This is a genomic window from Agrobacterium sp. a22-2, from assembly GCF_012276985.1.
In the GTDB taxonomy this organism is placed as follows: Bacteria; Pseudomonadota; Alphaproteobacteria; order Rhizobiales; family Rhizobiaceae; genus Allorhizobium.
The window spans coordinates 1-57671 of record NZ_JAAXMM010000006.1; the positions used below are offsets into that span (position 1 = coordinate 1).

Annotated in this window: 50 protein-coding genes and 1 tRNA gene (1 of these 51 running past the window's edge); 27 read left to right on the forward strand and 24 right to left on the reverse strand. The window is 61.5% G+C overall.

Going from position 1 to position 57671, the window contains the following annotated elements; genetic code table 11:
• From HFC70_RS10630 to HFC70_RS10660, 7 genes are all read right to left on the reverse strand, one after another.
• Window positions 1-895: methyl-accepting chemotaxis protein (locus HFC70_RS10630; protein ID WP_168473221.1), on the reverse strand; the 895-nt coding region annotated here is incomplete at its 3' end.
• A 19-nt stretch (window positions 896-914) separates the two neighbouring features.
• A complete protein-coding gene (locus HFC70_RS10635) occupies window positions 915-1430 on the reverse strand; it encodes a chemotaxis protein CheW (protein WP_168473222.1) in 516 nt (171 codons plus the stop codon).
• Complete coding sequence (locus HFC70_RS10640) at window positions 1427-3442, reverse strand: chemotaxis protein CheA (protein WP_168473223.1); 2016 nt, start codon at window positions 3440-3442, stop codon at window positions 1427-1429. Before HFC70_RS10640 ends, HFC70_RS10635 begins: the two co-directional genes overlap by 4 nt.
• Window positions 3439-3807: a response regulator gene (locus HFC70_RS10645; protein ID WP_168473224.1), complete on the reverse strand. Its 369-nt coding sequence runs from the start codon at window positions 3805-3807 to the stop codon at window positions 3439-3441. The genes HFC70_RS10640 and HFC70_RS10645 overlap by 4 nt, the downstream gene beginning before the upstream one ends.
• Entirely contained in the window at window positions 3804-4130 is a 327-nt protein-coding gene (locus HFC70_RS10650) for an STAS domain-containing protein (RefSeq protein ID WP_168473225.1), read from the reverse strand. Before HFC70_RS10650 ends, HFC70_RS10645 begins: the two co-directional genes overlap by 4 nt.
• Before the next feature lie 9 nt (window positions 4131-4139).
• Window positions 4140-5249: an HD domain-containing phosphohydrolase gene (locus HFC70_RS10655; RefSeq protein ID WP_168473226.1), complete on the reverse strand. Its 1110-nt coding sequence runs from the start codon at window positions 5247-5249 to the stop codon at window positions 4140-4142.
• 397 nt (window positions 5250-5646) lie between these two features.
• Complete coding sequence (locus HFC70_RS10660) at window positions 5647-6693, reverse strand: fatty acid desaturase (RefSeq protein WP_168473227.1); 1047 nt, start codon at window positions 6691-6693, stop codon at window positions 5647-5649.
• Between the two features lie 112 nt (window positions 6694-6805).
• On the opposite strand from HFC70_RS10660, the gene HFC70_RS10665 reads away from it, so the two are divergent.
• Window positions 6806-7033: a hypothetical protein gene (locus HFC70_RS10665; protein WP_168473228.1), complete on the forward strand. Its 228-nt coding sequence runs from the start codon at window positions 6806-6808 to the stop codon at window positions 7031-7033.
• Between the two features lie 156 nt (window positions 7034-7189).
• Here HFC70_RS10665 and HFC70_RS10670 read toward each other — a convergent pair whose 3' ends face one another.
• The 3 genes from HFC70_RS10670 to HFC70_RS10680 all read right to left on the reverse strand — a co-directional run bounded on the left by HFC70_RS10670 (window position 7190) and on the right by HFC70_RS10680 (window position 9161).
• Entirely contained in the window at window positions 7190-8398 is a 1209-nt protein-coding gene (locus HFC70_RS10670) for a TIGR03862 family flavoprotein (RefSeq protein ID WP_168473229.1), read from the reverse strand.
• 84 nt (window positions 8399-8482) lie between these two features.
• The gene (locus HFC70_RS10675; protein ID WP_168473230.1) at window positions 8483-8644 is read right to left on the reverse strand and encodes a hypothetical protein; all 162 of its coding nucleotides are present in this window, start codon (window positions 8642-8644) and stop codon (window positions 8483-8485) included.
• Window positions 8645-8744: 100 nt separating this feature from the next.
• Window positions 8745-9161 carry a hypothetical protein gene (locus HFC70_RS10680; protein ID WP_168473231.1) on the reverse strand — a complete coding sequence of 139 codons (417 nt, stop codon included), beginning with the start codon at window positions 9159-9161 and terminating at the stop codon, window positions 8745-8747.
• Between the two features lie 268 nt (window positions 9162-9429).
• Here HFC70_RS10680 and HFC70_RS10685 point away from each other — a divergent pair, with 268 nt between their 5' ends.
• From HFC70_RS10685 to HFC70_RS10700, 4 genes are all read left to right on the forward strand, one after another.
• Entirely contained in the window at window positions 9430-9831 is a 402-nt protein-coding gene (locus HFC70_RS10685) for a cupin domain-containing protein (protein ID WP_168473232.1), read from the forward strand.
• Window positions 9828-10460 (forward strand): YigZ family protein, encoded by a 633-nt coding sequence (locus HFC70_RS10690; protein WP_168473233.1) that lies wholly within the window; start codon window positions 9828-9830, stop codon window positions 10458-10460. The genes HFC70_RS10685 and HFC70_RS10690 overlap by 4 nt, the downstream gene beginning before the upstream one ends.
• 101 nt (window positions 10461-10561) lie before the next feature.
• The gene (locus HFC70_RS10695; protein ID WP_168473234.1) at window positions 10562-11083 is read left to right on the forward strand and encodes a hypothetical protein; all 522 of its coding nucleotides are present in this window, start codon (window positions 10562-10564) and stop codon (window positions 11081-11083) included.
• A gap of 247 nt (window positions 11084-11330) precedes the next feature.
• On the forward strand, window positions 11331-12104 hold the full coding sequence (locus HFC70_RS10700; protein ID WP_168473235.1) for a hypothetical protein: 774 nt from the start codon (window positions 11331-11333) through the stop codon (window positions 12102-12104).
• Window positions 12105-12265: 161 nt separating this feature from the next.
• On the opposite strand, the gene HFC70_RS10705 is transcribed toward HFC70_RS10700, so the two are convergent.
• Window positions 12266-12355 (reverse strand) — tRNA-Ser (locus HFC70_RS10705).
• 307 nt (window positions 12356-12662) lie between these two features.
• Here HFC70_RS10705 and rplU point away from each other — a divergent pair.
• From rplU to HFC70_RS10725, 4 genes are all read left to right on the forward strand, one after another.
• Window positions 12663-12977, forward strand: coding sequence for a 50S ribosomal protein L21 (gene rplU / locus HFC70_RS10710; RefSeq protein WP_168473236.1), 315 nt, complete (start codon window positions 12663-12665; stop codon window positions 12975-12977).
• Between the two features lie 37 nt (window positions 12978-13014).
• Window positions 13015-13287, forward strand: coding sequence for a 50S ribosomal protein L27 (rpmA, locus tag HFC70_RS10715; RefSeq protein WP_168473237.1), 273 nt, complete (start codon window positions 13015-13017; stop codon window positions 13285-13287).
• 136 nt (window positions 13288-13423) lie between these two features.
• Complete coding sequence (locus HFC70_RS10720) at window positions 13424-14056, forward strand: GNAT family N-acetyltransferase (protein WP_168473238.1); 633 nt, start codon at window positions 13424-13426, stop codon at window positions 14054-14056.
• Window positions 14056-14631: a GNAT family N-acetyltransferase gene (locus HFC70_RS10725; protein ID WP_246735744.1), complete on the forward strand. Its 576-nt coding sequence runs from the start codon at window positions 14056-14058 to the stop codon at window positions 14629-14631. The genes HFC70_RS10720 and HFC70_RS10725 overlap by 1 nt, the downstream gene beginning before the upstream one ends.
• Before the next feature lie 34 nt (window positions 14632-14665).
• On the opposite strand, the gene HFC70_RS10730 is transcribed toward HFC70_RS10725, so the two are convergent.
• Window positions 14666-15526, reverse strand: a complete 861-nt coding sequence (locus HFC70_RS10730; RefSeq protein WP_168473240.1) for an endonuclease/exonuclease/phosphatase family protein — start codon at window positions 15524-15526, stop codon at window positions 14666-14668.
• Between the two features lie 84 nt (window positions 15527-15610).
• Between HFC70_RS10730 and obgE the strand changes: the two genes are divergently transcribed.
• The 6 genes from obgE (at window position 15611) to rlmH (ending at window position 20982) form a co-directional block, all read left to right on the forward strand.
• Window positions 15611-16678 (forward strand): GTPase ObgE, encoded by a 1068-nt coding sequence (gene obgE, locus HFC70_RS10735; protein ID WP_168473241.1) that lies wholly within the window; start codon window positions 15611-15613, stop codon window positions 16676-16678.
• A 1-nt stretch (window position 16679) separates the two neighbouring features.
• Window positions 16680-17858, forward strand: coding sequence for a glutamate 5-kinase (gene proB, locus HFC70_RS10740; protein ID WP_168473511.1), 1179 nt, complete (start codon window positions 16680-16682; stop codon window positions 17856-17858).
• Window positions 17851-19134 (forward strand): glutamate-5-semialdehyde dehydrogenase, encoded by a 1284-nt coding sequence (locus HFC70_RS10745; protein ID WP_168473242.1) that lies wholly within the window; start codon window positions 17851-17853, stop codon window positions 19132-19134. Before proB ends, HFC70_RS10745 begins: the two co-directional genes overlap by 8 nt.
• Complete coding sequence (locus tag HFC70_RS10750; protein WP_168473243.1) at window positions 19109-19768, forward strand: nicotinate-nucleotide adenylyltransferase; 660 nt, start codon at window positions 19109-19111, stop codon at window positions 19766-19768. The genes HFC70_RS10745 and HFC70_RS10750 overlap by 26 nt, the downstream gene beginning before the upstream one ends.
• 182 nt (window positions 19769-19950) lie before the next feature.
• Window positions 19951-20385 carry a ribosome silencing factor gene (gene rsfS / locus HFC70_RS10755; RefSeq protein ID WP_168473244.1) on the forward strand — a complete coding sequence of 145 codons (435 nt, stop codon included), beginning with the start codon at window positions 19951-19953 and terminating at the stop codon, window positions 20383-20385.
• A 114-nt stretch (window positions 20386-20499) separates the two neighbouring features.
• Window positions 20500-20982, forward strand: a complete 483-nt coding sequence (gene rlmH, locus HFC70_RS10760; protein WP_168473245.1) for a 23S rRNA (pseudouridine(1915)-N(3))-methyltransferase RlmH — start codon at window positions 20500-20502, stop codon at window positions 20980-20982.
• Between the two features lie 131 nt (window positions 20983-21113).
• Here the strand turns inward: rlmH and HFC70_RS10765 are convergent, their stop codons facing one another.
• Window positions 21114-23759, reverse strand: coding sequence for a DNA translocase FtsK (locus HFC70_RS10765; RefSeq protein WP_168473246.1), 2646 nt, complete (start codon window positions 23757-23759; stop codon window positions 21114-21116).
• 366 nt (window positions 23760-24125) lie between these two features.
• Between HFC70_RS10765 and HFC70_RS10770 the strand changes: the two genes are divergently transcribed.
• Both HFC70_RS10770 and bfr read left to right on the forward strand, forming a co-directional pair.
• Window positions 24126-24437 (forward strand): bacterioferritin-associated ferredoxin, encoded by a 312-nt coding sequence (locus HFC70_RS10770; RefSeq protein ID WP_168473247.1) that lies wholly within the window; start codon window positions 24126-24128, stop codon window positions 24435-24437.
• A gap of 148 nt (window positions 24438-24585) precedes the next feature.
• Window positions 24586-25071 carry a bacterioferritin gene (gene bfr / locus HFC70_RS10775; protein ID WP_168473248.1) on the forward strand — a complete coding sequence of 162 codons (486 nt, stop codon included), beginning with the start codon at window positions 24586-24588 and terminating at the stop codon, window positions 25069-25071.
• 78 nt (window positions 25072-25149) lie between these two features.
• Here bfr and HFC70_RS10780 read toward each other — a convergent pair whose 3' ends face one another.
• The 5 genes from HFC70_RS10780 to HFC70_RS10800 all read right to left on the reverse strand — a co-directional run bounded on the left by HFC70_RS10780 (window position 25150) and on the right by HFC70_RS10800 (window position 30194).
• Window positions 25150-25668 (reverse strand): RNA pyrophosphohydrolase, encoded by a 519-nt coding sequence (locus HFC70_RS10780; protein ID WP_168473249.1) that lies wholly within the window; start codon window positions 25666-25668, stop codon window positions 25150-25152.
• Window positions 25669-25676: 8 nt separating this feature from the next.
• Window positions 25677-26876: a divergent polysaccharide deacetylase family protein gene (locus HFC70_RS10785; RefSeq protein WP_168473250.1), complete on the reverse strand. Its 1200-nt coding sequence runs from the start codon at window positions 26874-26876 to the stop codon at window positions 25677-25679.
• Between the two features lie 186 nt (window positions 26877-27062).
• Window positions 27063-28385: a S41 family peptidase gene (locus HFC70_RS10790; RefSeq protein WP_168473251.1), complete on the reverse strand. Its 1323-nt coding sequence runs from the start codon at window positions 28383-28385 to the stop codon at window positions 27063-27065.
• The gene (locus tag HFC70_RS10795; protein WP_246735745.1) at window positions 28375-29733 is read right to left on the reverse strand and encodes a murein hydrolase activator EnvC; all 1359 of its coding nucleotides are present in this window, start codon (window positions 29731-29733) and stop codon (window positions 28375-28377) included. The genes HFC70_RS10790 and HFC70_RS10795 overlap by 11 nt, the downstream gene beginning before the upstream one ends.
• A 224-nt stretch (window positions 29734-29957) precedes the next feature.
• Window positions 29958-30194: a DUF1674 domain-containing protein gene (locus HFC70_RS10800; RefSeq protein WP_168473252.1), complete on the reverse strand. Its 237-nt coding sequence runs from the start codon at window positions 30192-30194 to the stop codon at window positions 29958-29960.
• A gap of 116 nt (window positions 30195-30310) precedes the next feature.
• Between HFC70_RS10800 and htpX the strand changes: the two genes are divergently transcribed.
• The 4 genes from htpX (at window position 30311) to purH (ending at window position 36362) form a co-directional block, all read left to right on the forward strand.
• On the forward strand, window positions 30311-31273 hold the full coding sequence (gene htpX, locus HFC70_RS10805; RefSeq protein WP_168473253.1) for a zinc metalloprotease HtpX: 963 nt from the start codon (window positions 30311-30313) through the stop codon (window positions 31271-31273).
• Window positions 31270-32670: an RsmB/NOP family class I SAM-dependent RNA methyltransferase gene (locus HFC70_RS10810; RefSeq protein WP_246735732.1), complete on the forward strand. Its 1401-nt coding sequence runs from the start codon at window positions 31270-31272 to the stop codon at window positions 32668-32670. The genes htpX and HFC70_RS10810 overlap by 4 nt, the downstream gene beginning before the upstream one ends.
• A gap of 216 nt (window positions 32671-32886) precedes the next feature.
• Window positions 32887-34563: a heparinase II/III family protein gene (locus HFC70_RS10815; protein WP_168473514.1), complete on the forward strand. Its 1677-nt coding sequence runs from the start codon at window positions 32887-32889 to the stop codon at window positions 34561-34563.
• Window positions 34564-34745: 182 nt separating this feature from the next.
• Window positions 34746-36362, forward strand: coding sequence for a bifunctional phosphoribosylaminoimidazolecarboxamide formyltransferase/IMP cyclohydrolase (gene purH, locus HFC70_RS10820; protein ID WP_168473254.1), 1617 nt, complete (start codon window positions 34746-34748; stop codon window positions 36360-36362).
• A gap of 80 nt (window positions 36363-36442) precedes the next feature.
• Here the strand turns inward: purH and HFC70_RS10825 are convergent, their stop codons facing one another.
• Window positions 36443-37609 (reverse strand): polysaccharide biosynthesis/export family protein, encoded by a 1167-nt coding sequence (locus tag HFC70_RS10825; protein ID WP_168473255.1) that lies wholly within the window; start codon window positions 37607-37609, stop codon window positions 36443-36445.
• Between the two features lie 136 nt (window positions 37610-37745).
• Entirely contained in the window at window positions 37746-39059 is a 1314-nt protein-coding gene (locus HFC70_RS10830; RefSeq protein ID WP_246735733.1) for a capsule biosynthesis protein, read from the reverse strand.
• 180 nt (window positions 39060-39239) lie between these two features.
• Here HFC70_RS10830 and HFC70_RS10835 point away from each other — a divergent pair, with 180 nt between their 5' ends.
• Window positions 39240-40547, forward strand: coding sequence for a capsule biosynthesis protein (locus HFC70_RS10835; RefSeq protein WP_168473256.1), 1308 nt, complete (start codon window positions 39240-39242; stop codon window positions 40545-40547).
• On the opposite strand, the gene HFC70_RS10840 is transcribed toward HFC70_RS10835, so the two are convergent.
• The 3 genes from HFC70_RS10840 to HFC70_RS10850 are packed head-to-tail and all read right to left on the reverse strand — an operon-like array spanning window position 40513 to window position 50350.
• Entirely contained in the window at window positions 40513-41310 is a 798-nt protein-coding gene (locus HFC70_RS10840; RefSeq protein ID WP_168473257.1) for an SDR family oxidoreductase, read from the reverse strand. The genes HFC70_RS10835 and HFC70_RS10840 overlap by 35 nt on opposite strands.
• Before the next feature lie 60 nt (window positions 41311-41370).
• Window positions 41371-42750 carry an aminotransferase class I/II-fold pyridoxal phosphate-dependent enzyme gene (locus HFC70_RS10845; RefSeq protein ID WP_168473258.1) on the reverse strand — a complete coding sequence of 460 codons (1380 nt, stop codon included), beginning with the start codon at window positions 42748-42750 and terminating at the stop codon, window positions 41371-41373.
• Window positions 42751-42796: 46 nt separating this feature from the next.
• Entirely contained in the window at window positions 42797-50350 is a 7554-nt protein-coding gene (locus HFC70_RS10850; RefSeq protein ID WP_168473259.1) for a type I polyketide synthase, read from the reverse strand.
• A gap of 325 nt (window positions 50351-50675) precedes the next feature.
• Here HFC70_RS10850 and HFC70_RS10855 point away from each other — a divergent pair, with 325 nt between their 5' ends.
• The 5 genes from HFC70_RS10855 (at window position 50676) to HFC70_RS10875 (ending at window position 56461) form a co-directional block, all read left to right on the forward strand.
• Window positions 50676-51443 (forward strand): ABC transporter permease, encoded by a 768-nt coding sequence (locus HFC70_RS10855; RefSeq protein ID WP_168473260.1) that lies wholly within the window; start codon window positions 50676-50678, stop codon window positions 51441-51443.
• On the forward strand, window positions 51440-52099 hold the full coding sequence (locus HFC70_RS10860) for an ABC transporter ATP-binding protein (protein ID WP_168473261.1): 660 nt from the start codon (window positions 51440-51442) through the stop codon (window positions 52097-52099). The genes HFC70_RS10855 and HFC70_RS10860 overlap by 4 nt, the downstream gene beginning before the upstream one ends.
• Window positions 52099-53439 carry an RkpR, polysaccharide export protein gene (locus HFC70_RS10865; protein ID WP_168473262.1) on the forward strand — a complete coding sequence of 447 codons (1341 nt, stop codon included), beginning with the start codon at window positions 52099-52101 and terminating at the stop codon, window positions 53437-53439. Before HFC70_RS10860 ends, HFC70_RS10865 begins: the two co-directional genes overlap by 1 nt.
• Window positions 53440-53605: 166 nt before the next feature.
• Window positions 53606-55114, forward strand: coding sequence for a hypothetical protein (locus HFC70_RS10870; protein WP_168473263.1), 1509 nt, complete (start codon window positions 53606-53608; stop codon window positions 55112-55114).
• 153 nt (window positions 55115-55267) lie between these two features.
• On the forward strand, window positions 55268-56461 hold the full coding sequence (locus HFC70_RS10875) for an MFS transporter (RefSeq protein ID WP_168473264.1): 1194 nt from the start codon (window positions 55268-55270) through the stop codon (window positions 56459-56461).
• On the opposite strand, the gene HFC70_RS10880 is transcribed toward HFC70_RS10875, so the two are convergent.
• Window positions 56448-57671, reverse strand: the 3' portion of a protein-coding gene (locus HFC70_RS10880; RefSeq protein WP_168473265.1) for a xanthine dehydrogenase family protein molybdopterin-binding subunit. It continues 1053 nt past the right edge of the window; the window shows 1224 of its 2277 coding nt (coding positions 1054-2277); its start codon lies off the right edge, out of view; the stop codon is at window positions 56448-56450. The genes HFC70_RS10875 and HFC70_RS10880 overlap by 14 nt on opposite strands.

Consider the following 57671-nt stretch of genomic DNA (forward strand, 5'->3'; position numbering starts at 1 on the left):
CGGATGCCTCTTCGGCAGAGGATGCCTGTTCGGTCGCACCCTGCGACAGCTGTTCGGAGCTTGCCGACAGTTCCTGGCTGCCCGACGAGACGTTGTCGGCGGCGGCCAAAGCATCGGCAACCACGCCACGAAGGCGTTCCACCATGGTGTTGACGTAACCCAGCAGGTCTCCGATCTCGTCGCGCGTGGTGACGGTGGCGAGCGAGGTCAGGTCACCATCGGCCACGGTTTGAACGGCTGAGACCGCATTGCGCAAGCCACGATTGATCGACAGAGCAATCCAGACGGCGGAAATGACTGCGATCACCAGCGCGATACCAGCGACTGTCAGCATGATGGTGCGTGTCTGGACGTAGTTTGCACCGGCCTCGATCTTGGCGTCCTCGAGGCGCGAGGTTTCAAGCTGAATGACCTCCGTCAGCAGTTGGTCGATCTCGTTGACCGTCGCGCGGTTTTCCGTGCTCGAAAAGTTCAGGGCGCCCGAATGATCACCGGCAAGGATCATGGTGCGGATCCGATCGTCCTGCTTGCGATATTCTGTTTCCAACCCGTTGAGCTTGTTCCAAAGAACTTTGCCCTGTTCCGTGGCGAGCAGCAGTACAGCCTGGTATGCCGTATCGAATTCCTTGCGGTGGTTCTCCGCTGCCACGGCATAGTCCTGCACGGCCTTGGTGTCAGTGGCCAGCAGCATGTTCTTCTGCTGACGCAGCTGCTGGAGTTGTGCGTTGTTCATGTCCTGCGCCAGACTGAGACGCTTGGCCGGCCCTTCCACGACATTTTGGAGCGTTGTGTTGAGTTCACCCAGGCTCATGACGCCAAGGGCGGCCACAGAGATGAGCATGACAATGACGAAGCCGAATGCCATCGCCAACTTCAATTTAATGGTAGCACGCATGACGAAACCCCCTTGTGCGTTAGGCCGAATGCGCAGGCGCGGTGTTGCGCTCATGCTGGGCGGAAAAAATGGCTTGTAGGTTCGGAATGATGACGAATTCGCTGTCTCGGCGGACAAGGCAGTCGATGAAGTCCGGCCGCCAACGCATCCCCACGCTGGGTGGCGGTTCGCCGGCCGATTTGGCAAGCGTGGTCACCTCATGCACCTTGTCTGTCCTGACGCCGATCAGGGTCGGTTCGCCTTCGATATCCAGCTGGATGACGATGATCCGGCTATCGATGGTCGTCTTCGTTGCATCCATGCCGAAGGCCAGCCGGATGTCGGCTAGCGGAATGACCTTGCCGCGAAAGTTGATGACGCTGGCCACAAAGGGCCGACTGCCCGGCACGGCGGTTTCCGGCAGGAGGTCAAGGATTTCCTGGACGATGATGGCGTCGAAGGCAAAGGTCTCGCCGCCAAGGTCGAAGGTGAGAATCTCGATCTCGTCGGCGGCACCCTTGTTGTGAGCCGGAACGTTTCTCAGGGCTTCATTCATCCTGCTGCACGCAACTGCGCCTCCTGTTGCTGTCCCGACACGACCAGATGGGCGACATCGAGGATTAGGGCCACGCTGCCATCGCCCAGGATGGTCGCGCCGGAGAAGGTGGCGACGTCGTGGTGCAGCTTGGATAGGGATTTGATGACGGTCTGGTGGTCGCCGATGATCTGGTCGACGACCAGGCCGACGCGTTCGCTGCCGGTCGAAATGACCACGATCTTCTGGAACGGATCAGGCTTGATTCCGGTGCGGAAGAGATCGCGCAGTCTTATGAAGGGAACGAGGTTGTCCCGCAGCGATAGGAAGCTGCGGCCGCGCGAGCGCAGATCGTCTTCCAGTGACAGTTCCAGGCATTCTTCAACCGTGGAAAGCGGAATGACGTAGCAGCCGTTGCCCACCCGCACCAGCAAGCCGTCGATGATGGCAAGCGTCAGCGGAATGCGCAGCGCCACCTCGGATCCCTCGCCCGGATTGCTCTTGATGTCGATTACGCCGCGAAGCGCATCGACCGTCTTCTTGACCACGTCCATGCCGACGCCGCGGCCCGACAGATTGGTGACCTGCTGGGCAGTGGAAAAGCCGGGCTGGAAGATCAGCTGCAGCAATTCCTGATCGGACAGCGCGGCACCGGGCTGAATGAGGCCGGATGATTCCGCCTTGGCTCGCACCCGCTCGCGGTTGATGCCACGGCCATCATCTTTGATAGTGATGATGACCTCGCCGCCGGATTGGCGGGCCGATAGCAGGACGCGTCCGGCTGGATTCTTGCCGGCGGCGATGCGCTCGTCCGGGGTCTCCAGGCCGTGGTCGATGGAATTGCGCACCAGATGCACCAGCGGATCGGCCAGCCGCTCGACGACCGTTTTGTCGACCTCGGTGGTTTCGCCTTCCGTCTCGAGTTCGATCGTCTTGCCGGTTTCGCGCGCAAGATCGTGGACCAGGCGCCGGAAACGGCCGAACAGACTGCCGACGGGCACCATGCGCAGAACCATCATGGTGTCGCGCAGCTCACCTGAAAGGCGCTCCACATCTTCCGAGACGGCACGCAGCTGGATATCGGCACTGGCATTGGCCAACTGCGACAGGCGGGACTGGGCAATTACCAGCTCGCCGACCCGATCCATCAATTCGTCCAGCCGCTCAGCCGGCACGCGAACATTCTCGGTGCCCTTGTTCTGCTTGGCATCGGCTGCAGCCGGTATGGCCTGGCTGCGCCGTTCCAGGGCGGGCTCTTCGGCGACGACAACGGCGGCCTCCTGGCGCACCGGCTCGGCAGAAGCGCCGGGCTGGGCCGTCCTGACGTCCAGCTGCATGTCGTCCATGACGAAAATGAAGACATCGTCGATGGCCGAGCGCGGCTGGGTGGTGGTCAGGCTGATCTTCCATGCCAGATGCAGTTCGGAAGGGTCGAGTTCGGCGAGAGAAGGAATGGCCGACAGGTCTGCCTTGATGGTGCAATCGCCAAGCTCGGCAAGTTCGTCGAGCAGTCCTAAGGGATTCGTGCCGTTTGCCATGGCGTTGATAGGCAGCTTGAAATCGATCAGCCAGGTCGCGCTCTCGGCGGGTGCCTCGGCCTTGACGGCAGCCGGCGCTGGAACCGTGGGGGCCGGCGCTGCCGCAGCTGTCGGGGCCTTCTGTCCGCCGACTGCGGCCTGCAGTTTGGCCAGAAGGCGGCGTCCGGTCTCTTCGTGGTCGCCATTCGGGGTGTCGACCAGCGACCGCATGTGGTCCTGTGCTTCGAGCACCGCAGCCACCAGTTCGCTGGTGGCGGGCACTTCGCCCTTGCGCACCCGGTCGAAGGCCGTCTCGCAATGGTGGGTGAAGGCGGCCAGGGCCTCGAAGCCGAACATGGCACCCGATCCCTTCAGCGTGTGAAGGCCGCGAAAGACCGCGTCAATCTGATCCTGGTCGGTGAGATTGTGCAACAGGTCCAGCAGTCCTTCTTCGATCTGCTCGAACAGTTCGGCTGCCTCCGTCCGAAAGACCTGGATGGGATCCATTGTGTTCATCTGCCGAGGACCTTTCGTGCGATCTTGACCAGTTGTTCGGGATCGAAAGGCTTGGTGATCCAGCCGGTGGCGCCAGCGGCCTTGGCCCGGTTCTTCATGTCGGCATCGGATTCGGTGGTCAGGAAGATGATCGGTATGCCCGTGTGGGCCGGCGACTTGCGCAGCGCCTCGATCATCGCAAGACCGTTCATGTTCGGCATATTGAGATCGGTGACGATCAGATCGAAACTGGCCGATTTCGCCTTGTTCAGCCCGTCGAGACCATCGACGGCCTCGGTCACCTGATAGCCGGCATTCGACAGCGCGATCTTCGTCGTCATTCGGATGCTGGCCGAATCGTCAACCGTGAGAATGTTCGCACTCATTGTATTTCCTTCCGATGGAACCAGAACTGGCAGGTGGCGGCGTCCATATCCGTCAGGAAGCCGCCTCGTCTGAGGGTTTCGAGCACGCGGCCGCCGGCTGGGTTCTTCAGGGCGATCGACTTGCCGTAGGTTTGAGCATGGCGGCGCGAGGCCTCCACAACCTGGATGAAACTGAGGTCGGCGTCGGCGCCCTCGGGGATATCGATGATGACGCTGCTGTTTTCCGAAAGGCCGCTCAACAACTGCTCGCGCACGGCCTGCGCGTTTCGGATCGACAGCGACTGCGGCAGTGTTAGCGTATGGGGAGCGGTTTCGTTTGACATCGGCATTCCCTAGGCCCGCTTGGGGGCAAGATTGGAGGAACTGGAGGCAAGGCTATTGCCGGAGGGCGACGGGCCGCTCTCCGGCTCGGCGTCGGCTTGTTCCGCCATCAGCGCCGAGATGGCCGGCCACTGATGGATGAAGGCGTCCACGCAGCGCGGGTCGAAATGCAGTCCGCTGTTGGCGAGAATGTGCTGATAGGCGTCGTCCACGGACCAGGCCTTCTTGTAAGGCCGCTCAGAGCACAGGGCCTCGAACACATCCGCCACCGCCGCGATGCGGGCTTCGATCGGGATCTGTTCGCCGGACAGCCGGTTCGGATAGCCGGTCCCGTCCCACTTCTCGTGATGGCCGCCGGCAATCGTCTCGGCGATGCGGACCAGATCGGACGAACCGTTCTCCAGAATGCTGACACCAATCTCGACATGCCGGCGCATCTGTTCCAGTTCGTCCGCCGTCAGGCGTCCGGGTTTCTGGAGGATGTCGTCGGCAATGCCGATCTTGCCGACATCGTGCAGAGGCGCTGCCAGATAGATCATCCGGCAAAGGCTTTCGTCCAGGCCGAGATCTTCGGCCAGCAGCCGGCAGATATGGGCCACCCGCGAGACATGTTCGCCGGTATTGCCGTCGCGGTACTCAATGGCGCGCGCCAGCCGCCAGATGATTTCCTCTTCGCGGGCGACGAGCTTCAAGGTGGCGTTGGCAACAATTGCCGTCAGTCCCTGGGCGCGCGCCGACAGTTCCAGCTGCGCCTGCCGCAGGGCCAGCAGGTTGCGAACCCGCGCCTTCAGTTCGACGATGTCGATCGGCTTGCTGAGGAATTCCGTCGCGCCGGCTTCGATAGCCTCCAGCCGGATGCTGCGTTCGGTTTCCGAGGTGATCATGATGATCGGCACATGGCTATAGCTAGGCTGGCGCCGCAGGGTGCGGATCACCTCGATGCCGTTCATCTTGGGCATGGTGTAGTCCACGAGAACGATATCGAAGACAGTTGTCCTGCAGACCAGCAAAGCCATCTCCGGATCGAGAAACGTCTCGACCGTGTTGTCGGCCAGATCTTTCATCGCTGCCTGCAGCGCAAAAAGTACCGATTTGCTGTCGTCTATCAAAGCAACGCGCACGTTTTGCTCCAGATGCCCGTCCGGCTGAATGATGTTTCGGAAATAATGCAGCAAAAGCGGAGACATACTTGTCACCGGCGGAGCTGTAATATTTATTTTTGGGATTTTTTACATTCGATCTGCGTCATGCAGTCGCTCGATCAGGAAAAGCCGAAGCTCAGAAGCTATGCGATACCGCTTCAATTGTGATCTATCTTGATTGCAGTGTCGGGCAACAGAGTTAACAGTGCGTTAAAGAAGCACTCTCATGTTTCGCGTATTGCGGCAAAAATATTACGAAAACAACCAAATTTGGGGAGGCGAATTTCGGGTGCTCGTTGCAACCCCTTCGGCACATGTTGGAGACTTGGCTCGCTGCCGGATTGTGGCGAGGGCGCCCTCTGGGGCGCCCGCCATTTCAAGATGCCTGGAGGCCCGCCAGTCGGGGACGGGCATCGCGGAACGAGATAAGCCGGCGGCTGCTTTCGTCCCACAGGACGAGTTTGACGCAGCGCAGGCTGTCCATGATCGTGATGCGGCCGAGGTCCGCCAATTCCGGATGGTCCTTCAGGACTTCCGGAAGGCGATAATACGGCACGCGGCTTGAGAGATGGTGGACATGGTGGATGCCGATATTGCCGGTCATCCAGCGCAGGACGGGCGGCAGATCATAATGCGACGCGCCGTGAAGCGCTGCCTGCTGGAACTGCCATTCCGGCTTCTTCGACCAGTGGGTGTCCTCGAACTGGTGCTGGACATAGAACAGCCAGATGCCGGCCGTAGCCGCCAGAATGACGATCGGCAGGTGAACCAGGAGGAAGGGCACGAGGCCGACGGCCCAGATCAGCAGGCCGGCCACAATTGCAACGGCAGCATTGGTCGCCATGGTGGAAACCCAAGGGCTGAGACCGGAGCGCATCATGCCGAATGGCAGGCGCTGCTTGAACAGGAAGAGAAATGCCGGGCCGATGCCGAACATCACGACCGGATGCCGATAGAGCCGATAGGCGAGCCGCTCGCGCCTCGACAGGGCAGCGTATTCCTCGATGGTCAGCGTGGTGATGTCACCGATGCCGCGCTCGTCGAGATTGCCCGCCGAAGCGTGATGGGCCGCATGGGCACGCCGCCAGTAATCGTAGGGTGTCAGCGTCAGGACGCCGATCAGACGCCCCGTCCAGTCATCGACCGAGCGCCGGGCAAAAAACGAGCCGTGGCCGCAATCGTGCTGGATCATGAACAGACGTAGCAGAAAGCCCGCCGCCGGAACGATGAGGATCAGACCCAGCCAGTAACCGTAGTGGACGGCGGCCCATGTCAAAGCCCACAGCAGGGCGAAGGGCACCACCGTCACGACCAGTTCGAACGTGCTGCGTCCTGTGCTGGGTTCGCGGTATTTGGACAGAATCTTGAGCCAGGACTTTTCGTCCAGACCCTTGGGATGCTCGAGGGTGGGCATCGCGTTCATGAGCTTTGGCTTGCTTTCTGGGTAAAGGAAAAACGATAGGATGAAGAATGAGCTGCGGTTTCGGCCCAGGCGTCAAAGGCCCTGGCGCAATTCCACCCATTCGGGGAGAGGGATGTCCGCTCAGGCAGTTCCAACCGAAAGGGAGTCTGCTCGTCGCGCCTGGCCGGACCAGGCTCCTGCTTTGCCCGTGACCGGGAAAATCCCTCTGCAACAGGCAATAGCACTGCTGTCAGGCGAACAGGCCATGTATCAGGTGGAAACGTTGCGCAATCGTCTGCCATGGATGGCGGTGCTCTCTCCTCTTGAGCACACACAGCAAATTACCAATGCTGACATCTGATCAAACAATTTCACTGCGACCCTTACGTAAATCTTTAATGTGGCAGATTCAAGCCTGCCGCTCGTGAATGGGGAGCGGCGATAGAGCTGGTCCATGCGCACCTTGTCGCACCCTGCCAACCCGGCCTTTCGAAAGCCTGTCTGTTGATCGGAGCCGTCAGGTACGAAGCCAGTCTTCGATCCCGATCGCCGCCGCCTTTCCGGTCGCCAGGCAGGCGGTCAGAAGGTAGCCTCCAGTCGGCGCCTCCCAATCCAGCATTTCGCCGGCGACGAAAACACCGGGCAGCGCCGTCAGCATATATCGCTCGTCAACGCCGTTCCAGGAGACGCCGCCGGCCGAGGAGATCGCCTCGGCAATCGGCCGGCATCGCAAAACGGGTAGCGGCAGGGCCTTCAAGAGTTTCGCCAGCGCGTCAGGTTGCAGTTGGTTGGCTTCTGGCACCATCTCGCGCAGCAGCGCCGCCTTCACGCCGTCGAGACCGGCGCCCTTGCGCAGCCGATTGGCGAAACTGGCCTTTGTACTCTGTCGGAATAAGTCCGCGGCCAGTCGTTCGGTCGAGCGGCCGGGGGCGAGATCGAGAACCAGCTCGGCATGGCCCGTGCTCTGCAACCGGTCGCGCAGGGCCGCCGCATGGGCATAGACGAGGCTTCCCTCGATGCCGCTTTCCGTCACGACGAATTCGCCCGACATGATTCCGGCGGGCGAGCTTGCGGTCACCGACTTGATCGGCGCGCCGGCAAAGCGCTGCCGGAAGATGTCGCTCCATTCGATATCGAAACCGCAATTGGCCGGCCGGAATGGCTCGATCTCGATTGCCCGTGCGCCCAGCCATGCGGTCCAGGCGGCATCGGAGCCCAGTCGCGGCCAGCTTGCGCCACCCAGCGCCAGAAGGGTCGCATCCGGCTCGATCGTGAGGGTGCCGTGCGGGGTTTCAAAGGTGAGGGCGCCGTTCGTCCAGCCCGTCCAGCGATGGCGGGTCCGGATCACCACGCCTTGCTTTTCCAGCCGAGCCAGCCATGCGCGCAGCAAGGGGGATGCCTTCATCGCTTTGGGGAAGACGCGGCCCGATGTGCCGACGAAGGTTTCCGTCCCGAGACCAGCCGCCCAGGCGCGGATATCCTTCGGCCGCAAGCGATCAAGGGCCGGGCGCAGGCGGGCGGTGGCCGCGCCAAAGCGCGACACAAAGATCTCGTCGTCTTCCGAATGGGTGAGGTTCAGCCCCGACTTGCCGGCCAGCAGGAACTTGCGGCCGACCGTCGGCATCGACTCATAAACCGTGACCCGGTGACCGGCCGCCGAGAGGGTTTCTGCCGCCATCAGGCCGGCCGGTCCGCCGCCGACAATTGCGATCTGCTTTGGTATCATCGACCTACTTCGTGCGTCGAACCGTTGCGGCTTTACGCCGGGCGCCAAGTTCTAGGGCGATCGGCGTGGCCAGGCAAGCCAAGCTCAGTGCACGGTGGCCGATCGCTGGTCTTCGTGAAGAATGCGGAAGGCCTCGTTCAGAGCCTCGACAAGAATATCGGTCAGTTCGTCGGCCTTTTCTTCCAGAAAGGAAAGGTCGGCCATTTCGACAAGTCGCTCGATCGCGTGGTCCGGTTCGTTCGACATCTCATGGTCCTTTTCTCTGTCGCGGCTCATCCCGACTGTGGGGTGCCACGATAGGGCCGCACGCTTGCGCCGGGCTTGAGAGCCGCGGCGGCGGGGCGGGTCAGTCCTGATAGATGTAGGACGCGCACATCTCGTCGCTTGAGGCTGGCGGCTCGTTCCCGGTGAAGACGGCCACGGCCGACAGGCCGTCGCCGGCCGCCCAGTTGGCGACATAGGTCACGTCGCCCATGCCGCACAATTGGTTGCCGTTCTCAAGTTCCGGATCATACGGGTTCTCGACGCTGAAGACGGAGGCCGGAACCCGTTGGCCGTCGACGATGAAATTGTCGGCGATAAGCTGATCGAAGATCAAGGTTTCGCCGTTCTGGAAAACCAGGCTGAAATCATCCATGGAGATATTGCCGGTAATGCTCTCGGCCGTGGTGCTATAGGCGGTGTAATTGTCGCTGTAGGCAGAGGACGCGGTGCCGATGGCAAGGGCGACGCCGAGAACGGTGGGCAAGAGACGGTTCGGCATCGGCGTTTCCTCGTTGGATCGTTTTCCATGATTCGTGGACGATGGAAGCTCTGCCGCCCCAAGAGGGCGGATTGATGGCCCGTCTCGATTTGGCGCAACCGCTTCGTCTGGCGAGAGAGCTATCTGCTCTTCCGGCAAATTGCAAAGCCGTTCGACCGCTGTGATCGCCCGCAAGGTGCGCTTTGCCGGCCTTTGCCAAAAATGGTCCGTTTCCTCCGGCCCCTGGAGGATGATAGGCTTGATCGCTCGCAGACAGGAGAGGATGGACATGGATATCAAGCGTTGTGGATCACGGCCGTCGAGCGTGCCGTCGCCGGACTATTTCACCGGCTCGGTTCGCCAGGACGCCCTTCACGAGGCCCCGGCCCCGGCGCGCATCCGAGCCGTTTCCGTGACTTTCGAACCGGGCGCACGGACGGCATGGCACACCCATCCGCTCGGACAGACGCTGATCGTCACCTCCGGAATGGGCTGGGCCCGGACATGGGACGGGCCGCTTCAGGAGATCCGGCCGGGCGACGTCATATGGATCCCGCCCGGAGAGAAACACTGGCACGGCGCCACGGCGATCACAGCGATGACCCATATCGCCCTGCAGGAAGCGCTTGACGGCAAATCGGTCGATTGGCTGGAACCTGTCAGCGACGAAGACTATGGCGAGCAAATTTGACGCGCACGCTCCATAGCCTGCTGCGGATCGAGACCTTTTCGCAGGACATCAAGAAAAGCCGGTTCCGGGCCGTGGCTGGCCCGGTTGCCAGCGAACAGGCGGCACGGGATTTCATAGCAACTTACGCGGATGCCAGTGCCAACCATAATTGCTGGGCCTGGCGCGTCGGACAGGCCTATCGCTTCAGCGACGACGGCGAACCGAGCGGCACGGCGGGAAAGCCCATCCTGCAGGCGATCGACGGCCAGGCGCTCGATGGCGTCGCGGTGGTCGTCACCCGCTGGTTCGGCGGCATTCTGCTGGGCAGCGGCGGCCTGATGCGGGCCTATGGCGGCACCGCCGCAATGTGCCTCAGGACCGCCGATAAGCTGTCGATCATTCTCCGGCTGGAAGCGGTCATCCGCTGCCCGTTTTCCGATTTCAGCCTTGTAAAATCCCGCCTGCTCGGCTGCCCCGATGTGCGGATCGACCACGAAGCCTTTGCCGGCGACGGGGTCGAACTCACGCTGGCGCTGCCGCACGCCAAGGCGACTGCCATCCTGGCGATGGTCGTCGACATCACTGCCGGCCGGGTGGCGATCCTGCGACAGGATGAGGCGACAGTTGCGTCGCCAACGGAATCATCGTGACGACAGGCGTGGGTGCCGGCGGAGATCAAAATATACGTTTCTTCTCGCCTCGTCGGAGCACCTGCGCTAGACGGCGGGTGAAACCAATCCCGGAATGCATCATGCCCAAGAAACCGAAACGCGACAGTGCCGAAGACGAGCAGCGGTTGAAGGCGGAATATCCGGGCCTCTACGTCGATTTCCTGGCCGGCCGCATCCCGTCCCTGCCGCGCGCCATGCAGATGGCCGGCTTAAACGGCGAGCGGACACGGCTGCAAAAGCTGAAGAATTCCTGGAAGAAGGCGACGGAGGACGATCGCCGCGCCTTCCTGGCCTGGCTTGCAGAGACGGACAGCGCCGTTGTTCCGGTCCCGGCCGACATGGGTTTGGCGGTGGGCGCGCAGGCGGCGATGCCGCCGTCACCACCCCCGCCGATTGCCACCGGCCGCTACCTGCTGCCCGCCACCGTGGAGCGTATCAAGGCCATCATGATCAGGCGCGGCCTGCGCCCGGCCGATGTCATGGGGGAAATGGGCTTCGCCGCGGAAGATCGATCGCTGATGCTGGCGCTCGCCCGAAACTCGAGCCTCAGACTGAGCGTTATCTCGGCATTGGAGAAATGGCTGGCTGTCAATGCTACGTAGCGCTACCGGTTGCTACCGAAAAGGGCACCCATCTCTGCTAGTCTCTATTGAGTTTGCAGGCTGAACAACTGATTTTTCCTTTAAGATCAGTTAAACATCGACCATGATGCACTTTTGCCCCTCTCTAAAGAAGTATTGTCGTCAGAACGGCAGTAGGTGACCACGCGAAGGAGTTTCTCCATGATGACAAGGAGAAAATGTGAAGTTTGTGGGCGACCGATTTAGGAACCAAAACGCAAGGTAATCAATGAGCGACAAGGCAGAGCGTTTACATCAACTGATAGGAAGAATTCAGGAGGCTGCTCAACAAGCCACCCTTAAGGAAAACGGCCAAACGGTCGCGCTCTCGAAGGTAGCGCTCTGGCAGTCCTTCAATCCCATCTCTGCGAATCTGGGCTATGCTGACTACGGTGAGTTCCTAGACGCCTTTTTGGCATTGTGTCACTCGATAAAAAGCGACATCTCCGTTATCCCGATGCAAAAGGAGACAGTTCGAGCTTCGTGGTTAGCCTGCATCAAGAATATTTCGTCGGTTTTTGACGCAAAGAACTTTGGCAAGGTCACCAGGGATGCATTTGGGTCTCATTTCTCTGAACGTAACCTTGAGTTGCTCGATGCCATTTCTGAGCGCTTCCAAGCTGCAAAATTCACGGAAAGCACCCCCGACGATCTGCAAGACGCTTTGGACGCGGTCAGGGAGACTGTAGAGGCGTTCAAGAGTTCGGATAAACTTGATCGTAGGATAGCAGCACTCCTTAGTCATTACCTCCAGCAGATGGAAAGCGCCTATTCCCACGTGTGCGACTTCGGAGACGATACATTCTGGAAGCTATACAAAGAAACGTTTGCGACTTTCATGCAGCTACATCCTGTCATTACAGAGATGGAGAACGCTGAAGAAATAAAGAGTAAACTCAAAGTGGTTGCAGATAGGCTAACTTCGAAGTCTGTCGCGGGAATATCCTTAACTGCAAATGTTGCGACTATTGGAAGTACCCTGTTTCAAATGCTGATTGCGTAAAGAAGCCTGAACGCCGATGTCCGAATTTCCTGATTAAATCCATCATTAAATTCTAAAGCAAATGGATAGTATGGTGTCGATATGTAGGGAGGTGCTACGGCGTGAAAGACGAGAGCAGAGCTCGTTGTTTTCCATCGGCAAAGATCAACCCAGGCCCAATATGGCGGAGAGGGTGGGATTCGAACCCACGGTGCCCTTGCAGGCACGCCGCATTTCGAGTGCGGTGCTTTCGACCACTCAGCCACCTCTCCGGTCGTTCTGGTCGGCGCTTGGTCGGCGCGGGCGTTACATAGCGGGCAAATGTCGGGCTTGCAAGGGCGAATATCCAACTATCTCGTGCTTTCATCTTGACAGGTTTTTGCGCCTCACGTATGCGAGCGGTGAATTAGGCATGGGCTCACTGTGCCTTGTTTTCCTGGCGCTTGGCGCAAGGCTCACCGGCGGACCGATGAAGACAGCCTATCGCTGTCGGAAAAAAGTCCGCTTAACTCCGACTGATAAAAAGACAGCCGCCCGGGTCAACCGGACAGAGCTGGAACGAACATGAAAGGATAACCAATGTTCGCAGTCATCAAGACCGGCGGTAAACAGTACCGCGTTGCTGCCAATGACGTGCTCACCATCGAAAAGCTGGAAGCCGTTGCTGGTGATATGATCGAATTCAACGAAATCCTGATGGTCGGCGTCGGTGCCGATGCAACCATCGGCGCGCCCTTCGTGGCAGGCGCCTTGGTCAAGGCAGAAGTCGTCGAGCAGAACCGCGGCAAGAAGGTCATTGCTTTCAAGAAGCGCCGTCGCCAGAACTCTAAGCGTTCGCGCGGCCATCGTCAGCATCACACCGTCGTCCGTATCACGGACATTGTCGCCGCTTAACGGCCCAACGCGAAACCAAGTTTAAAGGAGAACTCCAATGGCACACAAAAAAGCTGGCGGTTCGTCGCGCAACGGTCGCGATTCGAATTCCAAGCGCCTTGGCGTGAAGAAGTTCGGCGGCGAAGTGGTCGTTCCGGGCAACATTATCGTGCGTCAGCGCGGCACGCAGTGGCATCCGGGCAGCAATGTCGGTCTCGGCAAGGACCATACCGTCTTTGCACTGATCGAAGGTAATGTCGCCTACCGTACCAAGGCCAATGGCCGCGTATACGTGTCCGTGATGCCGAAAGCGGCGGAAGCAGCGGAATAAAACCGGTAGCGTGCAAGCAGCCGGTGTCTCATCGACCCGGCTGACCGTACCAGGTTCAGTCTAGACAAAAGGGGAGATGGGGCACCACCCATCGCCCCTTTTTTCATGCCTTTTTTCCAACGAAGGAGACTGAACCATGCAAAGCGAACTGTTAAGGGACGACCAATTACGGTCGCCCGAAGATCGGCTGAGGCCGGATCGGTTAAGAAGCGATTGCCCCGTCTTACTGTCGCAAAGGCTCGTCCTGCGCGCCCCACACACAGAAGACATCGACGCCCTTGCCCATCTCGCCAATAACGCCGCCATCGCCACGATGGTGTCTCGCATGCCGCATCCCTACACGGCAACGGACGCCGCCGATTTCGTGCGACGTACCAATATTGGCGAGATCGGCAAATGCGTCTACGCCATTACCAAAGCGGAAAACGGCGAATTCCTCGGTTGCTGCGCGCTGGAGCCCCATCAGCATGACGAGGCCTTGGAGCTCGGCTATTGGCTGGGCCAGCCCTATTGGAACAAGGGCTACGGCACGGAAGCGGCCCATGCGCTGATCGACATGGCGTTTCGCACCCGCGAGATCGACCATATCGATGCGCGCTGCCGGGTCACCAATATCGCATCGCGGCGGGTCATCCAGAAATGCGGCTTCCAGTTCCAGGGATCCGGCATGGTCGGAAACCTTGCCATGGGCGGCATGGTGCCGGTGGAATGGTACCGGCTGGACCGCAAGACCTGGATGTCGCTGAAGAGCTGGGGGGAGATGCGGTGATGGACCTGCTGGACAGACCGTCGGTCCGCTTGCCCGGACCCTGCCCTGAGATCGAGACGGCGCGGCTGACGCTTCGGCCGCACCGCCCCGGCGATGCGGATGCCATTGCCCAGTCGCTTGCCGATTTTCAGGTGGCGCGCATGCTGTCGCGCGTGCCGGCCCCCTATGACCGGCAGGATGCGGCGGACTGGCTGAGCCGGGTGCGCTCAGGGCTGACGCCCGACTGGGCACTGGCGATTACCACCGGCGACGACGTGCATATCGGCGTTGTCGGCTTGGAACTGCGTCACGGCCTCTGGCATCTGGGCTACTGGCTGAACCGCTACTACTGGGGCAGGGGGCTGATGAGCGAGGCGGCGTCTGCGGCCATTGAGCGCTTCTTCCGGCGCATGCCGGATGTGGTGCTCCATTCCGGCGCGTTCGCGGACAATACCGCCTCGCTGCGCATCCAGGAAAAGCTCGGCTTTTCGGTCAAGGGCTGCGGCGATCTCTATTCGCTGGCGCGCAACGCCGTGGCGCCGCATATCGAGACCGAGCTGACGCAGGCCGGGTTCCGGCCGGCGGCACGCTGTTGACACGGATGGCCGGGCGGCAATCGCGGCCCGGCCATCAGCCGATCTCCACCCAGAGCGGGAAATGGTCGGAGCCTTCCGCCGCCGTATCGACACGGCTGCTGACGAGCTTCGGCGCAAGACTGCCGCTGAGGAAGCCATAGTCGAGATGCATGCGGCGGCCGCGATGATCCGGATCCATCCAGGTATAGCTGTCGGTGGCCCGACCGCCCGCGCGGCTTTGAGCGTCGACAGGCTGATTTGCCCGCAGCGTCCGGCCGTAATAGGCGTCGTTTCTGCCGGCCATTTCGCAATATTCCGGCGATTCTGGCTCCATATTGAAGTCGCCCAGGAGGATGAAGTCGTCGGGGATCGGCGGGCCGGAGACGCCGAATTCGCTGGCACCGCTGAGCGCCCCGCCTTCGGCCGCATAGTGCAGGGCGCGATCCTTCAGATAGCGGATCTGGGCGATGCGCTCGTCGGGGGACACATGGTCGAGATGGATGGAATAGACGCGCAACGGGCCGTCCGGCGTGGTGATGACGGCCTCGGTCGCGCCGCGCTGCAGGTTCAGCTTGTCGAGGGTGCGGCTGCGCGGCAGCAACAGCAGGCGGTTGGCCAGGATCGGCCATCGCGACAGCACCATGTTGCCGAACTGGAACCGCCGGTCGATGCGGCGGCCATCGACCATGGCGCTGTCGAGATGCAGGTCGCAGGCCGGACCGTAGACCCAATAATAGTCCGGGAATAGGTCGGCGAAGAGGGCCGGAAGGTCGGCATGACCGTTGCGATGGAAGCCTCGAGTCACCTCCTGGAGGGCAATCACATCGGCGCCCTGCAGGCTTGCAGCGATGCGGCCGAGGTCATATTTCCCATCAAGACCGATACCAAACTGTATGTTATAGCTCGCGAACTTCATGATAATCTTTGACCTCTGCTGCAACCGGCTATATCGAAGATGGCAAATAAGCGGCCACCCTGACACGCAACGAACGGCAATAAAATGAAATTTCTCGATGAGACAAAGGTCTATATCCGGTCCGGTGACGGCGGCGCGGGCGCCGTTTCGTTCCGGCGCGAGAAGTTCATCGAATTCGGTGGGCCGGACGGCGGCGACGGCGGCCGCGGCGGCGACGTGTGGATCGAGGCGGTCAACGGGCTGAACACGCTGATCGATTTTCGCTTCCAGCAGCATTTCAAGGCAACCATCGGCACCCATGGTATGGGGCGCAACCGTACGGGCGCCAATGGTGCCGATGTGACGCTGAAGGTGCCAGTCGGCACCCAGGTGCTGGAAGAGGACAAGGAAACCCTGATCATCGACCTGACGCAGGAAGGGCAGCGCTTCCGGCTGGCCGCCGGCGGCAATGGCGGCTTTGGCAATACCCATTTCAAGTCGTCGACCAACCAGGCGCCGAACTGGGCCAATCCCGGCCAGGAGGGCGAGGAAAAGACCATCTGGCTGCGGCTGAAGCTGATCGCCGATGCGGGCCTCGTCGGCCTGCCGAATGCCGGAAAGTCGACCTTCCTGGCGGCGGTGACCCGGGCGCGGCCGAAGATCGCCAATTATCCGTTCACGACGCTGCATCCGAACCTCGGGGTTGCGACGATCGATGGTCGCGAATTCATCCTCGCCGATATTCCCGGCCTGATCGAAGGCGCCCACGAAGGGGTCGGCATCGGCGACCGGTTCCTCGGCCATGTCGAGCGCACCCGGGTGCTGCTGCATCTGGTCTCGGCCCAGGAAGAAAAAGTCGGCAAGGCCTACAAGACGGTGAAGACCGAGCTGGAGGCTTATGGCGGCGATCTGCTTGGCAAGCCGGAAATCGTCGCCCTGTCGCAGATCGACGTGCTGGACGAGAAGGAACTGAAGAAAAAGGCCAAGGAGCTTGAAAAAGCCTGCGGCCAGACGCCGATGCTACTGTCGGCGATCACCGGTGCCGGCATGACGGATGCCTTGCGGGCCCTGCGCGACGTTATCGTCATGGCAGGTGCTGGGCGCGAATCGGCGCTTCCCGATCGCAGCAAGCAAAGACATGATCCGGCGCCGGATCTGGGCGACGACGAGTGACATGAAGACCGGCCGCAAATCGCTCGCCAGTCATCGGCGGATTGTCATCAAGATCGGTTCGGCCCTGCTGGTCGATCGGGCGACAGGCCTGAAGACGGCCTGGCTCGATGCGATGTGTGCCGATATTGCGGCCTTGAAGGCGAGTGGTGTCGATGTGCTGGTGGTGTCCTCCGGGGCGATCGCGCTGGGGCGCTCGGTGCTCAAGGTACCGGCCGGGGCCTTGAAGCTGGAGGAAAGCCAGGCGGCGGCCGCCGTCGGCCAGATCGCGCTGGCGCGTGCCTGGTCGGAAAGCCTGTCGCACTCGTCGATCGTGGCGGGGCAGATCCTGCTGACGCTCGGCGATACCGAGGAGCGTCGCCGCTATCTCAATGGCCGGGCGACCATCAACCAGTTGCTGAAGCTGGGCGCCGTGCCGATCATCAACGAGAACGACACGGTCGCCACCACGGAAATCCGCTATGGCGACAATGACCGGCTGGCGGCGCGGGTGGCCACCATGACCGGCGCGGACCTGCTGGTGCTGCTGTCCGACATCGACGGGCTTTACACGGCGCCGCCGCATCTGGATCCCGAGGCCCGCTTCCTGGAGACGATCGCCGCCATCACGCCGGAGATCGAGGCGATGGCGGGCGGGGCGGCGTCGGAATTGTCGCGCGGCGGCATGCGCACCAAGATCGACGCTGGCAAGATCGCCACCAGCGCCGGTTGTGCCATGATCATTGCCTCGGGCAAGCCGGACCATCCGTTGCAGGCCATCGAGACCGGCGCCCGCTCATCGTGGTTTGCGCCGTCCGGAACGCCGGTGACGGCGCGCAAGACCTGGATCGCCGGGCAATTGCAGCCGGCCGGCGAAGTGCATGTCGATGCCGGCGCGCAGACGGCGCTTCGCTCGGGCAAGAGCCTTCTGCCGGCGGGCGTGCGTCTGGTGGCCGGCCAGTTCGGTCGTGGCGACACCGTGGCGGTGATCGGCGTCGAGGGGCGGGAAATCGCCCGAGGCCTTGCCGGTTACGATGCCGATGAGGCACGCCAGATCACCGGGCGCAAATCCGCAGAGATCGAAGCTATCCTGGGTTATGCCGGCCGGGCCGCCATGATCCATCGCGACGATCTCGTCATGACCGAAACGGCCCCAAGGGTCGATGTTCGTTCAGCCGAGAAGAAGGACAAAGCCGATGCTTGACAAGGTTTCCGAAACCCACGACGTCGATGCCCTGATGCTGGAGATCGGCCGCAGGGCGAAGGCGGCGGCGCGACCATTGGCCATTGCCACGACGGAGCAGAAGAACCGGGCGTTGGATGCCATGGCGGACGCGATCGTATCCAGCAAGGCGACTATCCTGGCCGCCAACGCCGTCGATCTCGAAAATGCGGCCTCTTCCGGACTGGCCGCCTCCTTCCTCGACCGCCTGACGCTGACCGCGGAGCGCATCCTGGCGATGGCCGGCGGCATCCGCGAAATCGCCGGGCTGAAGGATCCGGTGGGCGATGTCATGGCCGCCTGGGATCGGCCGAATGGTCTGCAGATCGAGCGCGTTCGCACGCCGCTTGGCGTCATCGGCGTCATTTACGAGAGCCGCCCGAATGTGACGGCCGATGCCGGCGCCCTGTGCCTCAAGTCCGGCAATGCGGTGATCCTGCGCGGCGGGTCGGATTCGGCCCATTCATCGCATGCTATCCATGCCTGCCTGATGGAGGGCCTGCTGCAGGCCGGGCTTCCAGAGCATGCTATCCAGCTGGTTCCGATCACCGATCGCGCCGCGGTCGGCGCCATGCTCGGCGGGCTTAACGGGGCGATCGATGTCATCGTGCCGCGCGGCGGCAAGAGCCTCGTGGCACGTGTCCAGGCGGAAGCGCGGGTGCCGGTGTTTGCGCATCTGGAAGGGCTTTGCCACATCTATGTCGATGCCTCGTCCGATGTCGAAATGGCGAAAGCGATCGTCGTCAATTCGAAAATGCGGCGGACCGGCATCTGCGGCGCTGCCGAGACCCTGCTGGTCGACAGCGCGGCCATCGGCAGCCATCTGATGCCGCTGCTCGAAGCCTTGTTGGAAGCGGGCTGCGAGGTACGCGCATCGCCGACCGTTCTGAAGATCTTTGCTGGCTTGAAGCCCGCCACCGACGAGGACTGGCGGACGGAATATCTCGATGCCATCATCGCGGTTGCTGTGGTGGATGGCATTTCGGGGGCGATTGCCCATATCGCTAAATATTCATCGAACCATACCGAAGCGGTGATTGCCGACGATCCCGAGGTTGTGCAGCGTTTCTTCAACGAGGTCGATTCGGCGATCCTGCTGCACAATGCCTCGACGCAGTTTGCCGATGGCGGGGAATTCGGCATGGGCGCCGAAATCGGCATCGCCACCGGCAAGATGCATGCCCGCGGTCCGGTCGGCGTCGAGCAGCTGACATCCTTCAACTACCGGGTGCATGGCACCGGGCAGATCCGGCCCTAGCGTGACAGAGACCGGCATTGCCAAGCATTATCTGCGCATGCCGCATACCGAGCGGGGCATGGTGGTCGGCCTGTTCGGCGGCTCTTTCAATCCGCCGCACCAGGGCCACGCGCTGGTCGCCGAGATTGCGCTGCGCCGCCTGCGGCTGGACCAACTCTGGTGGATCGTCACGCCCGGCAATCCGCTGAAAAGCCGCAGCAACCTGACGCCGCTTAGCGAGCGCCTGGCGCTGTGCGAGACATTCGCGACAGACCCGCGGATCAAGGTGACGGCATTCGAAACATCCCTCGGCAGCAGCTACACCGCCAAGACCCTGTCCTATGTGAAAGCGCGAAACCCGCATGCGCATTTCGTCTGGATCATGGGCGCGGATAATCTGAAGTCCTTCCATCACTGGCAGCAATGGCAGCGCATCGCCCTGACCTTTCCGATTGCCGTCATCGATCGTCCGGGCTCGACCCTGTCCTACCTCTCCTCGAAGATGGCCAGAACCTTCGACTATGCGCGGATCGACGAGGACGATGCCGGCCTGCTCTGGAAGAAGACGGCCCCGTCCTGGACCTTCATCCACGGCCCCCGTTCTACCCTGAGCTCAACGGCGCTTAGGGAAGCAAATCATACCAAGTCTCGATGATAGGAACCTATAGGTTCCTATCATCGAGACTTGGTATCAGCCCTGACACGTGGCCCTCCGCAGTCCGACCGGTGAGCGCCGGCGGAGTTTCGATAGGCCTCTCTTGAAAGATTAACGATTCGGTGCCACCTTTTACGGGTGGTTGGCGCCAAGCGCGCGAATCGCAGACGTGCTGTTCTGTTATGCCCAGGAAAGGAAGAACTCTGACAACAGTACACACCAAGGGAAGGACGTCCATCGTCATCCCGCAAAGCCCGGAACGTGGCGTCGATGCCGCAGCCCGCGAGCTTGAGCTGGTCCTCGCAAGTCTCGAGGACTCGAAAGCAGAAGATATCGTCACCATCAACATTGCAGGTAAGTCCGCGCTGGGCGATTACATGATCGTCGTCTCCGGCCGCTCGAACCGCCATGTCATGGCGATCTGCGAACACCTCATCACCGATCTCAAGGATGAAGGTCTGGGCGCCGCGCGCGTCGAGGGCCTTGAGGCCGGCGACTGGGTGCTGATCGACACCGGTGACATCATCGTGCATGTGTTCCGCCCCGAAATCCGCGAGTTCTACAATATCGAAAGAATGTGGGCCGCTCCGGATATCGAAGAGGGACGCTTGCACTGACGGCTCCATCGGATCTCGGTTGAGATTCGACAGGAAAGGGTCCAATACCAGCGGCAGCGGAGGCACTCCCTGGCCGCCGCCTGGATTTTTGCGGACACCTTGCAAGGAGCGGACATGCGAATTGGCATTTTTGCCGTAGGCCGGCTGAAGGCTGGCCCCGAGAAGGATCTTGCGTCCCGTTACCTCGACCGGTTTGCCAAGGCCGGGCCTGCCTGCGGGCTGGAATTCTCGCGAACGGTCGAGATCGTCGAGAGCCGCGCGGGCAATGCCGCGACCCGCAAGCGCGAAGAGGCGGCCCTGCTGGAAAAGGCATTGCCGGACGGCGCCTTCCTGATCGCGCTCGACGAGCGCGGCAAGGCCATGGACAGTCCGGAATTCGCCGAGTTCATCGGCAGCCATCGCGACCGAAGCCTACGCGACATGGCCGTGCTGATCGGCGGGGCGGACGGATTGGATCCCGATCTGCGGCAGAAGGCCGGCATTGCGCTCAATCTCGGCCGCATGACCTGGCCGCACCAGCTCGTGCGCATCCTGATTGCCGAGCAGCTCTATCGCGCCGTCACGATCCTTTCGGGCCATCCCTATCATCGCATATAAAGCATGTCGCCCGAAAGTGGGCACCGGTTTCGGGACAACGACATGCGACAAAACAAAGGGATAAAGCGTAAGGAGCGAATCTGAAAGTTCGCGACACGCTTTAGGCCGGCCCGGCTGCGGATGGCTTCCGATCAACCCATCTGGTGTTCGCCGTCTTTGACGTCCATGGTGCGTTGCGCGAGGATCTCGCGCTTGCCGACGTGGTTTGGCGCGCCGACCAAGCCATCCTTTTCCATGCGCTCCACCAGGGAAGCGGCGCGGTTGTAGCCGATCGACAGCCGCCGCTGGATGTAGGATGTCGAGCATTTCTTGTCGCGCTGGACGATCTTGATCGCCCGCTCATAGAGTTCGTCGCCATCGCTCTCGCCGCCCATGGCGGTATCATCGAAGACAGGTGTATCCTCTTCGGCTGCAACCTCGTCGTCATCTTCGGTGACGCTGCCGAGATAGGCCGGCTGTCCCTGGGTCTTCAGATGCTTGACGACGTTTTCGACCTCGCGGTCGGACACGAAGGGACCGTGGACGCGCGCAATGCGGCCGCCGCCGACCATATGCAGCATGTCCCCCTGGCCGAGCAGGTGTTCGGCGCCCTGCTCGCCGAGGATCGTGCGGCTGTCGATCTTCGAGGTGACCTGGAAGGAGATGCGGGTCGGAAAGTTCGCCTTGATCGTACCGGTGATGACGTCGACCGACGGACGTTGCGTCGCCATGATCAGGTGGATGCCGGCGGCGCGTGCCATCTGGGCGAGCCGTTGGATCGCGCCTTCAATTTCCTTGCCAGCGACCATCATCAGATCGGCCATCTCGTCCACGATGACGACGATGAAGGGCAGCGCCGTCAAGTCGAGTTCCTGGTCCTCGAAGGTCTGCTCGCCGGTGGCCCGGTCGAAACCGCTCGGCACACTCAGCATGATCGTCTCGCCGGTGGACCTTGCCTGCGCGACGCGGGCGTTGAAGCCATCGATATTACGCACGCCGAGCCGCGACATCTTGCGATAGCGCTCTTCCATTTCGCGCACCGCCCATTTCAGGGCCAGGACGGCCTTCTTGGCGTCGGTGACGACGGGCGTCAGCAGATGGGGGATGCCGTCATAGACCGACAGTTCCAGCATCTTCGGATCGACCATGATCAGGCGGCATTCCTCGGGCCGAAGATGGTAGATCAGCGACAGGATCATCGTATTGATGGCGACCGACTTGCCGGAACCGGTCGTGCCGGCGACCAGAAGATGCGGCATGCGGGCAAGGTCGGCGATCACCGGCTCGCCGCCGATGGTCTTTCCAAGGCAGAGCGGCAGGCGGTGGTCCGTGCCGACATAACTGCCGCTTTCGATCAATTCGCGCAGATAGACGGTCTCGCGCTCGGCATTGGGAAGCTCGATGCCGATCACGTTGCGACCGGGAACGACGGCGACACGAGCGGAAAGTGCCGACATCGAGCGGGCGATGTCGTCCGACAGGTTGATGATGCGCGACGACTTGACCCCGGGTGCCGGCTCGAATTCGTAGAGCGTGACGACGGGACCGGGGCGAACGTCGATGATCTCGCCCTTTACGCCGAAATCCTCAAGAATGCTCTCCAACAATCCGGCACTCTGTTCGAGCGCCTCCTGGCTCATCATGCCGACCTGGCGCGGCGCGGCGGTCTGCAGAAGATCGACGTCGGGAAAGAGGTAATCTTCCGTCTGCACAAAGGACAGCGGTCCGGGTGCACGCTTGGCCGTCAGCCGGGTCGAGGGAGCCTCGGTTGCGATGGCCGGCTGGACGGCGGCTGCAGCCGGTTGCAACGCGGTGTCCAAGGTCACGACAGGTTCGGCGGCCTCCACTTGCAGCGCGGCCGGGCGGTGCAGTGCGACCTGCCGGTAGAGATGGACGGCCGAGGGAAGCGGGTCGCGAGATTCAGAGGTCGCCTTGGCCGGTACCGACGGGACCTGAACCGGCTTCGGATTCAGGCGCGGTACGGCGTCTGCCGGGGTGCCTGCCGCCATCGGGTTTGCGCCGGCAACAGGACGCTGGACGAACGCGGCCGCCTGCCTGGTTGGTGCCTGGGGTGCAGCGCGCGTCTCGGCACCATCAGAGGCCCCCAGGCTCATCATTTCCCAGATCAGATGGTCCGGAATGGTTGAGACAAAGCGCGCAGGTGTTACGGAAGGCTTAGGCAGGACAGGCCCGCCGGGCGCCTGAGCGGCGGCTGCTTGCGGCTGCGGTTCGGCCGCCGGTGCAGGCAAATTGGCGGATGGCTCTCCCTGCTGCAGGCCAGTCGCGGGTGCCGGCTCAGTTGCTGCTTGCGTGCCGTGATCGAGAACCGTCTGCACGAAGCCGGAGCCGCGCTGTTGCGGTGCCAAGCGCTTCGGGACGATCAGTGGCGAGCCGGTCCGGATCGGCGGGACACCCTGAGGCAGTGCTGTCTGGGTCTCGATGGACGCGGCTTGTCCAGACTCCTGAGCCTGTAGGGCCTGGCTGATCTGCCGTTGCAGTTCGCCGGCCGGCGAGGGAGTGGTCTCCGTTCTGGACGGAAAAGCCGGATTGCCCCGCCCGATGACATAGGCGGAGGACGGCAGGGGGTCAGCCACGGTCTGACCAGAAGGATGGGGGGGGCTGACTGCTGCCGTCACGACATCTCGCCGCTCGGCTTCCGGCCGGACGCCGGCTGCGGAAGGCGTGCGGGTAAACCGCACGTTTGGCCCCAGAACGAATGCCCTTTGCCAGGCGGGAAGTTTCGCCGGGTCGAGAATAACCGCATCGGGGAACGTCTGCGTTGACGGCTGCCGATCCATGCCGGGCACCTCAGGATGCGAAACCGCATCCGGACGGGGTGCGGGCATGTGATCACAATCGGGATCGGCATCCGGCAGATTGGAAAGGGGAATACGGGAAGGGGGAAGCTGCATGTTACGCAAGACCATCAAAGGAGTTGTCACGCCAGACCCGTTAATAGAAAGAAAACCTTAACCAGATCTTGCCAAGACCGCCTCATCGACATCTTTCGATGGGCAATCGGCCGGCGGGCGCAAACATCGTCGATTGGCGCCGGCTTGTGCGGTGCCTCGCCTCAACCTGCGAATACAAACTATCTTGACAAAGGCCGTCTTGTTTAGCAAAAAGGAGAGACTGAATGTCATGTTTGACGGGCGCGTACTCCTATGCTGGTTTGCAGCTGCAATTACATCACCGATCAGGACATCAGAGAAGTCATCACACAGCTTCTCGATGAGGACTGTTGGCAGCTGATCGTCCCGGCCAAGGTGTATCATGCGATGTCCAAGCGCGGCCGCTGCTGCGGCTGTTTCCCGACCGTCGTCGACCTCATTGTTTCCACCACCGAAGCCTATCATGCCGCACGCAACTCGGATGGCGTGGAAGTGATCGATTTCATGGAACGGCTCAGGCGGTTTCATCAGGAACAGAAGACCGCCATCCTGGAACGGCGCCAGCGCACGGTCTCTGCCGCCTGATTGGTTTACGTGCCGCATCGGTATCGGTGGCTTACGGACACGCGCCTTTCCCCGCAAACTTCTGGAACGATTCTAGATAGGGCTCGACTTCGCTGCCTATTCCTGCTTTCATTGCGCCATCACAACGCAAGCATAGGAAGCATCTGTCATGAAGGGCGACGCGAAAGTCATCGAACGCTTAAATGAGGCACTTTTCCTCGAGCTCGGAGCGGTCAACCAGTATTGGCTCCATTACCGGCTGCTCAACGATTGGGGCTACACCAAGCTGGCGAAGAAGGAACGCGCCGAATCGATCGAAGAGATGCAGCATGCCGACAAGCTGATCGACCGCATCATTTTCCTCGAAGGCCATCCCAATCTGCAGACCGTTGCACCGTTGCGCATCGGGCAGAACGTCAAGGAAGTGCTGGAAGCCGATCTCGCCGGCGAATACGATGCGCGCACGGCCTACAAGAAGTCCCGCGAAATCTGTCATGAAGCCGGCGACTATGTCACCATGGCCCTGTTCGAAGCGCTGCTGACGGACGAGGAGGGCCATATCGACTTCCTGGAAACCCAGCTGGATCTGCTCGCCAAGATCGGCGAAGAGCGTTATGGCCAGCTCAACGCCGAATCGGCCGATTCGGCTGAATAATTCGGCGATATCGCCAATCATTCTGGACCTGGCCGGGCCTTTGGGACCCGGCCTTTTCTGTTCCTGCAGTCAGGTATCTCAGGCCACCAGATGCTGGAACGCGCCGACGACGCGCTCGTAGACCTGCCGCTTGAACGGCACGATCAGGTCCGGAAGGTCGCGCATCGGCTTCCATTCCCAGGCATCGAATTCGGCGTGCTCGCCGCCGGGCGGCGGATTGATGGCGATCTCGCTTTCGTCGCCCTCGAAGCGGAAGGCAAACCAGCGTTGGGTCTGTCCGCGATATCGGCCTTTCAGGCCGATGCCGATCAGCTCGGGCGGCAGATCGTAGTTGATCCAGTCCGGAGCCTCGGCCAGCAGGGACACCGATGTCATGCCGGTTTCCTCGTAAAGCTCGCGATAGGCTGCGGCGAGGGCGTCTTCGCCCTTGTCGATCCCGCCCTGCGGCATCTGCCACAGCTGCGGCGAGCCGTCATATTCCGAATTGCCGACGGGAATGCGCCGTCCTGTCCAGACCAGGCCGGCCGGGTTCAACACCATGATGCCGACACAGGGTCGGTAAGGCAGATCGCTTGCTGTCACTACGCTTCGGGTCATATCGGTCCTTACCGTTCCATGTCGGTCGCGATGGCCGAGACGCCAACGATCTCGATGCCGCGCAGGGTTGCTTCTTCGCTCCATTTGCGGATCGCCGCAATGCTCTCGTCGAAGGCCGAGGCCGTGCCGATCGCCGTGCCGTTCTTGCGCGCAATGCGCTCCAGCTCGTCGAGCCGCGTCAGGATCGCCCTCTCGTCGAGCTGGCCGTCCAGCTGCAGGTCGGCAAAGGCGTGGGGCATGTCGAGCGTCTTGGCATATTGGCCGACCAGCGACTGGGCCGACGATCCGTCATCGAGAAACAACAGGCCGCGGCCGGCAATGTCACGAATCATGGGGTCCAGAGCCTCGGCATCGGCCAGAAACCGCCCGCCCATATAGTTCATCACACCGGTATAATTGGTAATGCTTGCCATGGACTGGTGCAGATCGTCCAGGTTGTCCGCTGCCGACTGGTCGACCCGCAAGGTGCCGCGGCCCGGATCGTTGGCGGGGTAGTCGAACGGCTCCATGGGGATTTGCAGGAGGATCTCGTGGCCGGCGTTGCGCGCCTCCTTCATCCAGCGCTGCAGGCTGTTGCCGGTTGCGGCAAAGGCGAAGGTGACTTCCTCGGGCAATTGTTTGATGGCGCGCTGCGTACCCGTCTGGCTCAGGCCAAGCCCGCCGACGACGATGGCGATCCTTGTGCCGCGCGCGCCGGACCACGGCCTTGCATATTGATCGACCGGCCGTTGGCCGTCCGGGCCGATGATCGGGATCGGTCCATAGACGCTGTCTTCCAGCAAATCCTCGTTGGGCATGGCCGCCATGCGCGGATCCTGGCCAATCCTTGGTGTATCGATCAGGGCCGGTCCGTTCTCGCCGCGCGGGCGAGGCGTGAATTTCGTCACCACGGTGCCGTCGGGCATGGTGGTGCGCTCCACATTGGCGCCGGAATGGGGGGCACGGGCAGAGAGCTGTCCGGTGGCGCTTGGAGCCTTTGTGGCATTGCCCTCGGCGGAGGCGCTGCCGGCCGTTTGCTCAAGGGTGGGAGTCTGTGGAAGCGAGGCGGTTTTCTGCAGGGCTTCGGGCATCACGGCGGTGTAGATCGAAAGCCCGAGGATTCCTGACACGGCCGCTATGCTGGCGATGAGGGATGGCGAAAGGCGGCGCGATCCGGCAGCCGCAGTCCGGCGGTTCTGCCCCAGTGGTGCATGAAGATCTGCGCCCAAGCCCCGTATCCGTTCCCGTCGTCCTGCGCGTGCCGCATCGGTCTCCGGCGCGGCGGAAACCTTTCGTCGTGTGGCCGTCTGCCAGGACTGCATACGCTGTCGTCGCTCGACCCAAGGTAACCCCGGACCAGCGGATCATGAAAAAGGTGCCGACCGCATCTGCAATCGGCACCTTATGCCTTCGGTTTACTTTTCGACGACGGCCTTGTCCGGGTTCGGCGGGAAGGCCGGATCCGTCTTGACGCCGCGCAGCAGATCAAGCGCCTGATTCAGCTGGATGTCGTCCTTGGCTTCCGGCGGAACATAGGCAACGGAGCCTGAGCCCTCGTCGGTCTCGCTCTGGCCTTGGATATGGCCCGGCAGCGCCGATTCGCCTTCAGCCCGGACGCGGCCCTGCAGTTCTTCCGGCAGCGGCTGCTCGACGATGATGTCGGGGCGGATGCCGGTACCCTGGATCGACTTGCCGGACGGCGTGTAATAGAGCGCCGTCGTCAGGCGCAGCGCGCCCTTTTCGCCCATCGGGATGATGGTCTGGACGGAGCCTTTGCCGAACGAGCGGGTGCCGAGAACCGTTGCGCGACGCAGGTCCTGCAGCGCGCCCGCCACGATTTCAGAGGCGGAGGCCGAACCGCCGTTGACGAGCACGATGAGCGGCTTGCCGTCCGTCAGGTCGCCGGCGCTGGCATTGAAGCGGCGGGTATCTTCCGGATCGCGCGAGCGGGTCGATACGACTTCGCCGCGTTCGAGGAAGGCGTCGGAGACGTAGATCGCCTGGTCCAGCAGTCCGCCCGGGTTGAGCCGCAGATCCAGTACATAGCCCTTCAGCTTGTCGGCCGGGACTTCCTTCTTGATCTTGACGATCGCTGCTTCCAGATCGTCATAGGTCTTCTCGGTGAACGAGATCACCCTGAGATAGCCGACATCGCCTTCGACCCGCGACTTGACGGCCCGGATCGGAATGATTTCCCGAACGACGGTGATTTCGATGGGCTTGTCGGCCCCCTTGCGCAAGATGGTCAGCTTGATCGGCGTATTGACCGCGCCGCGCATCTTCTCGACGGCAGCGGGAAGCTGCAGGCCGCGGACCGCCTCGCCATTGATCTCGGAAATGAAGTCGCCGGCCAGAATGCCGGCGCGGGCGCCGGGCGTGTCATCGATCGGCGTGATCACCTTGACCAGTTCGTCTTCCATGGTGACTTCGATGCCGATGCCGCCAAACTCACCCTTGGTCTGGGTCTGCATGTCTGCCGCATCCTTGGCATTCATGTAGCTGGAATGGGGATCGAGCGAGCTGAGCATGCCGTTGATGGCATTCTCCACCAGCTTTTCCTCGTCCGGCGGTGTCACGTATTGGGCGCGAATCCGCTCGAACACGTCGCCAAAAATCGACAGTTCCTTATAGGTCGACGTGCCTGCGGCCTCGGCCGGGATGCCCGCGGAATAAAGAACGCTCATCGCTGTTGCACCCATCAGCGCCCCGACGAGCATAAGAGAAGCCCTACGTATCATTGCGTACCTTTCCGGAGTCCCGTTCGACCCACCATGGCCGAGAATCAACCGACTTGCCGTCTTTTCTGAATTCTATGTAAAGCGTTGGGCGATCTGTTTCCAGCGCCAATGCGGTTGCGCTTGCCACTCTTTTTTCACCCATCACCGCAATGGGCTCGCCGGAGAGAACGAACTTGCCCGCTTGCGTGTTCACCCGGTCCATTCCGGAAAGGACAATATGATAACCCTCGCCCGTATTGAGGATGATCATCTGGCCATAACTGCGAAATTCTCCCGCATAAACCACCGTCGCATCCGAAGGTGCCGTGACCACGGAACCCGCTGAAGAGGCGATCACCATGCCTCTTGCGGGATGGCCCGTGCCATCCGGATCACCGAACTGCCGCAGGATTTCGCCTGCCGCGGGAAGCTCCAGTTTGGCCTTCAGTTCACCGAAGGAATATGCTGGCGCAATGCGGTTTTTATCGGGCAATGTGGTCTCGGCCAGCTCGCGCGCCCGCTGCCTTTGTTCCTCGGTTTGCTGCCGGCGCTTCTCCTCCTCGAGGCGCGCCGCGTCCATGGCTTCGCGCACCGAGGCGATCTCGGTTTCCAGTGAGCCGATCAATCCTTCCAAGGTGACGGCCTTTTTCGCCAGCTCCTCGGAATGCCGGCGCTCCTCCTCCAATTGGGCGGCGCTCTTGCGGCTGAGCTTGTCGTTCTCGACAAGCAGCAGATCCATGCGGCGCTCTTCTTCCTGGCGGCTTTGCAGCGTGGCGAGCAGCGTTGTTTTTTCCGACTGGATGGAAACCCGCAGGGTGGCGAGATCATGCAGGTCGCTGGCCAGTTCGTCGGTTTCCTTGCGGATGCCGGGCACCACCGCGCCAAGCAGGATGGCGGTCCGCACCGATGCCAGCGCATCGTCGGGGCTGACCAGCAGGGCCGGCGGCGGATTGCGGCCCATGCGCTGCAGGGCGGCCAGCACTTCGGCCAGCGTGCCGCGGCGCTCGTAAAATGACTTGCGGATCTCGTCTTCACGCAGGCCGTATTCGGCAAGCTTGGTCTCGCTGGCGGCGATCGCCTTTTCGAGGTCCTTGCGGCGGGTGGCCGATTCGATCAAAGCCTCGCGCAGGCTGCCGGCCGTCTTCTCCAGCGCTGCAATGCCCTGCTGCAGCTCCGTCGCCTTCTGCTCGGAGAGCTTCAGGGTCTGGGACAGATCCTGAAGCTCGCGCCCGACCTCGTCCCGCTTTTCTCGCAATGCCGTCGACGGATCCTGCGGGTCTGCCGTAGCAGCCGGCGGAGAGGGTGCGGCAGGTTGCGCGGCCGGCGTCGCCTCCGGTTCCTGCGCCCCGGTCCGGTCAGCGCTGACCATTGATGAGCCCAGCATCAGCAGGGTTACCGACAGCAGGCCGGCGACGCGCGCCCTGCGCCTGTCGGCAAAACTCCTCGCCCTGCTTGTCATCGTGCTCCTGGATCCAGCCTGCCGCCATGGGGCCATCGCGCCAAACTAAGCTGATTTGCCGGTCTAGCAAAGCCTGCCGGTCGCCGAATTGTCCGGGGTGGCGGACGGATCACCGCATTTGCCGGGCGATAGCCTCAGAAATCGATGGCCCGGCCCTTGATTTCCCAGTCGCCGAAGCGGGCCGGATCGGCGCCGCCGCGGCCGCCGATTTCCTCCGGCGGCTCCTTGGCGGGCTCGGCCCGGCGCCGCTCCTCGGCTTCGGCAAGAGCTCGCCTGGCTGCCGCGGAGAGCGGTGGCCGGGGGGCGGTCGGTTCGTTGACGGGCACTGCGCCCGCCAATCGTTCGTTTTCAGGGACATTATCGTTGGTCATGATCGCTTTCGGTTCGCCGAATATTGAAAATGTCATATCTATTTTTAAATCATAAGAGGATCGGCGGTCCAGAAAAACCTGTCGCCGCATCGCCCGGTTCAACGCGGAGAGCAATGATGAACTTCATGCGGACTGCCATGCTGCTGGCTTTTATGACAGCACTGTTCATGGGGGTCGGATATCTGATCGGCGGCCAGAGTGGCATGCTGATCGCCTTCGTCATGGCCGCGGGGATGAATTTCTTCTCCTATTGGAATTCCGACCGCATGGTGCTGTCAGCCTACCATGCACAGGAAATCGACGAGAGCAACGCGCCGGAATTCTATGCGACCATCCGCGATCTGGCGCACAATGCCGACCTGCCGATGCCGAAGGTCTATCTCTTCGACAGCCCGCAGCCCAATGCCTTTGCAACCGGGCGCAATCCGCAGAATGCTGCCGTTGCGGCATCGACGGGGCTGTTGCGCAAGCTGACCCCTCAGGAAGTGGCCGCCGTGATGGCCCACGAACTCGCCCATGTCGAAAACCGCGATACGCTGACCATGACGATCACCGCGACGCTTGCCGGCGCGATCTCCATGCTCGGCAATTTCGCCTTCCTGTTCGGCGGGCGGCGAGACGACAACAATGGCGGCTTCGGCATTATCGGCGTCCTGGTGGCGATGATCGTGGCACCTTTCGCAGCCATGCTGGTGCAGATGGCGATCAGCCGGACACGGGAATATGCCGCAGACCGGCGCGGCGCGGAAATCTGCGGCAATCCGCTATGGCTGGCCTCGGCGCTCGCCAAGATCGCCGGCGAAGCAACGGTGGTGCACAATCCCGATGCAGAGCGCAATCCGGCCACGGCCCATATGTTCATCATCAATCCGCTGAGCGGCGAGCGCATGGACAACCTGTTTTCGACCCATCCGAACACGGAAAACCGCATTGCGGCGCTCCAGCAAATGTCGATCGGCACGCAGCCAAGGTCGACGGATGCCCCGCGGGCTGATATGCCCCGGCGCAAATCGCGCTCCGTTCCGGATTCCGGCTGGGGACGCGGTGGTTCGCAACCGCCAAAGGGACCGTGGGATTGAACGAGACATCCGGTAAGAAGACTTCGGGCAAAAAAGGCGCTCCGCGCCATGGCAGAGGGTTCGGCGATACCGACACTTATGACCTGAAACCCGGCCTTGAAGCCAGAATGGCCGCCGCCAAGCTGCTGGCGGCCGTCGTCGACCGGAAGACCCCGCTGGACGGAATGATGGATGCCCAGACCGGCAACCCGGCCTATCGGGCGCTCGGTGATGCCGACCGAGCCCTGGTGCGGGCCATTCTGCACAGCGCGCTGCGCGCCCTGCCGCGCATCGATGCCATTCTCGACATGCTGCTCGATGCGCCGCTTCCAGACGGCGCACGGGCGCTGCATCATCTGATGGTGGTGGCCGCCGCGCAGATGCTGTTTCTCGACGTGCCGGATCACTCGGCTGTCGACCTTGCCGTGGAGCAAGCCAATCGCGATCCGCGCAATCGGCGCTTTGCCAAGGTGGTCAATGCCGTTCTTCGCCGTCTCGGGCGGGAAAAGCAGGCGCTGCTTCAGCAGGTCTCCTCGGTCGTCTGCATGCCGGACTGGTTCTTCAGCCGGCTGGTGAAGGCCTATGGCCAATCGGAAGCGGAAAAGATGGCCGCCGCCCAGATGGTGCCGGCTGCCATCGACCTAACGGTGAAATCCTCTCCGGACCAGTGGGCCGAGAAGCTGACCGGCAAGCTGCTGCCAACCGGCAGCGTCCGGCTTGCAGATTTCCGCGGCTCGATCCCCTCGCTCGAGGGGTTTGCGGAGGGCGAATGGTGGGTGCAGGATGCGGCCGCCGCGATTCCCGTCCTGATGTTCGGCGACCTTGCCGGCAAGCGCGCCGCCGACCTTTGCGCCGCACCCGGCGGCAAGACGGCGCAGCTCGTGCAGCACGGCGCGGTCGTTACCGCCGTCGAACAGTCGGCCAGCCGCATCACCCGCCTCAAGGGCAATCTCGACCGACTTGGCTATTCGGCAGATGTCGTGCAGGCCAACCTGCTCGACTACAAGCCGGACGAGGGTTTCGATGCCGTGCTGCTCGATGCGCCGTGTTCCTCGACCGGCACGACGCGCCGCCATCCCGACGTTCTCTGGACCAAGGGTCCCGCCGACATCGAAAAGCTGGCCGAGGTGCAGGAAAAGCTGCTTCGGCACGCCCTGACCCTGGTCCGGCCCGGCGGTTCGGTGGTGTTTTCCAACTGTTCGCTCGATCCGCTGGAAGGCGAGGCGGTCGTGGCCCGCGTCCTTACCGACAATCCGCAGTTCGAGCGCGTTGCGGCTCTGGCGCAGGACTGGCCGGGTCTGGAAGCGGCGATCACGCCGCTGGGCGAATTTCGCACGACGCCGGCCATGCTGCCGGCTGACGATGGCTTTGCCGGGGGGCTCGATGGCTTCTACGCCTGCCAATTGCGCAGAATTTAATGAAATGTTCATATAAAGCGTTAACTCATAGACAATAGAGAATCCGCCGGCTGATCCGCTTTTGGCAATCAGTCCGTCGGCACGCTCTGTTGGGGAGGGGAAGAGTGCGTGGCGTATCGCCGGGCGCTCGACCAGATCGACGGATTGGCACATGTGCTGTTGTTCGCTCTCGTCCATCTCCGGCTTACCCGGCTGCAGCGACAGCATGGAACGACAATGCGAATCACGGAACGCCATAAACTGCCGCTTCTCTACATCCGTGAAACCTGGCAGAAGCTCACCCGCCAGCTGGCGGTCGGTCATATCTATGCATGGCGGTTTTCCGGTGGCGCGCCAAGCCGTCTGATTGTTGCCCCGACGGATCTGCGGGTCGTCGACCCCTTCGTCGCCGAAGAAATCCTCGAAGGACGCTTCCCTCTCGCGGGGCGGGTGCTGGAATGCGGCGATCAATCGCCCTTCGCGCTGGAGCTTCCCTCCCATCTCTTTGCCGTGAGATTGCATTCCTTTGCCTGGCTGCGCCATCTGAGGGCCAACAAATCGGCCGCTGCCTGCGCCAATGCCCGCGCCATCGTCGATGATTGGATCGGGCTGCATGGCACACGCATCCGCGGGGTCGCCTGGGAAACGGATATCGTCGCCCAGCGGATCATAGCCTGGTTGTCCCATTCGCCTGTCGTGCTGCAGGAGGCCGATGGCGGCTTCTATCGCCGCTTCCTGAAGAACCTGGCCTTCCAGGTGCGCTACCTGAACCGGATTGCCGATCACTCGGACGACGGTATCGTGCGGTTGCGGATCCGGATTGCCCTGGCGATGGCCTCCGTCTCGATGTTTTCCAGTGCGCGCGGCATCCGGCGCGCGTCGCGCCATCTCGATGCGGAAATCGATCGGCAGATCCTGCCGGATGGCGGGCATATCTCGCGCAATCCGCAATCCGCGCTGGAGCTGCTGTTCGATCTGCTGCCGCTGCGCCAGACCTATATCAATCTCGGTCACGACGTGCCGGTCCGGCTGATCCCGGCGATCGACCGGATGTATCCGGCCCTGCGGTTCTTCCGGCACCAGGACGGCGCTCTGGCGCTGTTCAATGGCGCTACGTCGACGCTTGCCAACGACCTGATGTCGGTGCTGCGCTATGACGAGACCGCCGGCCAGCCGTTCAAGGCTTTGCCGCATATGCATTTCCAGCGTCTGGCGGCGGGCGGCACGGTGATTATCGTCGATACCGGCCGGCCACCTTCTGCCGATCTGTCCAAGACCGCCCATGCCGGTACGCTGTCGTTCGAGATGTCGTCGGGCAAGCATCGCTTCATCATTAATTCCGGCTCGCCGCGCTTTGCCGGCGAGAAGTTGCGGCAGATGGCGCGGGCGACGGCGGCCCATTCGACGGTCATTGTCGGCGACATGTCGTCCAGCCGCATGGCGCGGTCGCGCTATCTGGGACCGCTGATCGTCGGCGGGGTCGGCAAGGTCGACGTGAAGCGCGGCACGGCTGCCGACGGCAGCGACCACCTGTCGGCGATCCACGACGGCTATCTCGATCCCTTCGGCCTGCTGCACGAGCGGGAAATCCGCATCAATGCCACGGGAACGAAGATCGTCGGCAGAGATCGCTTCCTGCAGGCCTCTGGCGAGCCGTTGACAAAAAATCCTCAGGCGCCGGCGATCGCCCGCTTCCATATCCATCCGGCCATTTCACTGGTGCCGATCGATGAACGCAGCATCCGGCTGGAAGCGTCCGATGGCGAGAGCTGGGTCTTCTCGGCGCCGGCCGGCAATCCGGTGATTGCTGAGGATGTGTTCTTTGCCGCGGTATCGGGTGTCCAGCCCTCCGAGCAGATCGAGCTTGCTTTTTCGGGTCCGGAAATCTGGTGGTTTCTGTCCCACCACGCGTAGGGCCCAACCCGCCGGGCGGCCATTTGGCCGCAGATTCCGTCTTCCAGCCTGCCAATCCCACGAGAAATAGGGGTTCTCGCGCTACGCCTGTTTCCACACAGGGCCAGCTGTGCTAGGCGGCGCATGAACCGGGCGCCACCCGCGGGTAGCGTCTCAGGCATTGATGATCGGAGCGAGCGCAGATGGCCGTTGTATCCAAGAAAACCCCTATTCCGGACAAAGTCAGAATCCGTACGGCGCTGCTGTCGGTTTCCGACAAGGACGGCATCATCGATCTGGCGCGGGCGCTCAGCGACATGGGCATACGGCTGGTCTCGACCGGTGGAACCTACAAGGCGATCGTTGCTGCCGGCCTTCCGGCGGTCGACGTGTCCGAAGTCACGGGTTTTCCGGAGATCATGGACGGAAGGGTCAAGACACTGCATCCCGGCGTGCATGGCGGCCTGTTGGCGATCCGTGACGATGCCGAGCATGTCGCAGCGATGGCCGAACACAAGATCGACAGCATCGATCTCGCCGTCATCAACCTCTATCCGTTTGAAGCCGTGCGGGCCGCCGGCGGAGATTATCCGACGACCGTCGAGAATATCGATATCGGCGGGCCGGCGATGATCCGGGCGTCGGCCAAGAACCATGCCTATGTGACCGTCCTCACCGATCCTGCGGACTACGCCCTGCTGCTTGAGGAATTGCACGCCGGCAACGGCGAGACCACCTATGCCTTCCGGCAGAAGCTGGCCGCCAAGGCCTATGCCCGGACGGCGGCCTACGACACGGCGATCTCCAACTGGTTTGCCGAGGCCCTTGCCATCGACATGCCGGCCTATCGCACAGTCGGCGGCGCGCTCAAGGAGGCGATGCGCTACGGCGAAAACCCGCACCAGAGTGCGGGCTTCTACGTCTCCGGCGACAAGCGCCCCGGCGTTTCGACGGCTGAGCTGCTGCAGGGCAAGCAGTTGTCCTACAACAATATCAACGACACGGATGCGGCTTTTGAGCTGGTGTCGGAATTCCTGCCCGAGAATGGTCCGGCCTGCGCGATCATCAAGCATGCCAACCCCTGCGGCGTGGCGACCGGCAAGACCCTGCTGGATGCCTACAAGCGGGCGCTGGCCTGCGATCCGGTATCGGCCTTCGGCGGCATCATCGCGCTCAACCAGACGCTCGACGCCGAGACGGCCGAGGAGATCGTCAAGCTCTTCACCGAGGTCATCGTGGCACCCGCTGTCTCGGGTGAGGCCAAGGCGATCATTGCCCGCAAGACCAACCTGCGACTGCTGGTCACCGGAAGCCTTGCCGATCCTCGTGCACCCGGCATTACCGCAAAGACCGTCTCGGGTGGTCTGCTGGTGCAGTCACGAGACAATGTCGTGGTCGAGGATCTCGATCTCAAGGTCGTAACGAAGCGCGCGCCGACGGCGACCGAGCTCGAAGACATGAAGTTTGCCTTCAAGATCGCCAAGCATGTAAAATCGAATGCGGTGATCTATGCCAAGGACGGCCAGACGGCCGGCATTGGCGCCGGCCAGATGAGCCGCGTCGATTCCGCCCGGATTGCGGCGATGAAGGCCGAAGACGCCGCCAAGGCGCTGGGGCTTGCCGAGCCGCTGACGCGCGGCTCTGCAGTGGCATCGGAGGCCTTCTATCCGTTTGCCGATGGCCTGCTGGCCGCCATTGCCGCTGGTGCGACCGCCGTTATCCAGCCGGGCGGGTCGATGCGCGATGCCGATGTAATCGCAGCGGCGGACGACCATGGCGTTGCCATGGTGTTCACCGGCGTCCGGCATTTCCGCCATTGACATGAAAAAAGCCCGGAGCGCTGATCGAGCACTCCGGGCTTTCTGTAATATGGATGTCTGCCGGCAAAGCCGGTTCTGACTTACTGGATTATCTGATCCACGTATCTTGCCGACGTAATCGGCTGTGCGATAACCTTCGCGAATTTCGAAATATCGACCGTCGGATGGCGCGAGGCATAGATGACGTCGCGGTTCTTGACCGGGAAGCTCTGCCCGATGATCAGGCTGTCGGCAACCGACATGTCGAACCGGTAGACGATCGGATAGCGGCCTTCCTTGTTCGGCCGCATGCCTTTGCTGACCAGGTCGTGGAAGCGATCCGGAGATAGCAGATCCGCAACGATTTCTGGTTCTTCATAGCGGAAGACAAAATAGCCCTTGGCGTCGCTGCTGGCATCGTTGCCGCCGCCTGCCAGAGCGATAGCCTCAAGCAGGTTGAGATCGTTGGCTGCAAAGGGAACGCGGGCATTCTTGCCGAACTCGCCGAGCGCGGTGAAGGTCCGCGGGTCGTGGGTGACAAAAAGCTGGTCCTTCGGCTCGACGAAGATGTTTTCCGACGGGTTCTGGATGATCGACTGCAGAAGCACCGTGCCGGTCTTCTGGTTGCGCACCAGCGTCACATAGGACTCGTAGGGTTCCTCGCTCGGTCCGCCGGCCTTGGCGATGACTTCGGTGATTCTCTCACCGACAAGTCCGAGGGGCACCATTGACGGGCTGCCGACGGCGCCAGAGACGGTGACGTTGCGGGATGCGGTGCTGACGCTGGTGACGATGACATCCGGCTCGACAGCCTTGTTGACCAGGGCGCTGAGGATGGACTGGCGGGCCTGTTCGAGGGTTTTCCCGTTAAACGACACCAGTCCCACATAGGGAATGGATGCCTTGCCATCGGGCTGCACGACGACATCGAGACCGGTCTGCTTTGAATCGGATGTCGAAAACAGGCCATCGGCGCCGGCTTCGAAAATGGTTACTTTCAGGTGATCGCCGATGCCGATCACGGCGCTCTGCGCGCCGCCGCCGATGCCGAAACGGCGCTTTAGCATTTCCGCCGAAAAATTGGCAACCATCTGGGCCGCCCTGGCGTCGACGTCGATGATATCAAAGACGGTGCCATTGGCGTGGTTGAGCTCACTTGTGGATTTTCCAGCTTGTGAATTGATGGACGAGGCGAGGGGGCCTGCCCCGGGAACTGCTTCGCAACCAGCAAGGCCGACGCAGATGATGGCAACAATGAACCGCTTCAAGTTTCGACTCCCTCAACCGGCACTTGGCCGGCGGACACTCCATAGCATAGGCAAAATAACAAATTCCACCCACATCAATTACAATATCATCGCGAACCTAACATATTCCGTGTCCATCGATTTTCCCGGTGCTTCCTTAGTCTGAATTTGGACGCTTGGCGAGTCCTTTGGGGGAGTCGAAACGGGGGGGCGGCACGATGAAAGCGTCCGGCTGGTTGACCGTTGCGGAAAGGATCCGCCCGACAATTTCATTGATCGCTACCTTTCGCCCTTCTTCATTGTAGAAGTTTCCCTTGATCTGAACGGTTGCGGCGAGCGCGGTGATGAAGTCGCCTAGCAATTTCAGATCGACCGGAGCGGGGTGTTCCCAAAAATCGTCGAGGCCGCTTTGGTGAGTCAATCCGGCCACGTCGTAGATGGCGCAACCGAGCGCTATGGTCGGCTTGTGGGCACGCAGGCTGTGGATTCCGACGGTCGAATTGACGACGATAACCCCTCTTGCCTGTCTCAAAATGGCATTGAGATTGCCCTGCTCGATGAAAATGACCCGGTCTTCCACGCCATGCGCCCTGGCAATCTGGCGGATGTTGCGTCCCCAGCGTTCAAGACCGTTGTCCAGCGGGTGCTGCTTGAAGACGAGATTGTTGTCCTTGGGCGCGTAGGCGGCAAACGAAGAGATGACCTCCTCCAGCATCTCCCGAAGATGCCGGTAGGGCGAATTCGCCCGGATCTGATAGTCGCTCTGGAGTTGCAGAGCAGCCAGGTAGAATGACGGATGGCCGGCGTTGAGAAAATCGTGTGGCAGGATCGCCGGAGTCTTGAAGGAGCGCCAGAGCCACGGCACGTAGTCCACCAGGGCCGAATAGTATTTGTCGGCCTTGTAGAGCGGATAGAAAGGGCGACCGAAGAAGGACAGGAGGTTGTAGACAACCTCGTTGAACGCCTCCTGACCGAAGGTATGGGCATATTTGACCTCGAGGTCCGGTTCGCCAACCTTTGCCGCAATGGCCGAGACCCGGGCCGGATCGTTAGGAAAATGGGAGTGACGGCCCATTCCATCCCGCTCGAGGGTAATCCAGTCGGGCCGCAGATAACCAAATTCGACCGCGTGACAGCGGACACCGAGTTCCCTGGCCACGTCAAGCGCGATGCGGTGATAAGGCAATTGGTCGGCATAGTAGAGAATATCGGAAACGTTCTCGCGTTCGATCAGCGCCTTCAGATAGCCGGGCCAGCGTGAAATCGAGTCGCGGAAATTGAGCGCGCCTGGCTTTTGCCAATAGAACCGGTCGCCGAGGGAGAAATTGACCCGATGTGTCGCAATTCCGCTCCGCTCAAAGGCTTCAGACAATTGTCGCCAGAATGTTGAGGGAGGGCCTTGCAGGAAAAGGATCGATCGGTCGAGCGAGGGAGGCCGCATTACACGGAACTTCCCGATTTCATTGAACATTCACGCATGCAACATTCTGTCCAAAGGGGAACTCATGACAAGTCTCGACGACAGGAGCCCGCAGGATGGCTTTCCGACCCAGTTGGCTCCTGTCGTCGAGACTTGGTAAAAGGTTCCAGTCAACCGATGTTTTCAGTATAGAAGGCTGGTAACGGATGAACAAGATTATAAGTGTGTGGGATGCGGCATTTGACCCTTCTTTTCCTGCAAGGACCGGCCTCCCCCTTCCTGAAGACATTGGCCGAGGCAGCCGAACGGCGGGGCGCCAAGGTCCTGAAAATCAATTTCTGTCTCGGTGACGGCTGTTTCTGGTGGCCGCGCAAGGCCGACTGGTTTACCGGCCGGCCGGCCGAATGGCCGGATTTCCTCAAGCGCTACGTGACCGAGAAGGGCGTCACGGATATCGTCATGTTGGGCGATGGGCGGCCAAGGCATGCCGCTGCCGTGACTGTTGCCCGGCAACTTCATATCCGGGCGCATATATTCGAGCATGGATATCTGCGGCCCGACTGGCTGACACTCGAACCCTTTGGGATGTCGAGCAAATCCTGTTTTCCCGCTGATGCGACAACCATTCGAAAGCTTGCCGAGGGGGAAGCCGATCCGCCAAGCGATGCCCGCTTCGCCAGCAGCTTCCTGACCTATGCGCTCTACGATCTGGCCTTCCATATTCCGAATGTCCTGCTCGGTTGGCTGGTTCATCCCCATTATCGTGCCCATGGTGCGGTTCATCCGCTGGTCGAATATGCGGGCTGGATCGGCAAAGCCATCACCGCGCCCTGGCGCCGTCGGGCGGCCCGGAGTGTGGAACAGCGCTATATCGATGGTTCGCCCGACTTCTTCCTGTTTCCGCTGCAACTGCCAGGTGACTACCAGATCCGCGTCCATGCCCCGATGGGCAACCTCTTCAAGCTGGTGGCCGCCGTAATCCGCTCGTTCGCCCTCCATGCCCCTGAGACGACACGACTGCTGTTCAAAGTTCACCCGATCGACAATGGCCTCAGCCGATGGAGCGGGCGGATAACCCGGCTGGCGCGGCAAAATGGTGTCGAGGGTCGGATCCATGTGATCGACGGTGGCGACCTCGATGCCTTGATTGCCCGTTCCATCGGGATTGTGACCATCAATTCGACGGTCGGCCTGACGGCGCTTCTGGCACACAAACCGGTTATCGCGCTGGCACCGGCGGTCTATGATGTGGCTGGATTGACCCATCAGGCCAGTCTCGCATCCTTCTGGCGGATGCCGATGCCGCCCGAACCCGATATGCCGGGAGCACTGGTCAGGGCCATGGCCAGAACCATCCAGGTGCGCGGCGGCTTCATCGGCCGTGCGGCGATGGAGGCAGGCGCCGAGGCAATGGCGGACCGGCTGTTCGGCGAGACGGACCTGTTGCCCGTCGACAGCCCGCCGGATCGTTCGCATTTCCGCTACGAGGCGGAACTGTCGGATGTCAGCGGGATATCCGGCGCAGGAACCACCAAGTGAGGATCGGCTTGACCAGCGAGCCGAAGCGGGCAAGCAGATGCAGGGTCAGGCCGAAAAAGATCTCGTGCCGACCTTGATCGAGCCCCCTGACGATGTGCTCGGCGACCTTGTCGGCCGGCCAGGGTTTGACATGCCCCATGATAACCCCAGCTTCCGGCGGGCGATGGGCCAGTTCGCCGGCCAGTTGCGGCGTGTCGGTGTCGGGGGGATAGCAGATCGCCACATGAATGCCGGCCGGCTCCGCCTCCATGCGCAGGGAATCGGCAAAGCCCGTCAGGCCGGCTTTCGAGGCGCAATAGGCGGCGTAGCCCGGAATGCCGATCAGCGCTGCGGCGGATGATATGAACAGAATCGTGCCCCGGCCGCGTTGCCGCATCCCTGCATAGACGGCCTGTGCTGCATTGATCGTGCCGATCAGATTGGTCTCGATCTGCTCGCGCACGGCGCTATCGGCAGCCGTGTGGAGCAGCCCTGGCAACACGATGCCGGCCGATGTGATCAGGATATCGCAGGGTCCAAAGACTGATTGGGCCTCGGCGATTGCCGCGGCCAAAGCCGTAGCGTCCGAAACATCGACGGCTGCGAGACGGATGCGGTCCGCGTTGGTCGACCGGGAGGCCTGCAAGCGGCTGGCGGCATCCTGCAGCCGATCGGCCGAGCGGCCGATCAGGGTGACGCGGCTGCCGTTTCCCAGGTAAATCCCGGCCAGCGCCAGGCCAATGCCGCTGGAACCGCCTGATAAGATGACGTGACTGCCGGTCAAGCCCGCCTGCCTTCCGCGATTGCCGAGCCGCTACCTGTTGCCATGTCGCCAAAAAGCGCCCTAGAGCTTGGCAAGCTGGGCCATGACCTGCTTTACGTCCATGGAGCCGATGCCGAAGTTCTGTTCCTTCAGTCGTCCGAGGATTTCTGCGGTCAGGTCGACGGTCCGCTTGATCTGCTCTTCGGTATGGGCGCTGGTGATGAAGAACCGCAAGCGCGCCAGCCCTTCGGGCACGGCCGGATAGATGATCGGCAGAACATTGACGCCGGCGGCGAAGAGCTCGTTGGAAAGCTGCACGGAACGCAGCGAGTCCGCAACCAGGACCGGCACGACCGAATAGCCCTCGCTCAGACCCGTATCCAGGCCACGCTCCCTGGCATGCTCCAGGAAGGACTGGCTGTTGCGGCGCAGGGCGTGGGTGCGGCGCGGTTCTTCGCGCAGGATATCAAGGCTGGCAATTGCCGCCGCCGCAAGCGCCGGGGCAAGGCCGACGCTGTAGACGAAGCCGCCGGCCTGCGCCTTCAACAGCGTGATCAGCGCCTTGCTGCCAGCAATGTAGCCGCCGCAGCTGCAGGTGGTCTTGGACAGTGTACCCATCCAGATGTCGACTTCGCTGGAGGCAACATCGTAATGCTCGAAAATGCCGCGGCCGGTGTCGCCCAGCACGCCCAAGGAATGGGCCTCGTCCATCATCAGCCAGAAATTGAACTGCTTTTTCAGGCGCAGCAGCCCTGGCAGATCGGCAATGTCGCCGTCCATCGAATAGATGCCTTCGCTGATCACGAGGATGCGCTCGTAATCGCCGGCCAGCGAATGCAGGATGCGTTCCAGATCGGCGCAATCATTATGTTTGAAGAAGCGCCGGTTGGCGCCGGACAGCTTGATGCCCGTCAGGGCGCTGTTGTGGATGAACTCGTCATGGATCACCAGGTCCTTCGGCCCCATGAGACAGCCAATTGCTGCAACGTTGGTCAGGTAGCCGCTGACGAAACAGACGGCGGCTTCCGTCTGGTAGATGTCGGCAAGCGAGGTTTCGAGCTCGCCATGAATGGTGCGCTCGCCGGCGACCACGCGGCTTGCCGAAGCCGACACGCCGAAATCGGCCAATGCGCGGTTGGCCCGCTCGATGACGCGAGGATCCTGGTTAAGCCCGAGATAGTCGTAGGAAGCGAAGTTGTCGAAGCTCAGTCCGCCGATCTGCGCTGTCGCGCCGCTTGCCGACTCATGGGCCCTGTAGAACGGGTTCTCCATGCCGAGCTGCTGGCTGGCAAACTGCTGCATGGCGACCTGCTTGTATTCGGCCAGGTCGGTAAAGGCCGGCTGGGTCCGAACGGGCAGTTGCGTCGCAGCCTGTTCGCTGCGCACGACGCGGCCGCGCTCGACGTCCTTCTGCAGGCCGCGCATCCGGTTCAGAAGATCCTGCCGCTTGTTCTCGTTCATAGGCTGCGTACTCCAATGCGATATCGGGTCACGCAACGGGTATCCATTACCCTTGACCGGCGTGACGGCGGCTCAGGTCGTCGATGATCTGCACATCGGTCGAGGCTTCTTCTTCGCCATCGGTCGATCTGCTTCTCGCACTGACCTTCTCATACAGTCTCCGCGTCACGTCGCCAACCGTTGCGTTATCGGCCAAACTGCTGAGAGGCATGTCAAAGCCCGTATTCTGTTCGAAGTTCAGCCCAAGTTCAACCGCCATCAGACTGTCGAGGCCGATCTCCTTCAGAACGCTGTCGAGCGAGATGTTCTCCTTGGGCACCCGCAGGGTGTTGGCGATCTCGCTGGCGATGACGTTGAACAGAGCTTCCTGTGCTTCGAGCTGCGATTTGCCCTCGATCATCGATGGCAGATCGATTTCGCCGCTCTCCATTCCGGCCGAATGCTGGGATGCCCGGCGCATGACCACCTCGAAAAGGGCCTCGTTGACCACGGACAGGGCATGCGCCGCTGCCCAGTCGAATTCCGAGATCATCACCACTGCTGCGTCGACCGTATCGGGCGCCGAGCCGATATACTGCTCGACGGCTGACAGGGCGTCGCGGGCATCAAGGGCCGTCTTGCCGATCCGTCGGCCAAGCCGCTGGTTGACCTCGGCGTTGCGCGCCAGATAGCCGGCATCGGCGATGGCGCCGAATCCGACGGCCAGAGCCGGAAGGTTCTCGCCGCGCCGCGCCCGGGCCAGGCCTTCGAGATAGCCATTGGCCGCCACGTAGTTTGCCTGTCCGGGATTGCCGACAAGCGTCGTTACCGAGGAGAACAGGATGAAGTTGTCGAGGCTGTCGGTGCGCGTCAGCCTGTCGAGAATGGCGCCGCCCTTGGCTTTCACGTCGATGACGGGACGGTTGCGATCCTTGGTGAGGTTGGCGATGAAGGCATCGTCCAGCACCATCGCGGCGTGGATGACCGTCTTCAGCGGCGCCTTGGCACGCAAGGCCTTCAGCATGGCCGCGACATCGCTTTCCCTGGTCACGTCGCAGGCATGCAGCTCGGTCTTGACGCCCAATTGCGTCCAGCGGGCGATTGCCGCCGTCGTATCGTCATCGGGCGTGCCGCGGCGCGAGCAGAGGGCGATATGCCTAGCGCCCTTTTCGACGAGCCATTCGGCCGCCATGAGTCCGAAGCCGCCGATGCCGCCGACCACGAGATGCATGCCCTTCGGATCGACCGTCATGCTGCGGATCGGCCGGGTGGCGATTCGGTCGCGACCGGATACCGGAGGAAGAACGACGATCTTGCCGATATGGCCGGCATTCTGCATCAGCCGGAAGGCATCGCCGATCTCGTCGAACTCGAAGGCGCGGAACGGCAGGGGCGAGAATATGCCCTGCTCGAACAGGGCGCCGATTTCGGTCAGCATGCGCCGCGACAAGTCCGGATGCAGGACCAGGAGCTGGTCCGCATCGATGCCGAAGTAGCTGACATTGCGGCGGAAGGGCCGCAGGCCGATCTTGCTGTCGGCGTAATAGTCACGTTTGCCGAGCTCGAGGAAGCGGCCGAACGGCTTCACCAGCGAGAGGCTCTGTTCCATGGCTTCGCCGAACAGGGAATTCAGGACCAGATCGACACCCTGGCCATCGGTGACGTCCAGAACATCCTGCACGAAGCCCAGCGAACGGGAATCGAAGACATGGTCGGCGCCCAGGGTTTCGAGAAAGCGCCGCTTTTCCTCCGTGCCGGCGGTGGCAATCACCGTGGCGCCTACATGTTTTGCTACCTGAAGAGCCGCCAGACCGACGCCGCCGGCGGCACCATGGATCAGGATGGTCTCGTTCGGGCGCATGCGGCCAAGCTCGTTGATCGCGTAGTAGGCAGTCAGGAAGACCACCGGAATGGTGGCTGCCGAGACCGGATCGATCCCGGCGGGAAGCTTGGCGACGCCGGCACGATTGACGCTGACATGGGTCGAGAATGCCGAGGCCGCAATGGCCATGACATTGTCGCCCGGCACAAGGTCGGTGATATCGCTGCCGACAGAAACCACTTCGCCGGAGAATTCCATGCCGATCGAGGCGCCAGCAAAACCGTCTTCAAGGGCTTCCTCGGGCAGCATGCCCATGGCCCACATCACATCGCGGAAATTCAAGCCGGTTGCGGCAACCTTGACGAGGACATCCGCCGGTCCGATCCGTGGTGTGGCGCAATTTTCCCAACGGATGCTCGTGACCTGCGACGGTACCTGCTGGCGGATCACGGCAGCCTCGAACTCACGGGTCGTGCGGGCAGCCTGGACGCTGGCGCCCGGAACGATGCGAAGCTCTGACAAGGCACCGGTCTTCTCGTCCAGAAGCCATTCGCGGTTCGGGCCGTTCAGCTCCAGCGCCTTGAAGGCGACGTCGAGCAAGCGTTCGGGCGTATCGGCCTCGGAATTCGTGTCGATCGAGCGAAGATCGAAGATCTCGTATTCGTTGCGGAGCACGCGTGCGAAAGCCCAGAGGCCGGCATTGACGGCGCTAGTGACGCCGGCCGATCCGTTCTCCTTCACGGGCGCGCCGCCGGGGGCGACGACGACCAGACGAATCTGCGCCTTGGCGGCACCGGGCCTGCCCTGATATTCGGAACATGCCGCAGCAAGAGCACTCAGCGCCAATACACGGTCCTGAAGGACCGCTGAAGAATCCTCGGCTGTGGCGGAGCTAAGCGGCGACAGGCAGATCACGCCGCGCAGCTTGCCGGCATTCTCGTCGATCGCGTCGAGGAGCGACCTCTTGTCGGCTTCCAGATCACCGGTGGTCAACACCGGGACGATATCATTACGCCCAAGCGAGAGGGCCGCAGACAGCAGGCGGGCGGTTCCAAGCCGACCGTCGTGCATCACAAGGCACGAGCCGCCCGGTGCGGTGTCTTCGGTTGCAGCGGGCAGTTCTGCCGGGGCAGAGGACTGCCGGCCGAGCGCTTCCATCAGGATCAGGCTGCCGCCCGGAAGATCGCGCGGTGCGATCTCGGCGGGATTGAAGCCCATTCCTTCAAGCTTCTTCTGCCATTCCGCCGCGGTCAGCAGACGGCCGATCGGGAATTCGGAGGACAGGCTACGGGAGAACCAGTCCTTGGAAAGGCCGAAGGCGAAATCATTGGCCACGCCGGGTGCCGACTGGGCGGCCAGGAACAATTCCACCTGGGCCAGCCGGCCGCTGACAAAATGATTGGCAAGGTCAGTATCGAGAATGTCGTGCAGATCGTCCGATGCGCTCAGGACGATGTCGATCGGCTGCAAGGCGTCGAGCTGCTTGCGGTCGATAATCTGCACGTTGGCGTCGGTTTCGAACGCAATCTCGAGATTGCGGCGTGCACCGGCATCCGGCTCGTAGATCGTCAGGCTTGCCGCATGGGTGGCGGCAAGGTCGGCAAGCTCGCGGCTGAAATGCGGCGAGGTGCTTCCAAGCTCAAGGATGCGCAGCGGGCGCTCTGCGCCGTCGTTCTGCAGCAGGCAATTGCGCAGGGCGGCCAGCAGAAGCCGCATGCGGTTCTTGGCGATATTGGAATGGATCGCGAAATGATCGAGCGTCGCCTCGCTGATGAAGGATGGTGCGCGGGCGTCTTCACGATCCTCGTCTGCTGTCCGCTCACCGGCGTCGAGCCTGTCGAGGACTTCCCGGTAGACATCGTTGATGAGAACGATTTCGACCGTGCGATCGGGACTGCCGGAATAGAGCTCGCCCAGCACTTCCGAAACGGCCGGCAAGGGACAATCCTTTTCGAATGTCCATTCGCCGTCGGCATAGGTAGCAAAGCCGGCATCGGCCAGCAGATGCAGCCCGTTGACCAGGAAGTGACGGAATTCGGGATCCTGCGGCAAAGCGTCGATGCGAAGTGCATAGTTGCCCTTGCCAAGCTTGACCGCGATGTCGTGGATGGCGCGGAACACCGCTGCGTTGAACAGGAACGTCTCGTTGTCGAGCTGCCCGTCGTCGCTCGGCGTGAAGAACGGCGCCGTGCGCCGAATTTCCGACCCGGCCAGAGCGGCGTCGGGTTTGGCCAGCAGCGAAGGCACCTTCTCGTAATGGAAGGATAGGGCATCGAGCGACTTGTGCTGCTTCAGATAGGTTCTCTTGAAGCGGCAATCGGCAAGCGTTGCAATGGGTTCGCCGTTGTCATCGAGCAGATAGAAGTTGGCCTTGATCGAGGCCGAGCTGATGCGTTCGATTTCGACCATGGCCTTGCGGATGGTCTTGCCGACGGCCTCGACGCGAATGCGCCCGAAGCGCACCGGAATATAGGGTGCGCCGCCGTGCTCGCCGCTGAAGCGGTCGAACAATGCGACCAGGCCGTGGAACACGGCATCGACCGACAGCGGATTGAGGTTGTAGTGCAGCAGCGGATGGCCGGCATCGGCGGGCTTGCGAAGCTCGACGGCGACCAGGCGATCACCGTGGCACGTTGCCTTATCCATCAGCTGGAACCGCGGGCCGTAGTCGAGGCCGAAATTGGCGGCGGTGCGATAGGCCTTGGTTGCGTCGACCACAGCGGTGATGGGATCAAGCGCGAAATCAACGGGTTCGCTGTGCTCGGAGGCTGTCAGCTTGCGGATACGGGCGACCGCATGAACGGCCCAGTCGTCTTCGCTCAGCCGTTCGCGCGACCTGATCTGCAGATCGCCTGTTTCCGTGGAAATGACGGTCGACAGTTCGAAAAGTCGGTTCTGGCTCAATTCCAGCGGGCGCACGATTTCGAGATTGGAAATCTCGATGCGATCGCTTGAAAAGTGCAGGCGTGCGGCCGAGAGAGCGATCTCGATGAAGCCGCTGCCAGGCAGGATGGCGCGGTCATCGACCACATGTTCGGCCAGATCGGGGAAGAGATAGGCATCGACATGGTTCTTCCAGGTCGTGCCGTTTGGGTCCACCCGCCAGCCGACGAGCGTGTATCCCTGTTGATTTGTCCGGCCGTAGATATCGGCGCGATCACTGGTCGATTCGGGATGCAGATCGGTCTTGTCGAACGGCAGTATCGGCAGGGAAACGAAGGCGTCGCGCTTGCCAAACACCTGCTTTTCGTCGACAGCCGCGCCGAAGGCCACGGCTCGCGCCATGGACTGGGACACAGGATCCTGGCCCTCTGTGCTTTCCTCGCGCTGCAGCGTCGGCACCACATTGACCGAAGCGGACACCTGCTGGGCGATATCGCTGACATAGCTCGACAGGATGGGGCGCGGCGAGACTTCCAGAAACACATTGCAGCCGAGAGCGATCGCGGCTTCCGTGGCATGCAGGAATTTCACCGGCTGGCGAACATTCTGCCACCAGTATTCCGGCGTCAGCGCCTCGCCGTCGAGGGACGTGCCCGTGACGGTGGAGATGAACGAGATTTTCGAATTGCGCGGCGAGATCTTCGGGGCGTCGTCGAAGAATGCGGCCTTTGCCTTGTCGATCAGCGGGTGATGGAAGGGATAGTTGATATCCAGGAGCTGTACCGCGACCTTACGCTTGCGGGCCTTTTCGCGGAGCGACTTGATCTGGGCATAGGGACCCGAAATGGTCACCGAGTTTGGCGCGTTGACGGCAGCGACGAAAAGGTCGTCGAGTTCGAGGGCGCGGATGAGTTCGAGTGCTGCATCCTCGCCCAGCTTCACGGCCGCCATCGTGCCCTCGCCGGCCAGCACGGCCTGGTGCAGCGAGCGCTTGGCAATGACCGACACGGCATCTTCCATGCTGAGCGCGCCGGCGGCATAAGCCGCGGCCACTTCGCCGACGGAATGACCGTAGGTTGCCGTTACGTTGAGACCCATGGCGACGAGTGCATCCGACAGGGCCGCCTGGACCGCAAACAGCAGCGGCTGGGCAAGCATCGTGTCGGACAGCTTTTCGTCCAGCGCCGGGTCGGACAGGGCGTCCGTCAGATCGATGTCGGAATGGCTCTTGAAAAGAGCGGCGATCTTTAGAAAACAGGTGCGGAAATCGGCATTCGAGGCGAAGGCGTCTATGCCCATGCCGGCCCACTGCGAGCCGTTGCCCGAGAAGACCAGAGCAACCTTCGGGTCGCGCGAAATCGATTCGCCGACTTCGCCACGGCCCGAGCCGGGAGACGTCAGATGCGCGTCAACGGCGGCAATGATCTCCTCGGTGCTGCCCTTGGCCACAAAACGGTGGCGTAACGCGGTTCGGCTGCTGCCGGCCGCCGAAATGACAGCGGCTGCTTCGTTGCGATCGGCTGCTGCCGCGAAGCGCTCGGAATAGCCCTTCAGCAACAAGGCCAGGCTTTCCGCGGTATGGGCGCTTGCCATGAACAGCGGCGCTGTTGCACCCTTCTTTGCAGCGGTTTTCGATGGCTTTGTCTTCGGATCGGCAATGACGACATGGGCGTTCGCGCCGCCGAAGCCGAAGGAGTTGATGCCGGCCAGACGGGGCTTGGTGCTTTTTTCGAGCTCGATCGCCTCGTTGGCGACATGCACGTTCAAGCCTTCGAAATCGATCGAATCATTGGGCGTGTGGAAATGCAGGGATGCCGGAAGATAATCGTTTTCCAGCGCCATCATCGCCTTCATCACGCCGAGAAGGCCGGATGCCGGTTCGGCGTGGCCGATATTCGACTTGATCGAGCCGATCGGAATCGGCGCCTTGCGTCTCGAACCGATGACGGTGCCGAGCGACCAGACTTCGGCGGGGTCGCCGACCTTGGTTCCTGTTCCATGACCTTCGATAAAGGCGATCTGGTCGGGATCGATATCGTTGCCGATATAAACGGAGGTCAGCAGGGCCGCCTGCGCCTCGCGCGATGGAAGCGAAATGCCGTTGGTGCGGCCGGCAGCGTTGGTGCCACTGGCCACGATCGTCGCGTGGCTGCGGTCGCCCTCGGCGGCGACGCGGTCGCTGCGGCGCAAGACGAGAATGGCAGCGCCTTCGGCGCGCACATAGCCGATGCCGTCATTGTCATAGGCCTTGCACAGGCCATCCATGGACAGCATGCGGGCCTGGGCAAAGCCGACGAAAGGCAGGGGATGGACGAGAATGTTCACGCCGCCGACGATGGCGGTATCGACTTCTCCGGCATTGAGCGCACGCACGGCATGGTCGAGCGCCACCAGAGACGAGGAACAGGCGGTGTCTACGGTCAAGCTTGGACCGTTCAATCCGAAGACGTGGGAAATGCGGTTGGCGACGACCGAAAGCGTATTGCCGGTCATGAAATGCGGGCCGGGAGCTGCCGGATCCTCGACGGAAAGGTTGCCGTGATCGAGGCTGGAGGCGCCGACATAGACAGCAACATTTTCGCCATGCAGACTGCTGACCGGAATGTTGGCGTCCTCGAGGGCGCGCCATGTCAGTTCAAGCAGCAGCCGTTGCTGCGGATCCATGAACATGGCTTCGCGCCGCGAAATGCCGAACAGCACCGGGTCGAAACCGTAAATGTCGTCCAGGATGCCGGCCGCGTAGGTGTAATACTTGCCGGGAACGCCCATTTCCGGATGCCAGAAACGCGCAAGATCCCACCGGTCTCCAGGCACAGTGGAAACCGTGCAGGTACCGGCACGCAACAGCTCGAACAGTTCTTCAGGCGAATTCGCCCCTGGCGCGACACAAGCCCGCCCAATGATTTCTACACTCATCTATCCAAACGCAATTTCCGAGCTTTAGGGCACGAGCCGTCGCGGCATTTCGCCCGACGCCCCATAACTTCGATAGATAGTCACTTAGAGAAGCAAAGTTTGGGCGTCAATTCCTATTGACTGCGAGTTGTGCTGGAAAGACCAAAGCTGCTTATCCCAAGAAGAGGCTTTGCATCGGCAATACATTTTGGGTAGACCGCGCGCGGGGGCTGACCCAACGTTCGCCATAATGATATGAATAGGGTGGCTTTCGTATCGCAAGGCTGCGAGCTAAGGGTAAGCGTAGGCCGTTTTGGATTCGGCGGCAACCACTGGGCGTTGACATATGTATTTGCAGACGCATGCACGGATCGTATCGGCTTTGTTGATTCGCGAGATGTCGACCAAGTTCGGCAGCAAGCCTGGTGGCTACATCTGGGCACTGCTCGATCCGGCGGCTCATGTCGCCCTGCTGACATTGCTGTTTCAGGTCATAGCCCGCGTGCCGGCGCTTGGAACCAGCTTTCCGCTGTTTTTTGCCACCGGTTATATCGCCTTTAATTTCTACAGTTCGACAGTGAACTATCTCAGCAGTGCTGTGAAGGGCAACAAAGCTCTGCTCAACTATCCAAACGTGGCGCCTGTCGATACGGTTACGGCGCGCTTCATTCTGCAGCTAGGGACAATGTCGGTCGTTGCCTTTATCATCCTCGGCGCGATCCTTTTGACATTGCATACCACCCCGGTTCTTGACTGGCTGGTGATTATAGAGGCGGCAATGGCCGCAAGTCTTCTTGCTGTGGGCGTTGGCATGGGAAATGCGGTTCTTTTTGCGCGCTTTGCGCTTTATGAAAAGATATACGGTATTGTCACAAAACCGCTTATGCTTATGTCAGGGGTTTTCTTTCTGCCAGATAATATTCCTCACCCGTTTCGTGAATTCTTATTATTTAACCCCCTCATACATGTCGTAATTCTATTTCGAACCGGCTTCTATCCCGAATATCGTGGCGATGCACTGAACACGCAATACATGTATAGTTTTATTATATGTACGCTGTTCGCGGGAATGTTGATATTTACTCGATCGGCAAGAGTTTTGAGAAACGAATGATCAAACTGGAAGATGCAACCAAGATCGTTTACGCCAAAAATGTGCGGAAGCCTATTCTTGACCATGTCTCTCTGACGATTCAGCGAGGCAAAAGCATTGGTTTGCTCGGCCGGAATGGTGCCGGCAAATCGACGATGCTTCGTTTGCTGGCGGGGACCATCCGACTGGACAGCGGCCGTATCGTCAAGCGGGGAAAAACATCCTGGCCGCTCGGCTTTGCCGGCAGCTTTCAGCCCAATATGACGGGAGAGCAGAGCGTTCGCTTCGTTGCCCGGATCTATGGTGTCGACAGCGAGGCTCTCATCGCCTACGTCGAGGATTTCGCGGAACTGGGGGCGTTCTTTCGGGCGCCGGTCGGAAGCTACTCTTCGGGCATGAAGGCACGCCTTGCCTTCGGCGTCAGCATGGGGGTAGAGTTTGACTATTACCTCGTTGATGAAGTGACGGCCGTCGGCGATGTGAATTTCAAGAAAAAGTGCAGGCAGGTGTTCGAGACTAAGTTGCAGAACTCCGACGTTGTCATGGTCTCGCATAGCACGGGCACGATCAGAGAATATTGCACTTGCGGCATCGTACTGGAAAAAGGCAAATTGTCTTATTTTGATGATGTCGAAGATGCTATTCGCGCCCACAATAGGAATATGAAGGAAAACTGATGGACAACGTGAGGGATATTTCTGAAACCGCTGCCGCTCGTTCCGTCAGACAGGCGGCGCTTGCGGCCGCAAGGCAGAATAAGGAAAGACGTGCCCAGCAGGAGAATCATCCGAATGTTAGGGTTCTGGAAAATCTCCTGGACGCTCCTGGCAAAGTGCGAGTCGCTTCTCCGAAGAAAAAGAAGACGCTGATAGCGCGCTTGAAACTGCGCCATATGGTGATTGTCGCCTCGTTCCTGGGACTGGTTGTTGTTCCGGCCATCGTCGGGACGAGTTACATGTTGTTCGTGGCTGCCGACCAGTATCATAGTTCTTCGTCATTTTCGGTCAGGAGTATTGATTCGGCTGGCGCTGCCTCGGATATCTTAGGCATGTTTACGCAATCCTCGGGAGGCAGCACGGCATCCGATTCCTATATTCTCATGGACTATGTCATGAGCGAGCGCATGGTTGCCGAGCTTGACCAGCATTTCAATCTCGAGGAACTCTTCAAGCCACGCGGTGCAGACTTCTTCTACGGCATTGGCAAGGATCTGCCGATCGAGGACAAGCTTGACTATTGGCGCAGCATGGCCTCGATCAACTTCGACATGAGTTCGGGCATCATGCAGCTGGAAATCAAATCCTTCGATCCGTCGCAGTCACAGGAAATTACCAATTTCGTTCTGGCGCGCTGTGAAGCCCTGATCAACGACCTGTCGATGAAGGCCCGTGAGGAGGTCCTGAAAACAGCTCGCTCGGAAATTCTGCTGGCGGAAAAACGCCTGGCCGATGCGCGTATCGCCCTGCGCGAGTTCCGTGACGTGTCGCAGGAAGTCGATCCCATCGAAGGGGCAAAGCTGGCGACCCAGCTGGTCGGTGGGCTGGAGCAACAGCTGGCTTCGCTCAATGCCGACCTGTCGACGGCGCGGGCCCAGATGGGTGAAGACACGCCACGCATCCGCGTCTTGAAAGCGCGGATCGGCAGTATTGAGAAGCAGATCGATTTTGAACGCCAGCGGCTTGGCAGCGGCGGGGCGACGGGCGAGCAGCAGGCGGCCACCGGCAATAGCCCGCAGGCCGGCCAGGATGTGGCTGGTCGGCTGCAGATCTACGAACAGCTCGAGACCGAACGGGAATTCGGCGAGCGGACCTATACGGCAGCCCTGGCCGGCATGGAATCGGCCCGAATGGACGCCAATGGGAAGCAGCGCTATTTGGCGGTCTTCGTCAATCCGACTCTGTCGGAAATGGCTCAGTATCCTGCCCGGCTACTGAACTCCTTCCTTGTTCTGCTGGCAGGCTTGTTTGTCTGGGGCGTGCTGACGATGAGCTATTACAATATCCGCGACCGGGCATAACCGGTCGCGTTCGCCTGCTGCGAGCATTGGGGCTTCCTGTGTTCTGAGCCTCACTTCGGCGGACAGGGCGGTGGATGTCGAGTTGCGCAATTGCACCCCATGGTCAAATCCGTTCCGGGGCGCGATACCCTTCCGTAAAGACCTCCCGGATCTGTAGAGAATTCCATTGGCCACGACTCCCCTGATTGATGCCGGCGATGTGTGGATCCGACGGCGCGACGGATTGAAGGCCTGGCTGGCCTTTACACCTTTCAGCAGGCTGCTCGGGTGCAGCGCCTCCTTCCAGGATCGGGCGGCACGGGAAGGCGTTCTGCTGGCCTCGCTGGTCATGAGGGTCTGGCGGTTCATGCCCAGTTTCATGCTGGATATCGCGATGATTGCCGAAGGTGCGGGCGACGAGCGGTCCTTTCGCCGCCTGTTGGGCCAAGCCATGACGGCAGCCGCGGATCTGGAGGCCCGCCTGGGCGGGCGCCCTGCGGCGCTGGACGAACTCGTGCGCTTTCATATCGCGATCTTTGATCTGAACAAGGCAGCGGTGCTGGCCGAGAGCGGTCGCTTGGCCGGCATCGATGGCGCGGACGCCCTGTGTAGCGAAGTGAAGGCGCTTGAGGCTGAATGTGCGCCTTGGCGCCATGCCGTCGAGGCCGCACGGCAAGATCTGATTCGGCGCATGCAGGGGGCTGCGACCGACCAGAGGGGCAATTACCTGACCGTGTATGTCCCCGGGCCTGCGTTTCGCCGCAACCGCCGGGATTATCCCGGATTTCGCAGCGACATCCGCAAGGTGTTCCGCCTGATTTTTGCGGATCTGGATGCCGCCCAGACGCCCTACAGGGTGGCGGCGCGCATGGCAAAACATGGGGCTCTCTCTGGCGAAGGCGGTCCGTATATCGCCTACCACAGCGTCGGAACATCGAAGCAGGGGCTGCATGTTAAGGAAACCGACCGACGGTCCTATTTCAGCGTCGATACCGCCGGATATTCCGGTTGGTCGGATTTTTCGAAGCGTCCCTTGCCGGCCCAGCCGGCGGATCGTTCCGTGATTGAATCGTTTGTGGCTGGCGAGCGGCGGGCACTGATTGCCGGCAATCAGTCGAAATACGAGCAGCCCGATCAGGATCCGGCGCGACCTGCAAGCCCTCCTCATGTCTTCGTGGCCCTGCAGGTGGTCGATGATGCGGTGCAGCGGCTGGCGCATGTCCATATGTTCGACATGCTGGAAGAGGTGAGCCTGGTCTGCCGGGCGAGACACATACCGGTGGTGGTCAAGCGTCATCCGCTTTGCCGGTCCTGGGAGGTCGCAAGCGTGCTGCGCCGGGGTGAACGGCGGGGGCTGTTCTCCGTCTCGCCCGATTCGATCCATGGCCTGATCTCGAATGCCTGTGCTGTCTGCGTGGTGAATTCGAGTGTCGGGGCCGAAGCGCTTCTGCATGGAAAGCCGGTCTACACCTTCGGCGCCAGCGAGTATCAGGCGGCCACCTTTCAGATACGGGCTCGCGGAGACTTTGCCAGGGTTTTCGAGCCCGACCGGCTGCCGGCATCGACGGAGGCGATCGAGGCGCTCCTCTATTCGCTGCGGACGGATTATGCCGCCAATGTTCGCGATGACGAAGGGATACGCACATTCCTGTCTGGCAGACTGTCCTCGCTGCTGGCGCAATCCCAAAACGATTGATCAGGCCCACTTGCCGGAGCCCCATGTCGGGGCGACATAAAATGTGAGACGGACCGACGCTTTTACGGTTGCGATTTCAATCGATTTAAATAATTTCGGGCCCTCATCATAGGCTTATATTTGGTGTTCTCCCGGCCACAGGACCTTTCATTCATGTTCAATATTACAATACCCCGTGTTCGCGTTGCGGTGTCGTTGCTGTTCCTGCTGAACGGTTTTGTCATAGGGTCCTGGGCGACGAAGATCCCGGAATTCGCCGCGCGGCTGGCCCTGTCGGAAAGCAGTCTCGGGATCATGCTGCTGGTCTTCGGCCTGGGCTCCCTCATCCTGATGCCGCTGGCCGGGGGCCAGATCGCGCGTTTTGGATCCAGGCATGTCGTGGAAGTGACGACGATCCTGTTCCTGCCGACATTGCTTGGTGTCACCCTGGTCGGCAATGTCTGGGCTGCTGCTGTCGCCATCTTCCTGTTCGGCGGACTGACCGGGGCGATGGATGTGGCGATGAATGCCAATGCCGTCGAGGTCGAGCGGCAGTTGCGCCGGTCGATCATGTCGTCCTGCCACGCCTTCTGGAGCCTCGGAGGCCTGTTCGGCGCGGCGCTTGGCGGCCTGCTGATCGTCCGGTTCGGGCCGGTCACCCATGCCGTGGCTGTCACTGCCATCGCCGCCGGCCTGTTTGCCATCGCCTGGCCGCTGATCCTTTCCGACAGGCCGCACGCCGCCGAGGAGCACAAGCGCGCCCGGCTGCCGATGTCGCCGCTGCCCTGGCTGATCGGCCTGGTCGCGCTGTTCTCGATGATCCCCGAAGGCGCGGTGCTCGACTGGGGCGCCCTTTATCTGCGCAATGAACTCGGCGCGTCGGTCGCCGTCTCCGGTTTCGGTTTCGCCGCCTTCTCCATGACCATGGCGGCGATGCGATTTGCCGGAGATCTGGTGCGCGATCGCTTCGGAGCTGTCGCCACGCTGCGCACCTGCACGGTTCTGTCTCTCACCGGCCTGGTGCTTGCGGGTCTCGCACCCAATGCCATCGTGGCGATCATCGGCTTTGCTGTCGCCGGGATCGGCATTTCCAACATGGTGCCGATCGCCTTTTCCGCGGCCGGCAACCTGCCGGGCATGGCGCCTGGCATCGGCCTGTCGGTGGTCACGACCATGGGCTATTCCGGCATCCTGTTTGCCCCGTCGCTGATCGGCTTCATCGCCGAGCATGTGTCGCTGTCGGTGGTCTTCACCTTCGTATCGCTGCTCAACGTCATCGTGCTGCTGTTGTCCGGCCTGGCGCGCTATGCGGACCGGATCAAACAGATTGATCTTGGAGCGGAAGGCCCCAGCGTCAGGCGAACGTGACCTCGCGCGACGGGGGCAGGCGGCGATGCCGCTTGCCGGTCAGGGCAAAGATCGCATTGGCCAGCGCCGGCATCGAGGGCGGCGTGCCCGGCTCTCCGGCACCGCCCATGCGGGGCGAATTTTGCAGAAGCTCGATCTCCACGGATGGGCATTGATTGATCCGCATCGCATCGTAGTCGTGGAAATTTGACTGCTGCACGACGCCGTCGGCAAAGGTGATTTCCTGGCCCATGGCAGCCGACAGGCCGTAGAGGATGCCCGACATCATCTGGGCCTTGAAGTTCAGGGGATCGAGCACCAGGCCGGGGTCGGCGGCGCACCAGACCTTTTCGATACGGATGGCGCCGTCCGTCTGCGAGATCTCCACCACTTCCGCCACCCATGTGCCGAAGGACAGGGCAAATGCCATGCCGCGCGCCCGGCCGGCCGGAAGTACCGTCTGCCAATCCGCCATGGCTGCCACCTTCTCCACTACGGCAAGGGCGACAGGATAGTCGGCCATCAGCTTGCGCCGCAGCGCCAGCGGGTCGGTTTTGCCGGCCGCGGCAATCTCGTCGATGAAGCTTTCGTGCATGAAGGTGTTGTAGGAATAACCGACCGAGCGCCAGAACCCGATCGGGATCTCGATCGGTGCCTTGCGGCCGTCGATACGGTAGTTCGCGATGCCATAGGGCTGGTTGTAGGCGCCGTCGATCAGCGAATTGTCCGGCCCGCCGATCGGCACATCGGGATAGTAGCGCGCCACGGCGCTGGCGATTACCGAAGGCGATGCGACGGAGCCGACCATAGCGCGTGGCAGGCCGGTCTCATCGAGCACCGCCTTGTAGCGGGCCTTGGCGGCCGGGCGATAGGGGCCGTGGCTGATGTCTTCCTCGCGGGTCCAGGTCACCTTGACCGGCCTGCCGTCGGCATGAAGCGCCAGGCGGATCGCATAGTCGGAGAAATCCGGCTCGATGCGCCGGCCGAAACCGCCGCCGAGGAAGGTGGTGTGGACCTTGATCCTGTCGTCATCCAGGCCGGTAATGCGGCTGCCGACCGCCTTGACGAGGGTCGGGCCCTGGTTGGGAGACCACACCTCAAGGATGCCGTCCTTGAACTGTGCGGTGGCATTCATCGGTTCCATGGCGGCATGGGACAGATACGGCACGTCATAGGTCGCCTCGATGACCTTGTCCTGCGGGGCATCGGCAAAGATGCGGTCCGGATCGCC

Coding starts and splice junctions, on each gene's coding strand:
- HFC70_RS10800 (WP_168473252.1), bottom strand. CDS start 30,194: ATGACCAACGATAATGTCCCTGAAAACGAACGATTGGCGGGCGCAGTG.
- bfr (WP_168473248.1), top strand. CDS start 24,586: ATGAAGGGCGACGCGAAAGTCATCGAACGCTTAAATGAGGCACTTTTC.
- HFC70_RS10830 (WP_246735733.1), bottom strand. CDS start 39,059: ATGTTCAATGAAATCGGGAAGTTCCGTGTAATGCGGCCTCCCTCGCTC.
- HFC70_RS10685 (WP_168473232.1), top strand. CDS start 9,430: ATGGATATCAAGCGTTGTGGATCACGGCCGTCGAGCGTGCCGTCGCCG.
- HFC70_RS10745 (WP_168473242.1), top strand. CDS start 17,851: ATGCTTGACAAGGTTTCCGAAACCCACGACGTCGATGCCCTGATGCTG.
- rplU (WP_168473236.1), top strand. CDS start 12,663: ATGTTCGCAGTCATCAAGACCGGCGGTAAACAGTACCGCGTTGCTGCC.
- HFC70_RS10695 (WP_168473234.1), top strand. CDS start 10,562: ATGCCCAAGAAACCGAAACGCGACAGTGCCGAAGACGAGCAGCGGTTG.
- HFC70_RS10850 (WP_168473259.1), bottom strand. CDS start 50,350: ATGAGTGTAGAAATCATTGGGCGGGCTTGTGTCGCGCCAGGGGCGAAT.
- rpmA (WP_168473237.1), top strand. CDS start 13,015: ATGGCACACAAAAAAGCTGGCGGTTCGTCGCGCAACGGTCGCGATTCG.
- HFC70_RS10765 (WP_168473246.1), bottom strand. CDS start 23,759: ATGGATCGGCAGCCGTCAACGCAGACGTTCCCCGATGCGGTTATTCTC.
- HFC70_RS10725 (WP_246735744.1), top strand. CDS start 14,056: ATGGACCTGCTGGACAGACCGTCGGTCCGCTTGCCCGGACCCTGCCCT.
- HFC70_RS10675 (WP_168473230.1), bottom strand. CDS start 8,644: ATGTCGAACGAACCGGACCACGCGATCGAGCGACTTGTCGAAATGGCC.
- rsfS (WP_168473244.1), top strand. CDS start 19,951: ATGCCCAGGAAAGGAAGAACTCTGACAACAGTACACACCAAGGGAAGG.
- HFC70_RS10645 (WP_168473224.1), bottom strand. CDS start 3,807: ATGAGTGCGAACATTCTCACGGTTGACGATTCGGCCAGCATCCGAATG.
- HFC70_RS10650 (WP_168473225.1), bottom strand. CDS start 4,130: ATGTCAAACGAAACCGCTCCCCATACGCTAACACTGCCGCAGTCGCTG.
- HFC70_RS10680 (WP_168473231.1), bottom strand. CDS start 9,161: ATGCCGAACCGTCTCTTGCCCACCGTTCTCGGCGTCGCCCTTGCCATC.
- HFC70_RS10855 (WP_168473260.1), top strand. CDS start 50,676: ATGTATTTGCAGACGCATGCACGGATCGTATCGGCTTTGTTGATTCGC.
- HFC70_RS10665 (WP_168473228.1), top strand. CDS start 6,806: ATGTCCGCTCAGGCAGTTCCAACCGAAAGGGAGTCTGCTCGTCGCGCC.
- rlmH (WP_168473245.1), top strand. CDS start 20,500: ATGCGAATTGGCATTTTTGCCGTAGGCCGGCTGAAGGCTGGCCCCGAG.
- HFC70_RS10875 (WP_168473264.1), top strand. CDS start 55,268: ATGTTCAATATTACAATACCCCGTGTTCGCGTTGCGGTGTCGTTGCTG.
- HFC70_RS10860 (WP_168473261.1), top strand. CDS start 51,440: ATGATCAAACTGGAAGATGCAACCAAGATCGTTTACGCCAAAAATGTG.
- HFC70_RS10635 (WP_168473222.1), bottom strand. CDS start 1,430: ATGAATGAAGCCCTGAGAAACGTTCCGGCTCACAACAAGGGTGCCGCC.
- HFC70_RS10795 (WP_246735745.1), bottom strand. CDS start 29,733: ATGGTCAGCGCTGACCGGACCGGGGCGCAGGAACCGGAGGCGACGCCG.
- HFC70_RS10700 (WP_168473235.1), top strand. CDS start 11,331: ATGAGCGACAAGGCAGAGCGTTTACATCAACTGATAGGAAGAATTCAG.
- HFC70_RS10835 (WP_168473256.1), top strand. CDS start 39,240: ATGCGGCATTTGACCCTTCTTTTCCTGCAAGGACCGGCCTCCCCCTTC.
- obgE (WP_168473241.1), top strand. CDS start 15,611: ATGAAATTTCTCGATGAGACAAAGGTCTATATCCGGTCCGGTGACGGC.
- HFC70_RS10670 (WP_168473229.1), bottom strand. CDS start 8,398: ATGATACCAAAGCAGATCGCAATTGTCGGCGGCGGACCGGCCGGCCTG.
- HFC70_RS10770 (WP_168473247.1), top strand. CDS start 24,126: ATGCTGGTTTGCAGCTGCAATTACATCACCGATCAGGACATCAGAGAA.
- HFC70_RS10720 (WP_168473238.1), top strand. CDS start 13,424: ATGCAAAGCGAACTGTTAAGGGACGACCAATTACGGTCGCCCGAAGAT.
- proB (WP_168473511.1), top strand. CDS start 16,680: ATGAAGACCGGCCGCAAATCGCTCGCCAGTCATCGGCGGATTGTCATC.
- HFC70_RS10815 (WP_168473514.1), top strand. CDS start 32,887: ATGCGAATCACGGAACGCCATAAACTGCCGCTTCTCTACATCCGTGAA.
- HFC70_RS10750 (WP_168473243.1), top strand. CDS start 19,109: ATGGCACCGGGCAGATCCGGCCCTAGCGTGACAGAGACCGGCATTGCC.
- HFC70_RS10640 (WP_168473223.1), bottom strand. CDS start 3,442: ATGAACACAATGGATCCCATCCAGGTCTTTCGGACGGAGGCAGCCGAA.
- HFC70_RS10780 (WP_168473249.1), bottom strand. CDS start 25,668: ATGACCCGAAGCGTAGTGACAGCAAGCGATCTGCCTTACCGACCCTGT.
- HFC70_RS10730 (WP_168473240.1), bottom strand. CDS start 15,526: ATGAAGTTCGCGAGCTATAACATACAGTTTGGTATCGGTCTTGATGGG.
- HFC70_RS10865 (WP_168473262.1), top strand. CDS start 52,099: ATGGACAACGTGAGGGATATTTCTGAAACCGCTGCCGCTCGTTCCGTC.
- purH (WP_168473254.1), top strand. CDS start 34,746: ATGGCCGTTGTATCCAAGAAAACCCCTATTCCGGACAAAGTCAGAATC.
- HFC70_RS10790 (WP_168473251.1), bottom strand. CDS start 28,385: ATGATACGTAGGGCTTCTCTTATGCTCGTCGGGGCGCTGATGGGTGCA.
- htpX (WP_168473253.1), top strand. CDS start 30,311: ATGAACTTCATGCGGACTGCCATGCTGCTGGCTTTTATGACAGCACTG.
- HFC70_RS10845 (WP_168473258.1), bottom strand. CDS start 42,750: ATGAACGAGAACAAGCGGCAGGATCTTCTGAACCGGATGCGCGGCCTG.
- HFC70_RS10660 (WP_168473227.1), bottom strand. CDS start 6,693: ATGAACGCGATGCCCACCCTCGAGCATCCCAAGGGTCTGGACGAAAAG.